Genomic DNA, 55,973 nt, shown 5'->3' with positions numbered 1-55,973 from the left:
CTTTTCGTTCGGCCGGGCCTGACGCGGGCCGACCGGACCCGGGCCGCGCCGCCGGCCGGGCCGACGTGGGCAGCTGTTCCACACCGTGACCGCATCCAGCCTTGGCAGCGGGGCGGCCACGGTCTAAGGCGCTGCAACATTTCCCAGCCAGTCCGCGAGCATGCCGCCCCGATGAGCAAACCCCGCTACAAACGCGTCCTCCTCAAGCTGTCGGGCGAGGTGCTGATGGGCAACCAGCCCTTCGGCATCGATCCCGAGTTCGTTGCCGAACTGGCCAAGGAGGTGAAGGCGGCGCGCGATACCGGGCTGGAGATCTGCCTGGTGATCGGCGGCGGTAACATCTTCCGCGGCATGGCCGGGGCGGCGCGCGGGATGGACCGCGCCCAGGCCGACTATATGGGCATGCTCGCCACGGTGATGAATGCCCTGGCGATGCAGAACGCGCTGGAGCAGCTGGGGGTGCACACCCGCGTCCAGTCGGCGGTGCAGATGGACCAGGTGTGCGAGCCGGTGATCCGTCGCCGCGCCGAACGCCATCTCGAAAAGGGCCGCGTGGTGATCTTCGCCGCCGGCGTCGGCGCGCCCTATTTCACCACCGATTCCGGGGCCGCGCTGCGCGCCGCCGAGATGCAGTGCGACGCACTGCTGAAGGGGACCAGCGTTGACGGGATCTACGATTCCGATCCCAAGCACAATCCGGCGGCCAAGCGCTGGGACGTGATCGATTACGACACCGTCCTCGCCGAGAACCTCAAGGTGATGGACGCCTCGGCCGTGGCGCTGTGCCGCGACAACGACATTCCGATCGTGGTCTTCTCGATCCGCGAGAAGGGCAACCTGGCCCGCGTGCTCGCGGGTGAGGGGATCCAGACCATCGTCCAGAAGGGAGCCTGACATGGCCAAGTACGACAAGGCCGATCTCGAGCGCCGCATGCGCGGCGCCGTTGAAGCGCTGCGGCACGACCTTTCGGGCCTGCGCACCGGCCGCGCCAACACCGCGCTGCTCGATTCGGTGCAGGTCGAGGTCTATGGCAGCCACATGCCGCTCAGCCAGGTCGCCACGGTCTCGGTGCCCGAGCCGCGGCTGCTTTCGGTGCAGGTGTGGGACAAGTCCAATGTCGGCCCGGTCGAGAAGGCGATCCGTTCGGCCGGGCTCGGGCTCAATCCGATCAACGACGGCAACACCCTGCGCCTGCCGATCCCCGACCTGACCGAGGAGCGCCGCAAGGAACTGGCGAAGCTGGCCAGCCAGTATGCCGAGAAGGCCCGCGTCGCGATCCGCAACGTCCGCCGCGATGGCATGGACGCGCTGAAGCAGGACGAGACCAAGAAGGAGATCTCGGAGGATGAGCGCAAGCGCGCCGAGACCGACCTGCAGAAGCTGACCGACGAGGTGATCAAGGCCGCGGACGAGGCCGCCACCCAGAAGGAAAAGGAAATCCTCGGCAAGTGAGCACGGCCTCGGTCCCGGCCGGTACCCCGGATGGCGCCGCCACCGCCACCGCCGTGCGCCACGTCGCCATCATCATGGATGGCAACGGGCGCTGGGCCAAGCAGCGCTTCCTGCCGCGCGCGATCGGCCACCAGCGCGGGGTGGAGGCGGTGCGCGGCGTGGTCCGCCGGGCTGGCGAAGTCGGGCTCGAGGCGCTGACGCTCTATGCCTTCTCGACCGAGAACTGGCGCCGCCCGGAAGATGAGGTCTCGGCCCTGATGGGTCTGCTCAAGCGCTTCATCCTGTCGGACCTCGAGGAGATTGCCGGCAACGGGGTGCGGCTGCGGATCATCGGCGATCACGGCGCCTTCGGTCCCGAACTGCGCGATCTGCTCGACGGTGCGCTCGCGCGGACGGCGGGCAACACCGGGCTCAACCTGGTGATCGCCCTCAACTATGGTTCGCAGGACGAGATCGCCCGGGCCGCGGCCCGCGCCGCCGCCGTCGGTCCGATCACCCCGGAGACGATCGAAGCGCACCTCGACACGGCCGGGCTGCCCCCGCTCGACCTGCTGATCCGCACCTCGGGCGAGGTGCGGCTCTCCAACTTCCTGCTGTGGCAGGCGGCCTATGCCGAAATGCTGTTCCTCGACGTGCTGTGGCCCGATTTCGCGCCGGCCCACCTCGATGCCGCGCTGGCCCAGTTCGCCGCCCGGGAGCGCCGTTTTGGCGGACGCTGAACTGCGTGCTAGGCTGGCTCCGCAGAAATGCGGAGGAGAGGCGGTCCATGGCTGAGCCGAGCCCGGCGAAACGATCGGACCTGCCCGTGCGCACCGCCTCTGCGATGGTCATGCTGGCCGTGGCCGGCACGGCGCTGTGGCTGGGCGGGGTGGTCTGGGCCGTGTTCGTCGGGCTGGTGGCCGCGGGCGTGCTGCTCGAATGGTCGCGGCTGGTCCTGGCCTTCGTCCCCGGCGTGCCGGGCCGGCTTCTGTGGCACCTCGGCGGGCTGGGCTATGTCGGCTTGGCGACGGCAAGCCTGCTGGTGCTGCGCCTTGTCTATGGCGTATATCCGGTGCTGGTCGCGCTGGGCGTGGTGATCGCCGTGGACGTCTGGGCCTATTTCTTCGGCCGGCGCTTCGGCGGCCCCAAGATTGCGCCGTCGATCAGTCCGTCCAAGACCTGGTCGGGCCTGGCCGGGGGCATCCTGGGCGCGATGCTGGTGATGTACCTGACCCACCAGGACGACTGGCGCTTCGCGCTGTCGGGGGTGCCGATCGCGGTGGTCGCCCAGGCGGGCGACTTCTTCGAGAGCTGGATGAAGCGGCGTGCGGGGGTGAAGGATTCGTCGCACCTGATCCCCGGCCACGGCGGCCTGTTCGATCGGCTCGACGGGCTGCTCGCGGTGCTGTTCGTGGTCGGGCTGAGCGGGGCGATCGGGGGGCTGGCATGATGGCAGGTGGACGGACAATCTCGGTCCTGGGGGCGACCGGTTCGATCGGGGCGTCGACGCTCGATCTGGTGCGGCGCGATCGCGCGGCCTGGCGGGTGGTGGCGCTGACCGCCAACGGCAATGCCGCGGCGCTGGCCGCGCTGGCGATCGAGTTCGGCGCCGAGATCGCGGTCGTGGCCGAAGCGGCTGCGCTGCCCGAGCTGCGCGCGGCGCTGGCGGGCACCGGAATCGAGGCCGCGGCGGGCGAGGGCGCGCTGGTCGAGGCCGCGGCGCGCGGGGCCGACCTGACCGTCGCCGCGATCGTCGGCTGTGCCGGCCTGGCGCCGACCATGGCCGCGATCGAGCAGGGCCGGACTGTCGCGCTGGCCAACAAGGAGGCGCTGGTTTCAGCCGGCGAAGTGATGACCGCTGCGGTCGCCCGGTCGGGCGCCACGCTGCTGCCGGTCGATTCCGAGCACAACGCGATCTTCCAGTGCCTGGCCGGCAGCGACATGGCCGACGTGCGCTGGATCACCCTGACCGCCAGCGGCGGGCCGTTCCGGGACTGGCCGCTCGAACGCCTGGCCCATGCCACCCCGGCCGAGGCGGTCAAGCACCCGAACTGGTCGATGGGCGCCAAGATCAGCGTCGATTCCGCGACGATGATGAACAAGGGGCTCGAGTACATCGAGGCCTTCCACCTGTTCCCGGTGGGGATCGAGCGGCTGCGGATCATTGTCCACCCGCAGTCGGTGGTGCACTCGATGGTCGAGTATCGCGACGGATCGACGCTGGCCCAGCTCGGCCCTTCGGACATGCGGGTGCCGATCGCCTCGGCGCTGGCCTGGCCACGCCGGATGGACACGCCCTGTGCTCCGCTTGACCTTGCCGCGATCGGCGAGCTGACCTTCCGGGCGCCCGACGAGCAGCGCTTCCCGGCGACCCGGCTGGCGCGTCAGGCGGCCCATGCCGGCGGGGCGATCCCGGCCGTGCTCAATGCCGCCAACGAAGTTGCGGTCGCCGCGTTTCTCGCCGGCCAGCTTGCGTTCACCTCGATCGCCGCACAGGTGGAAGCCACGCTCGGCCGCTTCGCGCCGCCGGCCCCGGCCTGCCTGGCGGATGTCATCGCGGTCGATGCCGAGGCGCGGGCGCGGACCCGCGAAATGCTGGAGCCTGCCTGATTCCCATGTCCCAAGCGCCGTCCATCCTGATCATGATCCTGGGCTTCGTGCTGCTGCTCGGGCCGCTGGTGGTGATCCACGAACTGGGCCACTACTGGGTCGGCCGATGGTGCGGGGTGAAGGCCGATGCGTTCTCGGTCGGCTTCGGCCGCGAGCTGTTTGGCTGGACCGACCGGCGTGGCACGCGCTGGAAGCTCTCGGCGATCCCGCTGGGGGGCTATGTCCAGTTCGCCGGCGACATGGACCCCACCTCGCGCCCCGATGACGCCAAGTTCGCCCATCTCAGCCCGGCCGAGCAGGCCGCGACCTTCAACGCCAAGGCGCTGTGGCAGCGCACGCTGATCGTGGCCGCTGGGCCGCTGACCAATCTGCTGTTCGCTCTCCTGATCTTCTCCGCCTTCAACCTGGCGTTCGGCAAGATCGTGTCGCCTCCGGTCGTCGGCCACTTCGCGGAGCAGGCCCCGGCGCGCGAGGCGGGGCTGAGGGTGGGGGACCGCATTGTCGCGATCGACGGCACCAGGGTCGAGCAGTTCCCCGACATCGTCGCGCTGGTCGTGCCCTATCCGGGGCGGACGATCTCGGTGGCGCTGGAGCGGGGCGGGCAGCCGCTGGTCATCCCGGTGCGCCTGCTGACCCATGTCGAGCGCGACAAGTTCGGCAACGAGAGCCGGATCGGCCGGCTCGGCATCTCGCCGGCCCAGGCGCGGATCGAACCGGTCGGCCCGGGCGAGGCGGTCGCACTGGCGGGCCGCCAGACCTGGAGCATCATGCGCATGCTGGTGGTCGGCGTGCAGCAGATTGTCACCGGGGAACGCTCGGTCAAGGAACTCGGCGGGCCGATCAAGACCGCCAAGTATTCGGGCGAACAGCTCAGCCTCGGCTGGCTCTCGTTCGTATCCTTCGCCGCGTTCATCTCGATTAACTTGGCATTCATCAACCTCTTGCCAATTCCGGCGCTCGACGGCGGGCACCTGGCTTTCTACGCGGCCGAGGCCATCCGCCGGAAGCCGCTGGACGCCCGCAGTCAGAACTGGGCGTTCCGCACCGGACTGGCCTTCGTGCTGGCGCTGATGCTGTTCGTCACGTTCAACGATCTGGTCTCGCTGCTGCCCGCGGGTCGCGGGTGAGCCCAGCGCATCAATACGGGGCATAACCGTGCCCCTCACACCAGGCGGAGCCGGACTGTTTGCTTGATTGGCGATGCGGCATCGGGCAGAGGGCAGCGACTGGGCTGAACCTGACGCCGATCCGGGCGAACAGGGCGGTGGACGCGCACAGATTTGGGATACTTGCGTCGATGAAGGGACGGACCATGGCTCACAACACGGCAGGGCGCCGTTCATCCGCGCTGATGCTGGGGTTGCTGGGCAGCAGCTTCCTCGCCCCGGCCGCGGCGCTGGCCCAGGCCGCGCCGGCGCCGGCCGCGACCGCTGCGGCCGCGCCGGTTCCCGCCGCTCCCGTCGCCGCGCCGACCGTGATCCAGCGGATCGAGGTGATCGGCAGCCAGCGGCTCGAGCCCGATACGATCATCTCGTACATCCGCCTTCGCACCGGCCAGGCCTATACCGAGACCGCCGCTGACCAGGCGCTCAAGGACCTCTACGCCACCGAGCTGTTCGCCGACGTGCAGATCCGCCAGGCGAACGGCGTGGTGACCGTGCAGGTCAAGGAGAACCCGGTGATCAACCGGATCATCTTCGAGGGCAACAAGCGCCTGAAGGAAGACAAGATCTCGCCCGAGATCAAGCTGGCGCCGCGTCAGATCTTCACGCGTTCGAAGGTCCGCGCCGACGTGGCCCGCATCATCGAGCTCTACAAGCGCCAGGGCCGCTTCGCCGCCACGGTCGAGCCCAAGATGGTCCAGCTCGACCAGAACCGCGTCGACATCGTGTTCGAGATCAGCGAGGGGCCGAAATCGAAGGTCCGCCAGATCAACATCCTTGGCAACGAGGTGTTCTCGGACGGCGAGCTGCGCAGCGAGATGGTGACCAAGCAGTCGCGCGCGTTCCGCTTCCTGTCGTCGCGCACTAGCTACGATCCGGATCGCCTGGCCTATGACCAGCAGAAGCTGCGCCAGTTCTACCTGACCAAGGGCTACGCCGATTTCCGCGTGGTCTCGGCCGTGGCCGAGCTGACGCCCGACAAGCACGACTTCATCATCACCTACGTGGTCGAGGAAGGGAAGCGCTACAAGTTCGGCGACGTCAAGGTGGAGAGCCAGTTGCGCGACTTCGACGGTGACGTCCTGGCCAAGCAGCTGCCGATGAAGAAGGATGACTGGTACAACGCCAAGCTGGTCGAGGATACGATCGACAAGCTGAACCAGACTGCAGGCGCCTTCGGCTATGCCTTTGCCGACGTGAGGCCGAGCTACGATCGTAGCAAGGAGAACCTCACCATGGGGATCACCTTCCAGATCGCCGAGGCCCCGCGCGTCTACGTTGAACGGATCGACGTCAACGGCAACACGCTGACCCAGGACAAGGTGGTCCGCCGCGAGTTCCGTCTGGCCGAGGGCGATGCGTTCAACTCGCTGCAGGTCAAGCGCTCGACCAACCGCATCAAGTCGCTCGGTTACTTCCAGGAGAAGTTCGAGGTCGAGCAGAAGCCCGGTTCCGCCCCGGACCGCATCGTGCTCGAGGCGAACGTCGAGGAGCGGCCCACCGGCGAACTACAGCTGTCGGCCGGCTTCTCGTCGATCGAAAGCTTCATTCTCCAGGCTTCGGTCCAGCAGCGCAATTTCCGCGGGCGCGGCCAGACGGTCGGGACCAGCGTGTCCTATTCGCGCTATTCCAAGAGCGTCGAGCTGAGCTTTACCGAGCCCTATGTGTTCGATCGCAACGTCTCGTTCGGCGCGAACATCTACCGGCGCGACTTCAACAGTTTCAACTTCACCGGGCAGAACCGCAACAACATCTACCAGCAGAGCACGACCGGCTTCCAGCTGCGCCTCGGCCTGCCTCTCACCGAATACATGAGCCTGATCGGCCGCTACACGCTCAACCTCGACGACGTGACGCTCGACCAGGCGACCTACTACGCGCTGAACCCGGTCAGCGGGCAGCTCGAGTGCAGCAACGCGCTGGCCGGCCGCTATCTGTGCGATGCGATCGGCAAGCGCACCAGCTCGATCCTCGGCGCTTCGCTGGTCTATGACACGCTCGATAACCGGGTGCGCCCGACGCGCGGCAACACGGCCTCGGTCAGCGCCGATTTCGCCGGGCTGGGCGGCAACGTGAAGTATGCCCGCTTCCGCGCCAACGCGGCCAAGTTCTTCCCGCTGGGCAAGGGCTTCGTCTTCTCGCTCTCGGCCGAGGGCGGGGCGATCAAGGCGCTGCAGAAGCGTGTCGATCCCTCGGGCGTGCGGATCGAGGACGTCTATCTGACCGACCGCTTCTACATGGGCGAGCCCGAGTTCCGCGGCTTCGACATCCGCGGCGTGGGGCCGCGCATCGTGCGCAAGCCGGTGGCGACCGATCCGGCCACCGGCGCGGTGCTGCCCAACACCTTCGTGGAAACGCGCGACCGCTGGCAGGACGACGCGATCGGTGGGCGCTACTACTACCAGGGCCGCGCCGAGCTTGAGATTCCGCTGGGCTCGGGTGCGCGCGAGATGGGCATCCGTCCCTCGATCTTCGCCGACATCGGCGCGGTCTGGGGCATCCGCACCCCCGAGCTGAACGACGTCTACGTCCAGACCTGCACGGCCTCGGACGGCAGCCAGTTCACCAGCTTCGCCACGGCGCGCACCGGCCAGCAGCCGGTGCTGGGCACGGGCTGCGCCACGCAGGAGCTGTCGTCGCGCGAATTCTTCTACGGCAACAGCGTGCGTCCGCGCGTGGCCGTGGGCATCGGCTTCAACTGGAACTCGCCGTTCGGTCCGTTCCGTCTCAACTTCGCCCGCGCCCTGCTGAAAGAGCTCGGGGACGATCCCAAGACCTTCACTTTCAACGTAGGAACCCAGTTCTGATGAGCAAGAATCTGATCCCGGCGGCGCTGGCTGCCACCCTCGTCGCGCTCTCGCCGGCCCAGGCCCAGGCCCAGGCCGCGCTCGCCCCCGCCAAGGTGGCGGTGGTCGATCTCGACCGCATCACCCGCGAATGCAACGCCTGCAAGGTGGCCTCGGCCGCGCTGCAGGGGCAGGTGGCCGCCTATGAGGCGCGCGCCAACCAGCTGCAGACCTCGCTGCGCCCCGAGGCGCAGTATCTCGAGGGTGCGCTCAAGGCGCTCAACGGCAAGGAGCCCGACGCGGCGCTGCGTACCCGGGTCGAGACCTTCCAGCGCAACCAGCAGGCGGCCGGCCAGGAGCTGCAGACCCAGCAGGCCACCCTGCAGCGCAACCAGGGCTATGTCCGCGAGCAGCTGCTGACCAAGCTCCAGACGCTCTATGTCCCGACCATGACCAAGCGCGGCGCGACCGTGCTGGTCGAGGTGGGCACCACGCTGGCCTATGACCCGCAGTTCGATGTCACGAACGACCTGCTGGCCGCGCTCAACGCCTCGCTGACCACCCTGCAGGCGGTGGCCCCGGCCCAGGCCGCTCCGGGCCAGACCCCGGCGCCGGCTCCGGCCGCGACCCCGACCCCCGGCGGTCGCTGAGCCCGGCGGCGCCCCGACGATGAGCGACGAGACCGTCGGCGGCGGGAGCCTCGATATCCGGGGCGTCCTGGCCGCGCTGCCGCACCGCTATCCGATGCTGCTGGTCGATCGCGTGGCCGAACTCGTGATCGACGAGCGGATCCATGCGATCAAGGCGGTGAGCTTCAACGAGGACTACTTCCAGGGTCACTTTCCGGGCCGCCCGATCATGCCGGGCGTGCTCCAGATCGAGGCCCTGGCCCAGGCCGCGGGGATCCTCGCGGTGGAAAGCCTCGGCCTGTCCGGCTCGGGCAAGCTGGTCTATTTCATGGCGATCGAAGAGGCCAAGTTCCGCACCCCGGTGGAACCCGGCGTCATGCTCGACCTGCACGTCTCCTTCGTCCAGAAGCGGGCCAAGGTGTGCAAGTTCGAGGGTCGCGCCATGCTGGGCGACAAGGTCTCGTGCGAGGTCAAGTTCACCGCGATGATTGCCGATCCGCCGCAGGGCTAGGGCCAAGGCCCTTGCCTTTGCGGGCCGGCATCGCTAAGGGCGCCGCTTCCCGTTTCCAGGCCGGTCGGAACCGGCCATAGCGAAAGACGAGATCATGAAGGCCGATATCCATCCCGACTACCACACCATCAAGGTGCAGATGACTGACGGCACCGTGTTCGAGACCCGCTCGACCTGGGGCAAGGAAGGCGACGTGCTCGTGCTGGATATCGATCCCACCTCGCACCCGGCCTGGACCGGCGGCACCCGCCAGCTCGACCAGGGCGGCCGCGTGGCGCAGTTCAACAAGCGCTTCGGCGGGCTCACGCTCAAGAAGTAAGCGAACCACGGTTCGACGGAACGGGGCGGCCTCGGTGCCGCCCTTTTTCGTGCGTGCCGTTCACGCGGCGTGACCGCGCCGCGGTGCGGGAAGGGGCATTGCGCCTTGGCGCAGCGTGCCGGGATCGACCCGGGATGGCTCTGTGGTCCCGGCGCTGCGGCTGCAGGGACGTGCACCGGCTGCCGGCTGGGGGCGGATGCGGCCGTTGGCCGGTGGTCGTGGCCGGGGCGTCATCCTGCTGCGCCGCAGCCCCAACTTTTCGCTTCCCATTCGGCCCTGCCTGTGACAAAGGCGCGGCCCTGCCACGGCCCTTTGCGGGGCCCTGGCGCGATGACATGGCGACCGTAGCTCAGTTGGTTAGAGCGCCGGTTTGTGGTACCGGAGGTCGTGGGTTCGAACCCCATCGGTCGCCCCATCGCAGCTTCCTCCCGATCGTGATCCGGCCTTGCCCCGCCCCCGGGGCAAGCGTGGTGGTGCGTCCGAAGAGACCGCTTGCCGGAATGGTTGCCAACTGCCAAATGACAGGGCACCGGCCCGTTTGCCGGCTTCTGGATTTCCGCTTCGGATCATGCACGGTTTTGCCAATCCCGCCCGCTTCCTGCGTCTTGCGCGCTGGCTGACCCCCTTGCTGATGCTCTCCGGCGGTCTGCTGGCACTGGGCGCGATGGGCTGGGGCGTGTTGCTCGGTCCGGCCGACAGCCTGCAGGGTGATACGGTGCGGATCCTCTATCTCCACGTGCCCACCGCCTGGCTTGGCATGGGCGGCTGGACCGCGCTGGCGATCTCCAGCCTGACCGAGCTGGTCTGGCGCCATCCGCTGGCCGGCATCGCCGCGCGCGCGATTGCGGTGCCCGGGGCGGTCTTCGCCGCGATCTGTCTTGCCACCGGCTCGATCTGGGGGCGCCCGGCCTGGGGCACCTGGTGGATCTGGGACGGCCGCCTGACCTCGATGCTGGTCCTGCTGTTCCTCTATCTCGCCTATATCGCCCTGGCCGATGCGGCGCAGCGCGACGGTGCGGGCGGCTCGCGGGTGCCCGCCATTTTCGGGCTGGTCGGCGCGATCAACATCCCGATCATCCACTATTCGGTGCTGTGGTGGAACAGCATCCACCAGCCGCCCAGCATCTCGATGGGCAAGTCGGCGATGGCCCCCGATTTCCTGATCCCGCTGCTGGTCTCGACCGTGGGTTTCTCGCTGCTGTTCGGGGGCATCGTGCTGCTGCGGATGCGCGCGCTGCTGGCCGACCAGCAGGCCGAGGCGCGGCTGCGGCGCAAGGCGCTGGCGGCATGACCGGGGGCGCGATCCAGAGCGAGGCGCTCAACCAGTGGCACTTCGTGCTTGCCGCCTATGCCATCGGCCTGAGCGGCTGCGTGGCCCTGGTGGGGCAGAGTTGGCTGGCGATGCGCCGGGCCGAACGCCGGCGCGATGCCGGGCGTGACCGCGGGGCCGATCGCTCCGCCGAACAAGGACGTTCCGAGTGAGTGCAATCAAGGCCAAGCACCAGCGGCTGATCCTGGCGCTGATCGCGCTGGTGGCGATCCTCGCCGCCGGGGCGCTCGCAGCCTGGGCGCTGCGCAGCCAGGCGAGCTACTTCTACCTCCCCGCCGATCTGGCCGCCAATCCGCCCGAAGCCGGCCGGGCGATCCGGCTGGGCGGGATGGTCGAGGCCGGCTCGGTGGCCAAGGCCCCCGACGGCGTCACGGTCCGCTTCGTCGTCGGCGATGGCAAGGCGCGCGTGCCGGTGAGCTTCAAGGGCATCGTCCCCGATCTGTTCAAGGAGGGCTCGGGCGTGGTCGCCGAGGGCCGGCTCGACAGCGAGGGACGCTTCGTGGCCGACAACCTGCTGGCCAAGCATGACGAGAAATATGTGCCGCGCGAGATGAAGGACATGACGGCCGACCAGGCCCGCGCCGCGGTGAGGAACACCCAGTGATCGCCGAATTCGGTCTGGCCGCGCTGTGGCTCGCCGCGGCGCTTGCGCTGCTCCAGTTCGGCAGCGGGGTCGCGGCGCTGCGCAAGGGGGATTCCCCGCTGGCCGCGCTCGTCCGTCCGGTCGCGGTGGTGCAGGGCGCGCTGGCCCTGCTCGCCTTCGCCGCACTGCTGCTGGTCTTCGCCGAGACCGACCTGTCGGTGAAACTGGTCGCGCTCAATTCGCACTCGGCCAAGCCGATGATGTACAAGATCGCCGGGGCCTGGGGGAACCACGAGGGCTCGATGCTGCTGTGGGTCACCGTGATGGGCCTGGCCGGCAGCTTCGTCGCCGTGGTCGAGCGCCGCCTGCCCGAGCCGACGATGATCGCCACCCTGCTGGGGCAGGCCTTTGTCAGCCTGGGCTTCTACGTGTTCCTGCTGTTCGCCTCGAACCCGTTCGAGCGGCTCAATCCGGTCCCGCCCGAGGGGCAGGGGCTGAACCCGCTGCTGCAGGACCCCGGCCTCGCGTTCCATCCGCCCACGCTCTACCTCGGCTATGTCGGTCTTTCGATTGCGTTCAGCTTCGCGGTCGGCGCGCTGCTCACGCGCCAAGTCGGGCCGGCCTTCGCGCGGGCCATGCGGCCCTGGGTTCTGGGGGCGTGGATCTTCCTGACCTTGGGCATCACGGCGGGCTCCTATTGGGCCTATTACGAACTGGGCTGGGGTGGCTGGTGGTTCTGGGACCCGGTCGAGAACGCCTCGCTGATGCCGTGGCTGGCCGCCACCGCGCTGCTCCATTCGTGCAGCGTGCTGGCCGCGCGCAATGCGCTGCGGGCCTGGACGGTGATGCTCGGCGTGGTCGCTTTCTCGATGTCGATGGTCGGCACCTTCCTGGTGCGCTCGGGCATCCTCACCAGCGTCCATGCCTTCGCGGTCGACCCCAAGCGCGGGACCTTCATCCTCGCGCTGCTCGCGATCTACATTGGCGGTGCGCTGGCGCTGTTCGCGTTCCGCGCCGCGACCGTCACCGAGGGTGAGCGCTTTGCCGTGACCAGCCGGGAATCGGCCCTGGTGTTCAACAACGTGATGCTCAGCGGAATCCTCGGCATTGTCCTGATGGGAACGCTCTATCCGCTGGTGACCGAGGCGTTCGGCGAGCGGGTCTCGGTCGGCCCGCCTTACTTCAATCCGATGAGCGCAGTGTTCGTCGTGCCCATGCTGATCGTGCTGGCGGTCGGACCGCTCCTGCGCTGGCGGCGCGATAGCCTGTCGCGCCTGCGCATGCCGATGGTGGTGGCCGGCGTGGTCGGGCTGGCCGCGCTTGGTCTGGCCATCGTGCTGGCGCCGGGCAAGGTCTTGCCGATCATCGGTCTGGCGCTGGCTCCGGCCGTCGCGGTGGCGAGCCTGCTACCGCTGCGCGGACGCAAGCTGGCTCAGGTCAAGCTGCCGCTCTGGGGCATGGTGATCGCCCATTTCGGGATCGCCGTGGCCCTGCTCGGCATGGCGGCCGAGGGCGCCTTCACCACCGAGCGTCTGGTGGCGCTGCGCGTGGGCGAAACCACGCCGGTCGGGCCTTGGCAGATCCGTCTCGCCAGGATCGAGCCGGTCGCCGGCCCGAACTGGACCGCGCTCGAGGCCACGCTGGAGGCCAGCTATGCCGGTGGCAAGCCGATCCTGACCCACCCGCAGGCTCGCATGTTCTGGGCGCCGGTCCAGAACACCGCCGAGAGCGCGCTGCTGACCCGCTGGAACGGCCAGCTCTACACCGTGCTGGGCGACAAGGCCGATGGCGACGCCAATGGCGGGCGCTGGCAGCTGCGGCTGTGGTGGAAGCCGCTGGTCACGCTGATCTGGCTGGGCGGAGCGTTGATCGCGCTGGGCGGGTTGCTCGCACTGGTTGGCCGGGTGGCGAGCGATCTGCGGCGTCTGGTCGCCAGCGACAAGATCGCGTTCCGACGGGTGAGGCAGGGACGATGAGCGCGCCGGAGACGAGGTCGCGCCCCTGGGCGCTGTGGGTTCCCCTGGTGGTGTTCGGGGCTTTCGTGGCCCTGTTCGTCTGGGGTCTGGCGCGGACCAAGGACGATACGGTGCGCAGCCGTCTGGTCGGCCAGGCGCTGCCGGCGTTCGACCTGCCCGCCGCGATCGCCGAGCGGCCCGGGCTCAAGACCGCCGACCTCAAGGACGGAAAGCCGCGGCTGCTCAATGTCTTCGCCTCGTGGTGCATCCCCTGCGCGGCCGAGGCGCCGCAGCTGCAGAAGCTCGCCGCCGCGGGCGTGTCGATCGACGGCGTGGCGATCCGCGACCGGCGCGAGGATCTGGGCGTGTTCCTTGCCCGTTACGGTAACCCCTATGCGCGCATCGCGGCGGACGATCTGGGCAAGCTGCAGATCGCGATAGGCTCCTCGGGCGTGCCCGAAACCTATGTGATCGATGGGCGCGGCGTGATCCGTTACCAGCATATCGGCGATATCACGCCGGACGATGTCGCGCTGATCCTCGGCAAGCTGAAGGAGGCGGCACAGTGAGGGCGCTGCTCGGCCTGTGCGCCGCCCTGCTGCTGGCGCTCGGCGCGCTCCATCCGGCGGCGCTGCGGGCCGACGATTCGATGCCGCCCGCGCCCTATGCCTACCGGCAGCTCGACGATCCGAAGCTGGAGGCCAAGGCGCAGGGGCTGATGGAAACGATCCGCTGCCTGACCTGCCAGAGCCAGTCGATCGCCGATTCTGATGCCTCGATCGCGGGCGACATGCGCAGCCAGATCCGCGAGCGCATCGCCGCCGGCGAACAGCCCGAGGCGATCCGGGACTGGCTGGTGGCGCGTTATGGCGACTATATCACCTATACGCCGCGGGTCACCACGCTGACCTGGCCGCTGTTCGCCGCGCCGCTGGCGATCCTGCTGGCCGCGGCCGTGCTGCTGCGCAAGCGGTTCCGCCGGGGAGACGGGGCATGAGCTGGATTTTCGTCATCGCCCTGGCCTTGCTGATCTTCGTCCTGCTCGCCGTGGTGCTGAAGGCGCCGCGCGGCAGCTGGGAGGTGCTGGGCGCGGCGCTGCTGCTGGGCCTGGCCGGCTATGCCTGGCAGGGCGCTCCGGCGCTCCGCGGGGCTCCCAAGGCTCCGGCCGAGAGCACCGGACAGGGCGAGGCCGCGCTCGACGTGGCCGAGCGGCAGAAGCTGGCTCAGGCCGCCCCCATGAGCGACAAGGACATCGTCGTCGCCGATGCGCTGGCCCGGCATGGCCAGTTCGCCGATTCGGCCGAGTTCCTGCGCGGCGCGGTGCAGCGCAACCCTGACAATGCCGATGCCTGGCTGGCCATGGCCAACTCGCTGGTCGGCCATGCGGAGGGGACGATCTCGCCGGCAGCGATCTATGCCTATGACCAGGCCGAACGGGCGGCGCCGGGCAGTCCCGGGCCGGGCTTCTTCAAGGGGCTGGCGATGATCCGCTCGGGGCGGCTCGAGGACGGGCGCAAGGCCTGGGCCGCGCTGCTGGCCCAGACCCCGCCCGATGCCCCGTGGCGCGCCGACCTGGCGCAGCGGCTGGCCGAGCTCGATCAGTTTCTCGCGCGTGCCCAGGAAGCACAATAGGCCGCCCGGACCACTGCGGGACAGTCCGCGGTGAAGCCGTTGCCGGGGCATCGGGGCGCTGCTAAGCGGCGGCACCCTGGCGCCGGCACGGCGACTCAGGGGGGCAGACCGGGGCAACCACAATGAGTGAAGCTGCAGTTCACGCCACGCCAGGCCCGGGCGCGTCGCCGCATCCGGCCGATCCGGCGGGCGGCGGCGGCCACGGCCATCACCACGGCTCGCTCGGCAAGCTGGCGGTCGGCGCGATCGGCGTGGTGTTCGGGGATATCGGCACCAGCCCGCTCTATGCGATGCGCGACACCTTCGCCGGGCATCATCCGCTCCCGCTCGACCCGCTGCACGTCTTCGGCATCGTCAGCCTGATGTTCTGGTCGATGATGATCATCGTCACGATGAAGTACGTCACCGTGATCATGCGGGCCGACAACAAGGGCGAGGGCGGCAGCCTGGCCCTGCTCGCGCTGATCAACCAGTCGATCAGCGGCAAGCGCTGGTCGGCCGGGATCGTGCTGCTGGGGGTCTTCGCGACCTCGCTGTTCTACGGCGATTCGATGATCACCCCGGCGGTTTCGGTGATGGGTGCGATCGAGGGTCTGGCGGTCTATCGCCCCGGTCTGGCACCGCTGGTCGTGCCGATGGTGGTGGGCATCCTTGTCGGCCTGTTCTTCATCCAGAGCCGCGGCACGGCCAAGGTTGCAGCCTTCTTCGGCCCGGTCATGCTGCTCTACTTCGCGGTGATCGCGGTGCTGGGCGGGCTGAGCATCGCCGAGCATCCGCAGGTGATGGTGGCGCTGAGCCCGCACTACGCGGTCGAGCTGTTCCTCGCCGATCCGTTCCGCGGCTTCCTGGCGATGGGCTCGGCGGTGCTGGCGGTGACCGGGGCCGAGGCGCTCTATGCCGACATGGGCCATTTCGGCCGCGCCCCGATCCGCATCTCGTGGCTGGCGCTGGTGCTGCCGGCGCTGGTGCTCAACTACCTGGGCCAGGCCTCGCTGCTGGTGCGCCACCCCGAAGCGCTGGTCAGCCCGTTCTATTTCCTTGCGCCCGAATGGTTCCAGTGGCCGCTGCTCGCGCTGGCCAGCTCGGCCGCGGTGATCGCTTCGCAGGCGGTCATCACCGGGGCCTTCTCGGTCACCCAGCAGGCGATCCAGCTGGGCTTCATCCCGCGCATGACGATCAAGTACACCAGCCTCAACGCCGGGCAGATCTATATCCCGGTGATCAACTGGGCGCTGATGATCGCGGTGATCCTGCTGGTGCTGGTGTTCGAGCGCTCGTCCAATCTCACCGCCGCCTATGGCATCGCGGTGACCGGGGCGATGGCGATCGACAACGTGCTGCTCGCCGTGGTGGTGCTCCAGCTGTGGAACTGGCGGCGCTGGCAGGCCCTTCCGCTGCTGGCGCTGTTCTTCGCGCTCGACGCGGCCTACCTGTCGGCCAACTTCACCAAGATCCCCGACGGGGGCTGGGTGCCGCTGGTGATGGGCCTGTCGATCTTCACCCTGCTGACCACCTGGTCGAAGGGCCGCGCGCTGATGCGGCAGAACATGGCCGAGGGCTCGATCCCCTTCGAGGTCTTCGCCAAGAGCGCCCATTCGAGCGCGGCGCGCGTCCCCGGCACGGCGGTGTTCATGTCGTCGACCGCCCACGGCGTGCCCTCGGCGCTGCTGCACAACATCAAGCACAACAAGGTCCTGCATGAACGCGTGGTGGTGCTCACCGTGGCGATCCAGGACGTGCCCTATGTCGACGATGCCGATCGCTTCATCGTCAAGCAGTTCGGCGAGGGCTTCTTCAAGGTGGCGCTGCGGTTCGGTTTCCTCGAGGAAACCGATGTGCCCAGTGCGCTGGCCAAGATCTCGATGTGCGGCGAGCCGTTCGAGATGATGAAGACCAGCTTCTTCCTGTCCCGCCAGACGCTGATACCCTCGTCCAAGCCGGGCATGGCGCTGTGGCGCGAGAAGCTGTTCGCCTGGATGCTGCGCAATGCCGCCAGCGCGATGGAGTTCTTCCGTCTGCCGAGCAACCGCGTGGTCGAACTCGGCAGCCAGGTCGAGATCTGATCCATGGCCGGGGCCGACCGGGTTCGGCCGCTGACGGTACTGGGCCTGACGCTGCGGCTGCGCGAAGGCTGGCGTTCGGCCGGCATCGCGGTGGGGGCCGGACTGGCGGTGGGTCTGGCCATGGCCCTTGCCGACGCCACGGTGTTCCGGGCCGTCGTCCCCGACAGTCAGCGCCTGTTGGCCGGCACCGTCCCGTTGTTCGCCCGGCTGGCCCTGTTCCTGCGCGGCGCGCTGCAGGACGAGGTGCTGCTGCGCCTGATCGGCCTGACCGCGGTGCTGGGCGGGCTGGTGGCGCTGCGCGGGCGGCGCAGCGCCCGGGTGGACGCTCTGGCAGCCCTGCTGGTGGCGGCGCTGCTGTGGCCGCTGCACGCGCGCGGTTATCTGGCCGGGCTGGACTGGACCGCGCTGACCGCCGCCCGGGAACTGGTGTTGCACGTGGGCGCCGGGACGGTGTGGGGTTGGCTCTATTGCCGCCATGGCTGGCTGGCCGCGCTGGGCGGCCACGCCAGTGCCCATCTGGTGCTGCAGCCCCTGCTGCCCCTGCTGGGATAAGGCTGCCGGCATTTTGACGCCGCGCAACGACAAGCGGGTCCGGACGTGTTAGGCCATCATGTATGGGCTACCGGAGTGGCCGTCGGGGAGGAAGACTGCAGCGCCGGCTATCGGCTGACCTTCCCGATCCATTCCGGGGGCTGCCCGCTCGGGGAGTCTACCGGGTCGAGACTTGCGGGGTTGGGCAGCCCACTTCGCGCGGACACGAAAAAGGGCGCCGACCGGCCGGTCGGCGCCCTTTTCGGTGGTGTCGGCAGTCCGCGCGTCAGGCGCCGAGGTTGGCGGTGACCATGCAGTAGAGCATCGGCAGGGAGAGCAGCAGGTTGGTGCGGCTTGCCGCCAGGGCGCGCGGCGCGGCCGCGGCCTTCTCCTCGTCGCTGGCTTCCTTCAGCCCGAGGATCTTCTGCTGGGCCGGCCAGATGATGAACCACACGTTGAAGGCCATGATCAGCGCCAGCCACATGCCGAGGCCGATCAGCTTGACGTTGCCTTCACCCGAGAAGCTCAGCGCTTCGTGCGCGTAGCCGGTGAGATAGGCGACGACCAGGCCGGTGACCACCGTGAGCAGTGCGGCATAGCGGAAGAAGAAGAACACCTTGGGCGCGATGTAGCCGGTCACGCCCTTCTTCAGTTCGGCGGGGACCTTGGGCATGGTCGGAACCTGGACGAAGTTCAGGTAGTAGAGCAGGCCGATCCACAGGATGCCGAAGAAGGTATGGGCCCACCGGAAGATGCCGTTGGCGGTGACCGGGGCCGATTCACCATAGCCCACCATGACGGCGATGGCGGCGATCAGGCCGACCACCAGCACCAGGTGGAGGTTTCCAAAGAACTTGGCCATTCATTCCCCCTAGGAAATCGCAGTTTGTCTCATGCGCGGAACGTCTCGTCCGTCGCTGCGGGCGGTAATGCGACATCCTCGCAAGAATGTCACCCGGTTTTCCGGGCCTTCGGGCCGGTTCAGTCGTGCGGGGTCTCGCCCACGGCCTCACCCTGCGCCTCGGCGCCGAGGCCATGGCGCATCAGCATCGGCAGGTGCACGAAGGTGAACAGGAAGGACAGCGGCATGAACAGCCACAGCTTGGCCGCGATCCACGTTTCCATCGGGACATAGAACTGTCCGTCGTGCTTCCAGTTGAGCCCTTCGTTGAGCGCGGCGAGGACCAGGAAGAACACCGCCCAGTTGCGCGAGAGCAGCCACCAGCCACGATCGTCAAGCCCTTCGAAGGCGGCCTCGAGCAGGACCTTGAGCAGCGCCTTGCCGCGCCACAGCCCGCCCAGCAGGATCGTCGCGAAGAGCAGGTAGACCGCGGTCGGCTTGTGGCGGATCCACACCGGATCCTGGGTGTAGATGGTGATCGCCCCGAACCCGATGATCATTGCCGTGGTCAGCCACAGCATCGGCGAGATGTGGCCGAGCCGCAGCTTGGAGAAGACCAGCGCCGCGACCGAGGCGACCATGAAGGCCATGGTGCCGAAGATCACGGCAGTGACCTCCTGCACGCCATGCGCGCCCTTGCCGGGGGCGTAGTGGCGATAGACGAGGAAGAACACCAGCAGTGGACCGTAGTCCACCAGCAGGTTGAGCCAGCCGGACTTCGGCCCGGACTTCGGCTTGCTGGCAGGCGCGTTCATCAGGCCACTCCGGCGATGACCCGGGCAACCAGGTCGGGGTCGAACGGACGCAGGTCGTCCATCTTCTCGCCCACGCCGATGGCGTGGATCGGCAGGCCGAACTGCTCGGCCGCGGCCACCAGCACGCCGCCGCGGGCCGTGCCGTCGAGCTTGGTCATGACCAGCCCCGTCACACCTGCGACCTCGCGGAAGATCTCGATCTGCTGGAGCGCGTTCTGGCCGTTGGTGGCATCGAGCACCAGCACCACGTCATGCGGCGCCGCAGGATTGAGCCGGCCGAGCACGCGGCGGATCTTGGCCAGCTCGTCCATCAGTTCGCGGCGGTTGTGGAGGCGCCCGGCGGTATCGACCACCAGGGCATCGGTGCCCCGCTCGGTTGCCAGCTTGACCGCGTCGAACACGATCGAGGCCGGATCGCCGCCCTCGGGTCCCTTGACGATCGGCACGCCGAGCCGCTCGGCCCAGATCCCGAGCTGTCCGATCGCGGCGGCGCGGAAGGTATCGCCCGCGGCGAACATCACCGCATAGTCCTGCTCCTGGAACAGGTGACCCAGCTTGGCGATGGTGGTGGTCTTGCCCGAACCGTTGACCCCGATCACCAGGATCACCTGCGGGCGCGGGAAGGCGGTAAGCTCGAGCGGGCGGGCCACCGGCCGAAGGATCGCCGCGATCTCCTTGGCGACGGCCTCCTTGATCGCCTGCTCGTCGGCCCCGCGCTCGAACCGCTCCTCGGCGAGGCGCGCGCGGATCCGCGCGGCGGCGCGGGGGCCAAGGTCGGACAGGATCAGCGCATCCTCGATGTCGTCGAGCTGGTTGTCGTCGAGCCGGGTCTTGCTGACGATCCCCGAGAGGTTCTCGCCCAGCCGCTCGGAGGTCTTGCGCAGGCCGCCGAACAGGCGGTCGGTCCACGAGGGCGCCGCGGTAGGCGGGGGGGTATCGGCGGTCATGCCAGCAGGCCTTCAACGATCCGGTCGGGTATCACGGTCACGATCTGTCCACGCGGTGTGCCCGGCGCAAGCCGCACCTGGGCGAAGTTTTCCGCATGGCCGGTCCCGTCGCTTTCGGCAAGCACCGAGAGCGCCCGGCCGCGCAGCGAATGCAGCCAGGCCAGGCGCACCTCGGCCACCGCGGCCCGCAGCTCGGCCGCGCGGGCGCGCACCACCTCGCGCGGAAGCTGCGGCATGCGCGCCGCCGGGGTGCCGGGTCGGGGCGAAAAGGGAAAGATGTGGGCGTGGACCAACTGCAGCTCGGCAATCGCGGCCAGGCTGGCGCGGTGCATCGTCTCGTCCTCGGTGGGGAAGCCGGCGATCAGGTCGGCCCCCAGCGCCAGATCGGGGCGCCCCGCGCGCAGCGCGGCGACCAGGGCATGGGTCTGCGCCATGGTGTGACGGCGCTTCATCCGCTTGAGGATCAGGTCGTGCCCGTGCTGCAGCGAAAGGTGCAGGTGCGGCATCAGGCGCGGCTCGGTGCCGATCAGCTCGCACAGCAGCGGGTCCAGCTCGATCCCGTCGACCGAGGACAGCCGCAGCCGCGGCAGGCCCGGCACCGCGCGCAGGATCTCGGCGACCAGGGTGCCCAGCGCCGGTGCTCCCGGCAGATCATGTCCCCAGGAGGTGAGGTCGCCCCCGGTCAGTACCACTTCGGCCGCGCCGGCGGCATGGTGGCGCGCCACCGTGGCGACCGCCTCGGCCAGCGGGACCGAGCGGCTCGGCCCGCGGCCCTGCGGGATGATGCAGAAGGTGCAGGCATGGTCGCAGCCGTTCTGCACCGGGACATAGGCGCGGGTGTAGGCGCCGGGACGAACCTGCGGCGGCACCGCGGGCACGTTCCACGCGCGCGGATCGAGCTTGCCGGCATTGCCGACCAGACCGTCAACCTCGCTCATTCCGGCCAGCGCGGCCCGGTCGGTCTCGGCCGCGCAGCCGGTGACGATCAGCCGGGCATCGGGGTTGGCGCGGCGCAGCCGGCGGATGGTCTGGCGGGTCTGGCGCACCGCCTCGGCGGTGACCGCGCAGGAGTTGACCACGACGAGGTCGTCGGCGCCCCCGAGCAGGGCGCGCAGCCGCTCGCCCTCGGCAAGGTTCATCCGGCAGCCGAGCGAGGCAACCTGCACCGCCATGACGCCGCCTCAGGCCGCGAAGCGGCCGAGTTCGAAGGTGCCGCGGAAGGATTCGGTCGCGGGGCCGGTCATGGTGATGCGGTTGTCCTCGCCCCAGGCGATGGTCAGCGTGCCGCCGGGGAGGGTGACCCGCACGGTGCGGTCGACCAACCCCCGGCGCATGGCACCCACCGCGGTGGCGCAGGCGCCGGTGCCGCAGGCCAGGGTCAACCCGGTGCCGCGCTCCCACACCCGCAGGCGGATCGCGCTGCGCCCCTCGACCGTCGCCACGTTGACGTTGACCCGCTCGGGGAACAGCGGATCGTGCTCGATCAGCGGGCCGAGCCGGTCGAGCGGGACGGCCTGGCAATCAGGCACGAAGAAGATCACGTGGGGGTTGCCGACATTGACCGCGACGGGCTGGGTGAGGTCCTCCCAGCCGACCGGGAGGGTCAGGGTGTCGAGCGCATAGGCCAGCGGGATCTGCTCCCAGGCGAACCGCGGCTCGCCCATGTCGACGGCGATGCCGTCCCCGGCCGGCGCGGCGTGCAGCACGCCGGCCAGCGTTTCAAGTGTGGCGGCGGTGCCGAGCAGCAGGCCGACCGCGCGGGTGGCATTGCCGCAGGCTGGGGATTCGGTGCCATCGGCGTTGAAGAACCGCACGCGCAGGTCGGCCACCGTGCTGGGTTCCAGCACGACGAGCTGGTCGCAACCGATCCCGGTGTGGCGATTGGCGAGCGCGGCGGCCAGCCCGGCGTCGATGGTCGGCAGCGCCGCGGAGCGGCCGTCCAGCACGACGAAATCGTTGCCCAGCCCGTGCATCTTGATGAAGGGAACCTGCATGGGGCAGCGTCTAGAGCATCGGCGCCGCCGGTGGCACCCCTTTTGTGCGGCGGGCGCGGCCGGGCCTCAGGCCACGTCGGACAGCGGATCGGCCGGTCCGGGCGCGGTCCCGGCGGGGGCTGCTGCGTCGGGAGCCGCAGGGGCGGGCAGGGCCGGGCTGGCGATGAGTCCCAGGGCCGCCAGCCGGGCGCGGGTCTGTTCCGCGGATTCCGGCCGGCCATAGAGATAGCCCTGCGCCTGCAGGTTGCCCAGCTCGCGCAGTTCGGCCGCGATCTCGGCGCTTTCCACCCCTTCGGCGGTGACCGGCAGGCCCAGCCCTTCGCCGAGCGAGGAGATGGCGCGCACGATCGTCGCGCTTTCCGCGCAGCCGGTCATCGGGCTGACGAAGGCCCGGTCGATCTTGAGCCGGTCGAACGGGAGGCTCTGCAGCTGCGAGAGCGAGCTGTAGCCCGAGCCGAAATCGTCGAGCGAGATGGTGATGCCCTGGTTGCGCAGGCTGACCAGCAGCGAGCGGACCTGCGCGAGGTTCTCGTGCAGGCAGGTCTCGGTGACCTCCAGTTCGAGCCGGTGCGGCGGGAAGTTGGACTCGATCAGCAATTTGAGCAGCCGCTGCGCGAACCACGGATCGCGCAGCTGAAGCGGCGAAATGTTGACGGCCAGGGTCAGGGCCGGATCCCACTCGCGGGCATCGTGCAGGGCCTGACGGATCAGCCGTTCGGACAGGTCACCGATCACCCCGATCTCTTCGGCCAGGGGGATGAAGTCTTCCGGCCCGATATGGCCGTAGCGCTCGGACTGCCACCGCGCGAGCATCTCGAACCCGGTGATCCGGCCGGTCGCGATATCGATCTGTTGCTGGTAGTAGGGCACGAAATCGCCCGCGGCGATGCCGCTGCGCAGCGCCCGCTCGAGCGCATGGCGGTCGCGCAGGTCGCGCTCCATCGCCGGATCGAACCAGCGGTGGTTGTTCTTGCCCGCCTTCTTGGCCTGGTACATCGCGATGCCGGCCTTGTGCAGCAGGGCCTGGGCATCGAGCACGTCCTGGTCGCCGAGCGCGTCGGATCGGGCGATGCCGACCGACACGGTCACCTCCAGCTCTCCGCGGGTTACCGGGACCGGGCGGGCGACGTGCTGGGCGATGCGGCGGGCGAAGTCCTCGACCGGTTCGGGCCGGCCGGCGGCGAAAGGCACCACGCAGGCGAATTCGTCGCCGCCGAGCCGGGCCAGCAGGCCGCGCGGCGGGAGCAGCTCGGCAATGCGGCGGGCGCAGACCTGCAGCACCCCGTCACCGACGCTGTGGCCGTTGGCATCGTTGATCCGCTTGAAGTTGTCGACGTCGATCATCAGGAAGCCGACCTCCTCGCCGCGGGCGCTGCTGCCGGCGATCAGGTCGTCGGTGGCACGGGCGATGGCGCGGCGGTTGAGGCAGCCGGTGAGGGGGTCGTGGTCGGCCAGCTCGCGGGCGCGGGTTTCGGCCAGCCGGCGCTCGCGCACCTCCTCGACGAGGTCGCGGTAGCGGCGCAGCCCGAAGATGATCAGCGCGATGTTGAGCAGCAGGGCATTGGTCAGCAGGCGGTCGGGTGGCAGGCCGGCGCCCTGCAGCGCGCGCACCACCACCGGCATGATGCTGGCCCCGTTGCCGACGAACATGATCACCGCGGCGCTGGCGATGGCCAGGGCCATCAGGTCGCGGTCGGCCCGGTCCACCGCCGGCGCGGGTCCGTGCGGGCCGCTCGGGCCCGGCTCGTCGGCGGGAGTTCTGGGTCGTTCGGCGGCCACGCGCGTTCCTTGCAGCTTGCGCGCCGCGATTATGCCGCAGGGGAGTTGCCGATCTGTAAACGGCGCCGAAACGCCTGCCCGCTGCGCCGGTTCAGCGCTTCAGGCCGATCTCGCGCAGGCGCTCCTGCAGGTACTCGTCGGCGGTGATCGACACCGGATAGCGGTCCGGGTTCTCGGCCGAGATGCACTGCGGCAGGGTCACGAAGGGGAAATCGCTGCACAGATGGAGGAAGAACGGCATCGAATAGCGGCTGAACCCGGCGCGTTCGCCGGCCGGGTTGCGCACGCGGTGGGTGGTCGAGGGCAGGACGTGGTTGGTCAGCCGCTGCAGCATGTCGCCGATGTTGACCACCAGCGCGCCCGGCGGAGGCGCCACCTCGATCCATTCACCCTCCTTGGTCAGCAGTTCCAGCCCGGCCTCCTCGGCGCCGAGCAGCAGGGTGATCAGGTTGATGTCCTCGTGCGCGCCGGCGCGGATCGCGCCTTCCGGTGCATGGGGGATCGGCGGATAGTGCAGCAGGCGCAGCACCGAGTTGCCCTCGGCGATGGCCGGATCGAACCAGTCGGGGGCCAGGCCGAGATCGACCGCGATGCGCGACAGGATCGTGGCGCCCGCGGCATCGAAGGCGGCATAGAGCGCCTCGAAGGTCTCGCGGAAGCCGGCCGGGCGCGCCGGCCAGATGTTGTGGGGCATCGAGGCGTCGAGCAGCCGGTGGCCTTCGGGCAGGTCGCGGCCGACGTGCCAGAACTCCTTCAGGTCGCTCACCCTGGCGCCCTTGGCGATCTCCCGCCCGAACGGGGTATAGCCGCGCGCGCCGGCCAGCTCGGGCGTGAAGTAGCTGCGCTTTTCGTCTTCGGGCAGGGCGAAGAAGGCTTCGGTCAGGTCCCAGGCCCGCGCGATCAGGGCAGGGTCGATCCCGTGGTCGCACACCATAGCAAAGCCGAAGGTGCGGAACGAGGCACCGATCGCGGCCGAGAAGGCGGCGGGCGCGTCGGCCAGCGAAAGCACGGGGAGAGTCGTCAGGGGCATGTTGTGAAGATCCGAAGTTTGCGCGTAAGGCGCACCCCATAACCGGTTTGCGAGCGCCTGACATGACCGAAATCAATCCCGCCCTGTCCGACCGCCTGTGGCTGATGAAGTCCGAGCCCGATGCCTATTCGTGGGACGATCTGCTGGCCGAGGGCGAAGGCACCTGGGACGGCGTGCGCAACCACCGCGCGGCCAACAACCTGCGCTCGATGCAGGTGGGTGATCTGGCGTTTTTCTACCATTCGAACATCGGCAAGGAGATCGTCGGGATCGTCACGATCAGCCAGGGCGGGCTGACCGATCCGACCGATCCCGAAGGCAAGTGGGCCGCGGTCAAGGTCAAGCCGGTACGCCGGATCGCCCGGCCGGTGACGCTGGCCGAGATCAAGGCCGAACCCGCGCTGGCCGACATGGAGCTGTTGCGGCTCAGCCGCCTGTCCGTGGCCGAGGTGACCCCCGGCCATTGGGCCCAGATCCTGCGGATGGCGGGCGAGACGGCCTAGTCTCGCGCCGCCTGTCCGGATCCGGCGGGCGGCGGCTGCGGCGACCAGCGGAAGCCGAAGCGGTACTCGTCCGGATAACGGCGCACCTTGTCGCGGGGCAGCGGATAGGCCTCGACCAGCGCCAGCGTGCCGCCGGCCACGGCCAGCGGGCGGTCAAGCGCGACCTCGGCCGGGCGGTCGCCGATGCGGACCGCGACGCGCACCGTACCGGCCTGGACGCAGCTCACCCCGTCCGGGCAGCGGCTGTCCTCGACCAGCTGGTCAGGGATGAGCGTGACCGGGCCAGTGCGCAGGCTCTCGCCCAACCGGGCGCGGGCCACGCCATCGTCCAGCGTGCGGATCGTGATGCAGCCGGCGGACAGGCCGGCGAACGCGAAGAGGGCAAGTGCGGCATGCCATGGGGCACGGCGGGTGGACTGGGGCACGGCGCGATCTTTCTGGCTCGGGGTGGGCAGTCTGGCGCCATTGTCCTGTTGCGCAAGCCCGTCTAGGAGCGGCGCATGGTTTACGAGATCCAGCGCCTGCCCACCCAGCTCTACCTGATATCTCCGGGCGAGGTCGGCGGCGGCTTCCCCGACCGGCTCGCCAGGGCACTCGATGCCGGGCCGGTGGCGGCCTTCCAGTTCCGCGTCAAGGATGTGGATGAACACACCGCGGCCAAGCTGGCAGAGCCGCTGCAACGGATCTGCGCCGACCGTGAGGTGGCCTTCATCGTCAACGATTCGATCAGCCTGGCCAAGCGGCTCGGCGCCGACGGGGTCCACCTTGGCCAGGACGATGGCGACCCGCGCGAGGCGCGCGAGCGGCTGGGCCGGACCGCTCAGATCGGGGTAACCTGCCATGACAGCCGCCATTTCGCGATGGACGCGGGCGAGGCCGGGGCCGACTATGTCGCCTTCGGGGCCTTCTACCCGACGGCCACCAAGGCGGTGAAGCATCATGCCACGCCCGAGATCCTCACCTGGTGGCAGACCTTTTTCGAGCTGCCCTGCGTGGCGATCGGCGGGATCACCCCCGACACCTGCGCCGCCCTGGCCGAGGCCGGGGCCGATTTCGTCGCCGTGTCAGGTGCGGTCTGGAGCGGTGACGAGGCCGCTGCCGTGGCGGCCTTCACCGCAGCGCTGGGCCTGCCGGCTTAACGCGACAGGCCGCCCTGCCGGACGCAGCGCAGGCGGCCCGGAGTGCCGTCGGGCAGGGTCTGGCGCAGAAAGGTGGTCCCCGTCCGCTGGTAGTGCGCGCCCCGGATCGGGCCCGAGGTAAAGCTCACCCGGTCGCCGGTCAGCAGGTAGGTGCCTTTGCCGGCGGGCGTGCGGTAGGTCGAACCGTAGGTGACGGTGAAATCGGCAGCGGGCTCGCGCACGCCGACCGGGCCCTCGACATCACCGGGCAGCTCGCAGGCATAGCGGCCGAGCGGCAGGACTCCGATCGGCCCGCCCGGTGCGGCCACCAGCGGGACCGGCAGGGCGAGCAGGACAAGCGAGCAGAACAGGGCGCGTCTGGACATGGCTCCCGGTTAGCAGCTTGCCGCCCGCCGGACCAGCACCGGCAGGCGGGCGCAAGCCAACCGGCCCCGCTTGCCGTCCGGTCCGCCCCGCGCTAAGGGCGCGCGTTCCGAGACTTCTCGCTCTTTCCCAATCTGTGAAGGCATCCCCATGGCGAAGATCAGCGGCGTCGACATCCGCCCCGGCAATATCCTGGAATATGAAAAGGGCATCTGGAAGGTCGCCAAGACCCAGCACACCCAGCCGGGCAAGGGCGGGGCCTTCATGCAGGTCGAGATGAAGAACCTGATCGATGGCCGCAAGACCAACGTGCGCTTCCGCAGCGCCGACACGGTCGAGCGCGTCCGCCTTGACACCAAGGACTTCCAGTTCCTCTACGTCGAGGGCGATGACCTGGTGTTCATGGACGTGGAGACCTACGACCAGATCACCCTGCCCAAGGACCTCCTCGGCGGCGCCGACGCCTTCCTCCAGGACGGCATGACCGTCCTGCTCGAAATGTATGACGAACGCCCGATCTCGGTGCAGCTGCCCGAGCAGGTCGAGGCGACCATCGTCGAGGCCGATGCCGTGGTGAAGGGGCAGACCGCCTCGTCGAGCTACAAGCCCGCGATCCTCGACAACGGCGTGCGCGTGATGGTGCCGCCGCACATCGAGAGCGGTACGCGGATCGTGGTGGACGTCTACGAGCGCACCTACGTCGGCAAGGCGGGCTGATCGCTCATGGCTGTTGTGTCCGGCCTGATCCGGGTCATGGAAAAGGCCGCGCGCAAGGCGGGGCAGCGCCTGCGCCGCGACTTCGGCGAGATCGAGCACCTGCAGGTCAGCCGCAAGGGTCCGGCGGACTTCGTCTCGAAGGCCGATCGTGCCGCCGAGCGCACGCTTTATGACGAGCTCAAGCTGGCGCGTCCGGACTGGGGCTTCGTGCTCGAGGAATCGGGCGAGTTTCCCGGTGAGGAGGGCAAGCCGCGCTTCATCATCGATCCGCTCGACGGGACCAGCAACTTCCTGCACGGCATTCCGCACTTCGCGATCTCGATCGCGGTGCAGGAGCCGCGGCTCGATGGCCGAGGATGGGGCGATGTGACCGCGGCGCTGGTCTACCAGCCGGTCACCGACGAGAGCTTCTGGGCCGAGAAGACCCGCGGCGCCTGGCTGCAGGACAAGCGCCTGCGCGTCTCGGCCCGCCGGCAGCTCGACGAGGCGCTGATCGCTACCGGCATCCCCTTTGCCGGGCATGGCGATTTCGGTCAGTGGGCGCGGATCTTCGGCGCGATCGGGCCCGAGGTGGCGGGCATCCGCCGGTTCGGCTCGGCGGCGCTCGATCTGGCCTGGGTCGCGGCCGGGCGCTTCGACGGGTTCTGGGAATCGGGGCTGCAGAGCTGGGACAGCGCGGCGGGCTGCCTGCTGGTGCGTGAGGCCGGCGGCTTCGTGACCAACTACAAGGGCCAGTCCGAGGCGATCTGTGCCGACGAGGTGCTGGCCGGCAATGACAGCCTGCACTCCAAGCTGCACAAGCTGGTCGCCGGCGCGCTGAGGTGATTTGCCGTCACGCGCGTTCGTGACGGTTGAAGCGGGGGGACGGCGCGGCTAAGCACCTTCCCGCACGCCCGGGAGCCCCTGTGGCGGAATGGTAGACGCGACCGACTCAAAATCGGTTGGAGCAATCCATGCCCGTTCGAGTCGGGCCAGGGGCACCAGGCCGGCGAACAGGCTGGCGATGCTGTTCGGCCGGGGTCTGTTCGGCCGGGGTCTGGTCGGTGCTGTGCCGCGGCGCGGGTGCGGGGCAGGCGCCCCGCGTGCCGCCCGGATCTGGCAGAACCGGCAGCAATGGGTTGTGGCATGCGCCATTGTCGCGCCAATCAGGCGTGGCCCGCGATGTCTGCCGCCTCAGCCCTGGCCTGTTCGCGGACCGAGGCCCTGATCCCCCTGAAAACGAGAGGCCAAGCGACCGGGCGATCGAGGCCGGGCGCAGCACCCCCGCTCGCGGTTCGGCGGGCTAGATCGTGGTTTCAGCAACAATCTGTAACGGGCCAGATGCGTTGCTGAAAAATAGAACCTCTATTTCAGAATCACCGTTCGTATAACGACAGGGTCGAACGGGCTGACATGGGAGGGCACAATCATGACATCGAAAGGCTTCAGGCGGCTGCTTTTGACCGGCGCCGCAATGGCGGCAATGCCGGCTGCGGCGCAACAGGCTGCGGCGCCGGATAGCAACGATCAGGCGGAAATCGTGGTGACGGCGCAGAACCGGGCCGAGAACGTCCAGGATGTGCCCATCGCGATCAACGTGATTTCCGCCGAACAGGTGGAAAAGGCCGGCGTCACTGATTTCAGCGGGGTCGAGCGTCTGGCCCCGACCGTCCAGATCACCAACGACACGGTGCTCACCCGCGTCACGGTGCGCGGCGTGGGCACCAACGACAACGCCGAGACCCAGGACCAGTCGATCGCGGTCAATATCGATGGCGAGTATCTCAACCGGCCCACCGTGCTCAACGCCTCGCTGTTCGATCTGGAACGGGTGGAAGTCCTGCGCGGTCCGCAGGGCACGCTCTATGGCCGCAACGCTACCGGCGGCGCGATCAACTTCATCACCCGCAAGCCAGGACAGGATCTCGCCCTCAACGGTGCGGTGTCCTACGGCAACTTCAATGCGCTGCTGGTGCAGGGCGGTCTTGATGTTCCGCTGGGCGATATCGGCGGCCTGCGGTTCGCGGGCAGCGTCTCGCGCCGCAACGGTTTCCTGTTCCACCCCAACATCAATGCCCGCAGCGGCGATGACAACACCCGGGCCGGGCGGATCAGCCTGCGGCTGAAGCCCAGCAGTGCGCTGACGGTGGATCTCTCGGGCGAACTGGTGCGGATCGATACGATCCCGATGAATCAGGCGTTCGTGAACTTCAATGCGGACGGAATCGGCCCGACCGCGGCGGGCTGCGCCAGCCCGGGCGGCGGTTGGGTCGAAATCTCGCCGCTGTCGCCGGGAACCCAGTGCATTCCGGCCAACACCAACTTCCTGCCCGGCGTGAACCGGAGCCGCTACGACGCGCCGCTCGGCGGCAACAACGGGCTTGGCTTCAACCGCCAGGAAAGCATCGCGCTGCGCGGACGGGTAGCCTACGATCTGGGCGCGGCCATGCTGACCTACACCGGCGGCTATCGCACGACGTCACAGGTGGGCGATACCAACCTGTCGCCGCGCTACACGTTCAAGGGCTTCCAGAACGACGTCGACACGCAAAGCCACGAACTGCGGCTCAACGGCACCACCGGCGGCATCATCTGGCAGCTGGGCGGGTTCCATTTCCGCGAGAACCTGGAAATCGACCGCGGGCTCTATTCGGCGCCGTTCAACGGCTACATCAACTATTTCTCGCGGCCCTTCGTGAAGACGCGCAGCTGGGCCGCCTTCGGCCAGGTCGATGTGCCCCTGACCGAGCAACTGACCGCCGTGGTGGGCGGGCGCTATACCACCGACGATCGCTCGGCGATCTTCAACAACTACGGCCAGATCCGGCCGAGCCCACCGATCCAGATCTCGCAGACCAGCCGTGTGCCGACCACGCTGCGGCCTGACGCATCGGCCAATCGCTTCACCTGGCTGGTCGGGCTGAACTACCAGCCCGATGCCGATACGCTGATCTATGGCAAGATCGCGACCGGGTTCAAGGCCGGTGGTTTCGACGCCGTGGGCGAGTACCGGCCCGAAACGAACACCGCCTATGAAGGCGGGGTGAAGAAGACCTTCGGCGAGGGCGGCCGGCACACCTTCAATCTTGCCGGCTTCTATTACGACTACCGCGACCTGCAGGCGGCCGTGCTGCTCGATTCCGCGATCGGAGGGCAGGTGTTCAATGCCGGCAAGGCGCGGATCTGGGGGCTCGAGGCCGAAACCTCGCTCAAGGTCCTCGACAGCGGCCGGTTCACCCTGTCGGTCAACTACCTCGACGCCCAATACCTCGATTTCCTGGCGTCCTACGCGGTCCAGTGCATCGGCTGCCCGGCTTCACCGTTCCCGCAGAACGGGCTGGGGGACATCGACGCCGATCCCACGCGGGCACCGATCGTCCAGCCTAACCTCGCCGGCAACCGGCCGCCCCAGTCGCCGCGCTGGGTGATCGCGGCCGGCTACGAGCACGGGTTCGATCTGGGGGATGCCGGGACGATCACGGCCAGTGTCTTCACCCGGTTCAAGAGTGCCTACTTCCTCGACATCTTCAACTACCGGGATTCGCGGCAGGATGCCTTCACGAGCACCGATGTCAGCCTCGAGTACCAGCCGGCCGAGGCCAAGTGGCGGCTGCAGGCCTTTGTCCGCAGCATCGAGAACGCGCGGCCGCTGACCTTTGCCGGATTTGTCTCGGCCGGTCCGGACGACATCTACAACTGGCAGTTCGGTGCACCGCGCACCTACGGTCTGCGCGTCAGCTTCGACTTCTGATCCCGGTTCCGGGGGTGGCGCGGCCACCCCCGGATCTCGCACCTCCCCGCTCCAGCCGTGTAAAGCCCGGCGACAGTCGGCCGGCGTGAGCTTCGGAAATCCGGGGATTCCAGCGGCGCCGCTGCGTTCGTGCCACTGTCAGCTTTACCGACAATTTACCCCTTCGCCTTAGACCGGCGGAGAACGGCCCGTTTGCCTCGGGCGCTGCGACCGGCAGGGGTATGGTCCGTCTTTTCAAGCACTACATCCCGCACGCGGTCATCCTGCTCGGCCTGATCGACGCGCTGCTGCTGGTGATCGCGGGCGAGCTGGGCTGGCGGATCCGCGCCGGACAGATCGGCATCGAGATCGGCGCCGCCTTCAACCGCACCTGGCAGCTCACCGGCTTTTCCGCGGTGATGCTCACCGCGATGATCGCGGTGGGGGTCTACGGGGCCGATGCCACGCGTTCGCTGCGCTATGCCGGGGCGCGCATCCTGGTCGCCATCTCGCTGGGCACGATCGGCCTGTCGTTCATCGACTGGCTGCTCAACGGCGCGCACTTCTGGCGCTCGACCCTGGCCTACAGCATGCTCAATGCGGTGGTCCTGATGATGGCCAACCGCATCGTCGTGGGCGGCATTCTCGGCGCCAACGCCTTTCGCCGCCGCGTGCTGGTGCTGGGTGCGGGGCAGCGGGCCGACCGGCTGCGCCAGCTGGGGGAGCGGCCCGAGGCCGGCTTCGTCATCGTCGGCTACATCGGCATGAGCGATCAGGTCCCGGTGATCCAGGAGGCGATCAACCGCAGCGCGATCCACAACCTGACCCGCTTCGTCGAGAACCTCGGCGTGAGCGAGGTGGTGCTGGCGCTGGAGGAGCGGCGCAATGCCCTGCCGCTCAAGGACCTGCTGCGGATCAAGACCGCCGGGGTCCACGTCAACGACTTCTCCAGCTTCCTCGAGCGCGAGACCGGGCGGATCGATCTCGACACGGTCAATCCGAGCTGGCTGATCTTCTCCGACGGGTTCTCCTCGGGCCGCGCGATGTCGACCGTGGCCAAGCGCCTGTTCGACATCGCCGCCAGTTCGCTGCTGCTGGCCCTGACCTTCCCGGTGATCGCGCTGTTCGCGGTCCTGGTGAAGCTCGACAGCCGCGGTCCGGCCTTTTTCCGGCAAACCCGGGTGGGGCTCTACGGCCAGCCGTTCGACGTCATCAAGCTGCGCTCGATGCGGCTCGACGCCGAGGCGGCCGGGGCGCAATGGGCCAGCCGGAACGATCCGCGGGTGACGCGGATCGGCAATTTCATCCGCAAGGTGCGGATCGACGAGCTGCCGCAGACCTGGAGCGTGCTGAAGGGCGAGATGAGCTTCGTCGGCCCGCGCCCGGAGCGGCCCGAATTCGTCGCCGATCTCGAGGAGCAGCTGCCCTATTACGCCGAGCGGCACATGGTGAAGCCCGGCATCACCGGCTGGGCCCAGATCAACTATCCCTATGGCGCCTCGATCGAGGATTCGCGGCACAAGCTGGAATACGATCTCTATTACGCCAAGAACTATACCCCCTTCCTCGACCTGCTGATCCTGCTCCAGACCCTGCGTGTGGTGCTGTGGCGCGAAGGGGCGCGCTGAGATGACCGCGGGCTGGATCTTCGCCGCGGGCCTGACCCACCTGATGGCGGCCTGCGCGGCCGCCACGCTGGCCGCCTGGCTGTCGGTCCGACGCTCGGTCGCGGGGGCGGCCGGCACGGCGCTGGTCGTGGCGCTGGGGCTCAGCGCGGTCTGGGCCATGGCCGTGGCCGCGACCAGCGTCGACGGGCACGGCGCGCATCTGTGGGAGGCGGCGCGCAACCTGGCCTGGCTGCTGGTGGTCTACCGCCTGTTCAGCGCCGACGGCCGCCACACCCTGGTCCGCCCGATCCGCCCGGTGATGTATTCGCTGGCGGCGATCGAGCTGTTCCAGATCCTGCTCGGCCTGCTGGCTCCGGGCTATGCCCTGGGCGCCGGCGGCGCAGCCGTGCTGTTCCACATGGCGATCATGTTCCGCTTGATGTTCACCATTGGCGGACTGGTGCTGCTGCACAACCTCTATGGCGGCGCCTCGGCTTCGACGCGCGCGGTCCTGCACTGGCCGTCGATTGCCGTGGCCGGGCTCTGGCTGTTCGACCTCAACCTCTACACCGTCGCCTATCTCGGCGGCGGCTGGCCGGACGAGCTGGCCGCGCTGCGCGGACTGGCGCTGCTTGCCACGGTCGCCGCGCTGATCCCAGGCCTGGCCAAGCGCCGCGCCGAACTGCGCTTCAGCCCGTCGCGCGCGGTGGCCTTCGAGCTCGTGTCGCTGCTCGGCATCGGGATCTACCTGCTGGGCATGACCGCGCTGGGCAAGTGGCTGTCCTATGTCGGCGGAGACTATGCGCGGGTGTTCCGGTTCGGCTTCCTGATCGCCGGGATGGCCGCCGCGGCGCTGGTCCTGCCCTCGCGGCGGCTGCGCGGCTGGCTCAAGGTCACGCTGGTCAAGCACCTGTTCCGCCATCGCTACGACTACCGTGCCGAATGGCTGCGCTTCAACCGCACGATCGGCCGGGCGGGGGCGGGCAGCGGCACGCTCGAGCAGCGCGCGATCCAGTCGCTGTGCGACATCACCGACAGCCCGGCCGGCCTGCTGCTCGGGCCCAACGACCACGGCGAGCTGGCGCTTTCCGCGCAGTGGCAGTGGCGCACCGCCGATGTCCCGGCCCCGGCGCTGGGCGCCGAAGCCTGCGCGTTCTTCGAACGGCATGGCCATATCGTTGATCTCGACCAGGTCCGCCAGGGCATCGACTGCCAGGGCGAGGTGCGGATCGTGCCGGCCTGGCTGCTGTGCGAGCCCTCCGCCTGGGCGCTGGTGCCGCTGCTGCACTTCGACCGGCTGGTCGGCGTGGTGGTGCTGGCCCGGCCCAAGGCGGCGCGGATGCTCGACTGGGAGGATTTCGATCTGCTGCGCGTGGTCGGCCAGCAGCTCGCCAGCTACCTGGCCGAGCACGCCGGCCAGGACGCGCTGGCCGAGGCGGCGCGCTTCGACGAGTTCAACCGGCGCATCGCCTTCGTCATGCACGATATCAAGAACCTGGCGAGCCAGTTCAGCCTGCTCGCCCGCAATGCCGAGCTGCACGCCGAGAACCCGCAGTTCCGCGCCGACATGCTGGTGACCCTGCGCAATTCGGCCGAGAAGCTCAACGCGCTGATCGTCCGGCTGAGCCGCTACGGCAAGGGCAGCGGCGATGCCGCCGTGGCCTTCGATCCCTCGGCCCTGGCCCGCGGCGTGGCCGAGCAGTTCGCCGGACGCCACCGGGTGCTGGTCCATCCCGGTCCGGCGATCAGCATGATCGGCCATGCCGAGGCGCTCGAACAGGCGCTGGTCCACCTGGTCCAGAACGGTGTCGACGCCAGTGCCGACCAGGCGCCCGTGTTCATCGGGGTCGATCGCGATGCCTGGGGCGTGCGGATCGAGGTGGTCGATGCCGGCACCGGGATGAGCCCCGACTTCGTCCGCACCAAGCTGTTCAAGCCATTCGTCTCGTCCAAGAACGGCGGCTTCGGGATCGGGGCCTGCGAGGCGCGCGAACTGGTCCGGGCGATGGGTGGTCGGCTCGACGTCGAGAGCCGTGAGGGGATCGGCTCGCGCTTCATCATCCGGCTGCCGCTGCAGCCCGGCGACGCCGGCGGGAGCGAACCCGCGGCACAGATCCAGCAGAAGGTTGCCTGACATGGCCGACAGCAAGCCCGCCCTCCTCGTGGTGGAAGACGATGCGGGGCTGCAGGCCCAGCTCAAGTGGGCCTATCCCGATTTCGAGGTCCACGTCGCCGGCGACCGCGCCAGCGCGCTGACCCTGCTGCGCGCGGTGGCGCCAGCCGTGGTCACGCTCGACCTGGGTCTGCCGCCCGATCCCGACGGCACCACCGAAGGGCTCGCGGTGCTCGACGAGATCATGGCGCTCAAGCCCGACACCAAGGTGATCGTCGCCACCGGCCATGGCGCGCGCGAGAGCGCGCTCCAGGCGATCGCGCGCGGCGCCTACGATTTCTACCAGAAGCCGGTCGACATCGACGCGATCGGGCTGATCGTCCGCCGTGCCTACCAGCTCCACCTGATCGAGGCGGAGAACCGCCAACTGGCCGGCAAGGTCGGCGAGGAGAACCGGGTGCTCGGCCGGATGATCACCGCCGCGCCCGAAATGGTGAAGGTCGCCCGCACGATCGAGCGCGTTGCCAACACCAGTGTCTCGGTCATGCTGCTCGGCGCCAGCGGCACCGGCAAGGAGCTGCTGGCGCGGGGGCTGCACGAGGCGAGCGCGCGCGCGGCCGGCATGTTCGTGGCGATCAACTGTGCCGCAATCCCCGAGAACCTGCTGGAAAGCGAGCTGTTCGGCCACGAAAAGGGGGCCTTCACCGGGGCGGTCAAGACCACCGAGGGGAAGATCGAACAGGCCAACGGCGGCACCCTGTTTCTCGACGAGGTGGGCGACATTCCGCTGCAGCTCCAGGTCAAGCTCCTGCGCTTCCTGCAGGAGCGGGTGATCGAGCGGATCGGCTCGCGGCGCTCGATCGCGGTCGATACCCGGGTGGTCTGCGCGACGCACCAGAACCTCGAGCAGATGATCGTTGACGGGCGTTTCCGCGAGGATCTTTACTACCGGCTGGCCGAGATCGTGGTGCGCATCCCCAGTCTGGCCGAGCGGCCGGGCGACGCCACGCTGCTGGCCAAGGCGTTTCTCCAACGGTTCGCGCCCGAGATGAACCCGCAGGTCAAGGGCTTCGCCCCCGACGCGCTCGCCGCGATCGATGCCTGGACGTGGCCCGGCAACGTCCGCGAGCTGGAGAATCGCGTCAAGCGCGCTGTGATCATGGCCGACGGCAAGCTGGTCGGCGCGGCCGATCTCGACCTGTCGGCGCCCGAGGGCGAGGAGGGGCAGGTGCTCAACCTCAAGGTCGCGCGTGAGCAGGCCGACCGGCGGACGATCCGCCATGCCCTGGCGCGCAGCGAGGGCAATATCTCGAACACCGCCAAGCTGCTCGGGATCAGCCGGCCGACGCTGTACGACCTGCTCAAGCAGTATGATCTGCAGGCCTGACCGCTCCGGCTGGCGGCGGGTCGGGCTGGTGCTCGCCGCCGCCCTGCTGGCGGGTCCGGCGGGGGCGGGCGGTGGACCGGGCGACGCGGCGCTGCGTGAGGCGCTGGTGGCGCTCGGCCGCGGTGATGGCATCGCCGCCGAGGTCGCGCTGCGCCGGGCGGAACGGGCCGGTCTGCCACGCGCGGCGCTGGCGGCGCGGATGGGCGAGGCCCATCTGGTCCAGGGCCAGCTCTCCGCGGCGCGGGAATGGCTCGGCCCGGGGGCCTTCACCCCGGCCGAAGCCGCGCACGGCTGGCGCATGCTCGGCCGCCTCGAGATGGCCGAACGCAATCTTCCCGCTGCGGGCCGCGCCTTCGATCAGGCCTTGCGGCTTGCCCCGCGTGACGACCGGCTGTGGGTCGACATCGCCCGGCTGCGCTATTCCGGCGGTGAACAGGTCGAAGCGATCGCCGCGGTCGACCAGGCCTTGGCGATCGCGCCCGACAACCCGCGCGCGCTGGAACTGCGCGGCCTGATGGTGCGCGACAGCTTCGGGTTGGCCGCGGCGCTGCCGTGGTTCGAGGCCGGGCTGGCGCAGCGTCCCGATGATCTGCCGCTGCTGGGTGAATATGCCGCCACGCTCGGCGAGCTGGGCCGCGCGCGTGACATGTTGGTGGTAACGCGGCGCATGCTGGCGCTGCAAAACCGCCATCCGCGGGCGCTCTATCTGCAGGCCGTGCTGGCGGCGCGGGCCGGCGATGTTCCCTTGGCGCGGCATCTCCTTGCACTCGGCGGACCCGGACTGCTCGACATGCCGGCAGCGCTGCTGCTCTCCGGCGTGCTCGAGCTTGAAACCGGCAATGCCCATGTCGCGGTGGGCCTGCTCGATCGCCTGGTGCGGGCGCAGCCAGAGAACGCTCCGGCCCGCCTGCTCCTTGCCCGCGCGCTCGGTGCGGCGGGGAACCCGGCCGGGCTGATCGCCCGCTTCGGCGCCGAGGCCGGCACGCCCGGGGCCTCGCCCTATCTGCGCACATTGGTGGCGCGCGCCCATGAAACCCGGGGCCAGCGCGACCTTGCCGCGCCGCTGCTCGAGGCGGCGACCCGGCCGGCGGCGGCGCCGCTGCAGCTGCTCGAGCATGCGCCCGGAACCGGGCTGGCCGCGGCCTCGATCGCGCGGGTCCGCCTGCTTGCGGCGACGGGTGACCTGGCGGCGGCCACGCGCGAGGCCGAGGCAGCGGTGGCGGCGCGGCCCGGTGCGCTGGTCACACGGACCCTTGCCGGTGACGTTGCCTTTCTGCGCGGCGATCTGGCGCGGGCGCAGGACCATTATCAGGCCGCGGCAGCGGTGCGGCGCACCGATCCCCTGCTGTTGCGGCTGGTCGCCGTTGCGGTGCGGTCCGGGCAGGGCGAACCGGCCCGGCAACTGATCGCGGCGGCGCGCAACGGCTGGCCGCGCCAGCCGTTGCCGCTGCGGCTCCAGGCCGGCATGGCCATGGCGACGGGCGACTGGCCGGGAGCCATTGCGCCCCTCGGACAGCTGGCGGCGCAATCCGGCGCGCGCGATGCAGCGTTGCAGGCCGATCTGTCGCTGGCGGCGTCACGCGGCGGGCAGTGGGGACCGGCCCGGGCTGCGGCGGCGACGGCGCTGCAGCTCCAGCCGCTGTCGGCCACCGCGGCGCTGGCCTACGGGCAGTCGCTGAGCGGACCGCCGGTCGAACGGGTCCAGGCGCTGGCGTGGCTGGAGCGCGCCGAGGTGGCGGGCGGTGCCAGTTCCATCGCCACCGAGGCGCGTCGCCGGCTGGGGGCTGCGAGCCGCTCGGCACGCTGACGGAGCGGCCGTCTGCCGGCGTGGCAGAATCAAGAAAGGGCGCCCCTTGCGGGTGCGCCCTTCCTCTCCTCTCCTAGACTCCCGGAGCCTGTTTATCCGCAAAATCGGCGTTCGCAAGCCCCGCAGCCGGCGCATTCCTGCTCCGCAATGGATTGCAGGCGCTGAATCTTGCGGTCGATCGCGCGTCCGCGCACGATTGCTAACAACTGTGGTACAATCGCCTCAGTCCGCGACGGGGTGGCGGCGGCGGTATCGCACCGACCACCACAGCGACGCGCCGATCAGCAGGGCGCCGATCAGCCCCGTAATCGTCTCGGGAATGGCGAAGCGCGCCGAGAGGAGCATGATCGCCGCCAGTGCGACGATCGCCCAGAAGGCCCCGTGCTCGAGATAGCGATACTCGCTGAGCGTGCCGCGCTCGACCAGCATGATCGTCAGCGAGCGGACGAACATCGCCCCGATCGACAAGCCCAGCGCGATCACCACCATGTTGTTGGACAGCGCGAAGGCCCCGATCACCCCGTCGAAGCTGAACGAGGCGTCCAGCACGTTGAGATAGAGGAACCCGCTCAGCCCGGACCGCACGACCGCGCCGGCCGCCTGCTGCGCCGCCTCGTGCATCTCGAGCACGGTGCCGATCGCCTCCACCGCGATGAAGGCGACGATGCCGAGCATCCCGGCCACCAGGAACGGCAGCGCCTCGGCGCCGTCGAGCAGCAGCGAGATGGCATAGAGCGCCAGCAGCAGCACCGCGATCTCGGCCGCCTTGATGTTCGAGACCAGGCTGAGCTTCTGCTCGATCGCCCGGATCCAGTGCACGTCCTTGTCCTGGTCGAAGAAGAAGCTCAGCCCCACCATGGCGAGAAAGGCGCCACCAAAGCCGGCGATGCCGATGTGCGCGCTGCTGACGATCGCCTCGTAGCGCGCCGGCTCGTCCAGCGAGAGGCGGACCGCGTCGAGCGGGCCGAGCCGGGCGGCGATGCCAACGATCGCCAGGGGGAACAGGATGCGCATGCCGAACACCGCGATCACCATGCCCCAGGTCAGGAAGCGGCGGCGCCAGACCGGCGCCATGGTCTCGAGCACCGTGGCATTGACCACGGCATTGTCGAACGACAGCGAGATCTCGAGCACCGACAGCACTACCACGATCCACAGCAGCTCGAGCGTGGCGCCGACCGAGCCGGTCTGCGACCAGCCATAGGCGCCGCCGAGGAGCAGGCAGGCGAGGGTGAACAGGACCGAGCCGCGGAAGAACGACGCGGTCGAGCGGACGGAAGCGGAGCCGGCGTCGGCCGGCGAGGCGGCGCTGCTCATGTCGGCCGGGCTCATTTCGGCTGGTAGGTCTGTTCGCGGCCAGGGAAGATCCGGGCGCGGACCTCGGCGGCATAGTCGGCGGCCGCGCCCGAGATCACCTCGGACAGGGCCGCATAGCGCTTGACGAAGCGGGGCACGCGCTCGAACAGGCCGAGCATGTCCTCGGTGACCAGCACCTGGCCATCGCAGCGGGCCGAGCCGCCGATCCCGATCACCGGGCAGGCCGCGGCCTCGGTCACCGCGATGGCGATCGGTTCGACCACGCCCTCGACCACGATGGCGAAGGCTCCTGCTTCGGCCAGGGCCACCGCGTCGCTGACGATCTTGGCCGCTTCGGCCTCGCTGCGGCCGCGGGCGTTGTAGCCGCCCAGCACGTTGACCGCCTGCGGGGTCAGGCCGACGTGGCCCATCACCGGAATCCCGCGCCGGGTCAGAAAGGCCACGGTTTCGGCCATGGCCGCGCCGCCCTCGAGCTTGACCGCGGCGCAGCCCGTTTCCTTGAGCAGCCGCGCGGCGCTGGCGAAGGCCTGTTCGGGCGAGGCCTCGTAGGCGCCGAAGGGCATGTCGACCACGACCACGGCGTGATAGGAGCCGCGCACCACCGCCGCCCCGTGCGCCGCCATCAGGTCCAGCGTCACCGGCACGCTCGACGGCAGGCCGTAGATCACCTGGCCCAGCGAATCGCCGACCAGCAGGATATCGCAGTGCGGATCGAGCAGCTGCGCCTGGCGGGCGGTGTAGGCGGTGAGCATGACGATCGGCTCGGCCGTGGCGCCATCCTGCTTGCGCTGGCGGATCGCGGGCACGGTCAGCCGTTTCATCGGGGCGGGGGTGGGGTTCGCCCGGCTCGTGCTCGTATCGAGCTGGAAGGTGGTGGACATCGGGCGGTCTTAGCCGCGGCCGGCGCGAAGGTGAAGCGCAACGGCTTACGCCGGTGGCGGCGTGCGGTCTATTGGGGAAAAACCCCTTGCGCGGCGATGTCCTCGCGTTAGCCTTGTCGGTTCAACATCGCGGCCCGGAGCGGGCCGCTGACAGGGGAATCCGCATGTTTGGTCGCGTCAAGCCACTCGACGCCATTCTTGCCACAGCCGAAAAGAAATCGCTGCACCGCTCGCTGGGGGCTTTCCAGCTGACCATGCTGGGGATCGGCGCGGTCATCGGCACCGGTATCTTCGTACTCACCGCCGAGGCCGCCCAGAAGGCCGGCCCGGGCATGATGCTCAGCTTCGTCATCGCCGGCGTGGTCTGCGCGGTCGCCGCGCTGTGCTATGCCGAAATGGCCTCGATGGTCCCGGTCTCGGGATCGGCCTACACCTATTCCTATGCCGTGATGGGCGAGCTGATCGCCTGGATGGTCGGCTGGGCGCTGATCCTCGAATATGCGGTGGCCGCCGGCGCGGTCAGCGTCGGCTGGTCGGGCTATGTGGTCGGCCTGATCGAGAACCTGTTCGCCATCGACATCCCCAACACGCTGGTGCGCGGGCCGTTCGATGGCGGGCTGATCAACCTGCCGGCGATGCTGATCGCCAGCCTGGTCACCTGGCTGCTGGTGATCGGCACCAAGGAAAGCGCCACGGTCAACGCCGCGCTGGTGGTGATTAAGGTTTCGGCCCTGACCCTGTTCTGCGTGCTGGCCCTGCCCGTGATGAAGATGGAGAACTTCACGCCGTTCACCCCGCTCGGCTTCGGCGGCGTGGGCGCTGCGGCGGCCTCGATCTTCTTCGCCTATGTCGGCTTCGACGCGGTCTCGACCGCCGCCGAGGAGACCAAGAACCCGCAGCGCAACATGCCGATCGGCCTGATCGGCAGTCTCGCGATCTGCACCGTCTTCTATCTGCTGGTCGCGGCGGGGGTGATCGGCTCGGTCGGCGCCCAGCCGGTGCTCGACGCGATGGGCAACGGGCTCGAGCCCGGCAGCCGCGAGCTGGCCGCCAGCTGCGCCGCGATCGGCGACCAGGCCGTGGTCTGCTCGAAGGAGGCGCTGGCCTGGACCCTGCGCGAGATCGGCTGGCCGCAGGTCGGCAACCTGATCGGCTTCGCCGCCGGCATGGCGCTGCCCTCGGTGATCCTGATGATGATGTTCGGCCAGACCCGCATCTTCTTCGTGATGAGCCGCGACGGCCTGCTTCCCGCGGTGTTCTCGAAGATCCACCCGCAGTACAACACGCCTCACGTCATCACGATCCTGACCGGGATCGGCGTGGCGCTGTTCGCCGCCTTCTTCCCGGTCGGCCTGCTCGCCAACATCTCGAACTCGGGCACGCTGTTCGCCTTCGCCGCGGTGTCGTTCGCGGTGCTGCGGATCCGCGTCAAGGATCCCGCCCGCCACCGCCCGTTCCGCACCCCGGCGATCTGGATCACCTCGCCGCTGGCCTCTCTCGGCTGCCTCTACCTGTTCTGGAACCTCGACACGAAGAGCCTGCAGCTGTTCGCGATCTGGGCGGTGATCGGCCTTGTAGTCTACTTCGCCTACAGCCGCAGCCGGAGCCACGTCGGCCGCGGCATCGTCGAAGTGCACGAAGACGACGCCGATGCCCCGCCGCAACCCGTGCCGCCGCTGCCCTGAAGCTGCGGTCGGCCGCGCGACGCCGATGAAGGGCCACCCGGCGGGGTGGCCCTTTTTCGATGGTCCCGCGCGGGCGCGGGGGGGCATGGTCCGGCCGTGTCATCCCGGTCGGCTCGGCGTGGCCGGTATCAGCCTGCCGCCTGTCCGTTGAGACGGGGTGGTCAGATCGTTCAAAAGAACGTATGCGGAACAGATGTCGCAACTGCCCCTGCAAGAGCGCCTGGCCATCCTTGCCGACGCCGCCAAGTACGACGCCTCGTGCGCCTCGTCCGGCACCGCCAAGCGCACCAGCCGCGGCGGCAAGGGGATCGGCTCGACCGAGGGCATGGGGATCTGCCATGCCTATGCCCCGGACGGGCGCTGCATCTCGCTGCTCAAGATCCTGCTGACCAACCACTGCGTGTTCGACTGCCACTACTGCATCAACCGCAAGAGCTCGAACGTGCGCCGGGCGCGCTTCACCCCGCAGGAGGTGGTCGACCTCACGCTCGCCTTCTACCGCCGCAACTACATCGAGGGCCTGTTCCTCTCCTCGGGCATCGTCAAAAGCTCGAACCACACGATGGAGCAGCTGATCGAGGTCGCGCGGATCCTGCGCGAGGAGCATGACTTCCGCGGCTACATCCATCTCAAGACGATCCCCGAGGCCGACCCCGAACTGGTCCGTCAGGCCGGGCTGTGGGCCGACCGGGTTTCGATCAACGTCGAGCTGCCCACCGCCGCCGGGCTGACCCGGCTGGCGCCCGACAAGAACATCGCCACGATCGAGGGCGCGATGGGCGGGGTGTCACAGGCGATCGTCGAGGCGAAGGACGCGCGCCGGCACTTCCGCCATGCCCCGCGCTTCGCCCCGGGCGGGCAGTCCACCCAGATGATCGTCGGGGCCGATGGCGCCAGCGATACCGACATCGTTACCCGCTCGAGCCTGCTGTACGGGCGGTTCGGCCTGCGCCGGGTCTACTATTCGGCCTTCAGCCCGATCCCCGATGCCAGCGCCGTCCTGCCGCTGAAGCGCCCGCCGCTGCTGCGCGAGCACCGGCTCTACCAGTCCGACTGGCTGATGCGCTTCTACGGCTTCGCCCCGGGCGAGGTCGCCGCCGCGGCAGGCAGCGATGGCATGCTGCCGCTCGACATCGATCCCAAGCTGGCCTGGGCCCTGCGCTTTCGCGAGCGCTTCCCGGTCGACGTCAACCGTGCCCCGCGCGAGGCGCTGCTGCGCGTGCCCGGGCTGGGCGTGCGCGCGGTGGGGGCGCTGCTGGCCGCGCGGCGCCAGCGGCGGCTGCGGCTCGAGGATGTCGGCCGGCTCACCGTGTCGCTCGCCAAGGTGCGCCCGTTCATCGTCACGGCTGACTGGCGGCCGACCCTGCTGACCGACCGCGCCGATCTCAGGGCGCTCGTCGCCCCGGCGCAGCCCGACCAGCTTGAGCTGTTCGCGGCGTGAACGCGCCGCCGGCGGCCCGCTCCGGTCTGCGGGTGGTCACGCTCGCCGCCGCGGATGACGTCGCCGAATGGCGCGCCGCGGCGCGGGGGCTGCTGGCTGCGGGCGTTCCTCCGGCCGAGGTGCTGTGGCGCGAGCCGGGGGCCGGGGTGGCCGACCTGTTCGCCCAGCCACCCGTCGCCCAGCCACCCGTCGCTCAGCCACCCGTCACCATGCCGACCGGGACGACCGGCGGCAGCGCCCAGATCCGGGTTTCGCGCGCCTTCCTCGAGCTGGCCGGGCGCGCCGCGCTGCACCGCGATCCACAGCGCTTCGATCTGCTGTACCGCCTGCTCTGGCGGTTGCAGCGCCAGCCCCGGCTGATCGACGATGCCGCCGATCCCGACGTGCGGCGGTTGCACGATCTGGCCCGCGCGGTGCGGCGCGACATCCACAAGATGCGCGCCTTCGTCCGCTTCCGCGAACTGATCGAACCCGATGGGACCGCGCGCTACGTCGCCTGGTTCGAGCCGCAGCACCACATCCTGCGCGCCAATGCGCGGTTCTTCGTTGACCGCTTCACCGCGATGCGCTGGTCGATCCTGACCCCTGCCGGCTCGCTCGACTGGGACGGGCACACCCTGCGCGAAGGGCCGCCGGCAAGCCGCGCCGAGGCGCCGGCGGGCGATGCCGCGGAAGACCTCTGGCGGACCTATTATGCCTCGATCTTCAACCCCGCGCGGCTCAAGATCGGCGCCATGCTCAAGGAGATGCCGCGGCGGTACTGGAAGAACCTGCCCGAGGCGGCGCTGATCCCGGCGCTGGTCGCCGGGGCCCAGGCGCGCGAGGCGGCGATGGTCCAGGCCGGGGCGATCGACTTCGGCGAAGCTCCCGCCAGCCTGGCCGCGGTGGGATCGGCCATCGCCGCCTGCCGCCACTGCGCGATCGGCGGCAACGGCACCCGCGCGGTGCCCGGCGAGGGGCCGCCGGACGCGGTGCTGATGATCGTCGGCGAACAGCCGGGCGACAGCGAGGAGGCGCAAGGGCGCCCCTTCGTTGGCCCAGCCGGGCAGCTGCTGCGCGGCCATCTCGGCGCCGCCGGGATCGCCGCCGGGGACTGCTATGTGACCAATGCGGTGAAGCACTTCAAGTTCACCCCGCGCGGCAAGCGCCGCCTGCACCAGTCGCCCACCGCGAGCGAGATCGACACCTGCCGCTGGTGGCTCGACAGCGAACGCGCGCTGGTGGCGCCCCGGCTGGTGCTGGCCCTGGGCGCCAGCGCCGCGCGCGGCGTGCTGGGCCGGACGGTCTCGGTCCAGCGCGAGCGGGGCCAGCCACTGGCGCTCGACGACGGCAGCGAGCTCTGGATCACCACCCATCCGTCCTACCTGCTGCGCCTGCCCGAGGAGAGCCGCGCCGCGGAAGAGCAGCGCTTCGCCGCCGATCTGCGGGCCGTGGCACAGCGGCTGAAGGGGATCGGGGCGTGAGCAGGCGTTGCAGGTGGGCCGTCCGTCAGCTGCCTTGCGCCCCGTTGCGCACCTTTGCGCTATCCCCTTGGGCCGAGCGACGCGCAGGCTGGTCCTGCCGGACCAAGCGTCCGGCCTGAACAGGTTCGCCCACCTCGCTTCCGTTCGCCTCGAGCGACGTCGAAAGGCCCCGGACGGCGTGTCTCGACTGCGCTCGACCCTAACGGGCGTTGCTGGGGTTCGACCTCGACAGGACAGACTCTTGCCGGGGTTGAGAGGGGATGGGAGCAAGGAGCGGGTGCTGGCCCGTCTCGCAGCCCTCTCCCCTGAAGGGGTGAGGGCTGTTGCGTTACTCGGCTGGAAGTGGCGGGTTTCGATCCCTCAATGATCATCGCCCCGGACCTGATCCGGGGCCGGGCTGCCCTCTGTGGCAGCGGCGCAAACCCGCAAGCCGGGTCCCGGGTCCCTGACCCGCGTCAGGGCAGGCAAGCCCGGGATGACGGGGGAGCGGCAAGGCCGGACATGCCCGGTTGCTATCCTCCGGATCTTCCCCCAGCGGGAGGGAGCCGAAGCGTCCGCTCCCCGCCCATCCCGGCCATCCCGCCGCGACGGGCCTAGACCGCCTCGAGCGAGTAGCCTGCCGAGCGCACCGTGCGCACCGGATCAGGCAGGCCCGGCATTTCGATGCCCTTGCGCAGGCGGCGGATATGCACGTCGACAGTGCGCAGCTCGATGTCGCTGCCGGTGCCCCAGACCGCATCGAGCAGCTGGTTGCGCGAGAAGACCCGGCCGGGGTGCTCCATGAAGTGGCGCAGCAGGCGGAATTCGGTCGGCCCCAGCGCGATGGTGGTCCCGCGGCGGGTGACGCGGTGGGCCGTGGCGTCGAGCGTCAGGTCGCCGACCGCGAGCATCTCGCCGGCCAGTGCCGGGCGGATGCGCCGCATGATCGCGTTGACCCGGGCGACCAGCTCGCGCGGCGAGAACGGCTTGGTGACATAGTCGTCGGCTCCGGTCTCGAGCCCGCGCACGCGGTCATCCTCGGCCTCGCGCGCGGTCAGCATGACGATCGGCACGTGCGCGGTCTTCTTGTCGCGGCGCAACCGGCGGCAGACCTCGATGCCGCTGGTGCCCTCGATCATCCAGTCGAGGATGACCACGTCGGGCACCTCCTCGGCGGCGAGCAGCAGGGCCTCGTCGCCATCGTCGGTGCGGGTCACGGCGTAACCCTCGGCGCGGAAGCGGAACTCGACCAGTTCGGCCAGGGCCTGGTCATCCTCGACGAGCAGCAGGCGGGGTTGGGACATGGGGGGTTCCTGTCTGGCGGATCAGTTCGTGCCGTTCCGGTCGTCGCGGTCGGTGAGGTAGAGCCCGGTGGCGGCATAGTGGACCATCTCGGCCACGTTGGTCGCATGATCCCCGATCCGCTCGATGTTGCGGGTCACCAGCATCAGTTCGGCGGCCGAGGAGATCGACGCCGGGTTCTCGAGCATGTGGGTCAGCAGGTTGCGGAAGATGCTGTCGTAGAAGGCATCGACCTTGTCGTCGCGGGCCACCACGTCGATCGCCAGCTGCGGATCGCGCGCGGCGAAGGCGGTCATCACGTCGTGGACCATGCCCCCGGCGATCTCGGCCATGGCCGGGATGAGGGTCAGCGGCTCGAACTTCTTGCGGTTCTCGACCCGCTTGGCGCTGCGCGCGATGTTCTTGGCATAGTCGCCGATCCGCTCGAGCACGCCGGCGATCTTCAGCGCGGCGATCACCTCGCGCAGGTCGTCGGCCATCGGCGCGCGCAGCGCGATCACGCGCACCGCCAGCTTGTCGACCTCCATCTCGAGCGCGTCGATCCGCTTGTCCCGCGCGATCACGGTGTCGGCCGTCGCCTCGTTGCCGCGCACCAGCGCGTCGAGCGCCTCGTCGATGGCGACTTCGACCAATCCGCCCATCTCGGCGATCAGGCCGCGCAGACGGGTGATGTCCTCGTCGAATGCCTTGACGGTGTGTTCCTGGGCCATCGCCTGATTTGCTCCCGCGTCAGCCGTAGCGGCCGGTGATGTAGTCCTTGGTGCGCTCTTCGCGCGGATTGGTGAAGATGTCCGAGGTCTTGCCGTATTCCACCATGGTCCCGAGGTGGAAGAAGGCCGTGCGCTGCGACACGCGCGCCGCCTGCTGCATCGAATGGGTGACGATGACGATCGCGTAGCGGCCCTTGAGCTCGCCGATCAGCTCCTCGATCCGCGCCGTGGCGATCGGATCGAGCGCCGAGCAGGGCTCGTCCATCAGGATCACCTCGGGATCGACCGCGATGGCCCGGGCGATGCACAGGCGCTGCTGCTGCCCGCCCGAGAGCGCCGTGCCGCTGTCGGCCAGGCGGTCCTTGACCTCGTCCCACAGGCCGGCGCGGCGCAGCGACCGTTCGACGATCGCGTCGAGATCGGCCTTGTTGCCGGCCAGCCCGTGGATGCGCGGGCCATAGGCGACGTTCTCGTAGATCGACTTGGGGAAGGGATTGGGCTTCTGGAAGACCATGCCCACGCGGGCGCGCAACTGCACCACGTCCATGCCCGAGCGGTAGATGTCCTCGCCGTCGAGCCGGATCTCGCCTTCCACCCGCGCGCTGGCGATGGTGTCGTTCATCCGGTTGAGCGTGCGCAGGAAGGTGGACTTGCCGCAGCCCGAGGGACCGATGAAGGCCGTGACATATTCGGTCGCGATGTCGATCGAGACGCGGTCGAGCGCCTGCTTGTCGCCGTAGAACACGGAGACGTCGCGGGCCGAGATCTTGGCGTCGACCGGGTCAAGTTCGTGGAAGGTGGTCACCAGCGTTTCTCGAAGCGGTTGCGCAGATAGATGGCCAGGCCATTCATCGCGAGGAGGAACAGGAGCAGGACGATGATCGCGGCGCTGGTCCGCTCGACGAAGCCGCGGTCGATTTCGTCGGACCAGAGGAAGATCTGCACCGGCAGCACGCTGGACGGCGCGGTCAGCCCGTCGGGCGGGGTCGCCACGAAGGCGCGCATGCCGATCATCAGCAGCGGCGCGGTCTCGCCCAGCGCGCGCGCCATGCCGATGATCGTGCCGGTCATGATGCCGGGCAGGGCCAGCGGCAGGACGTGGTGGAACACCACCTGGACGCGGCTGGCGCCGATTCCCAGCGCGGCATCGCGGATCGACGGCGGCACTGCCTTGATCGCGTTGCGGCCCGAGATGACGATCACCGGCATGGCCATCAGCGCCAGGGTCATCCCGCCGATCAGCGGGGCCGAGCGCCAGTTGGGAAACAGCCCGAGGAACACGGCCAGGCCAAGCAGCCCGAAAATGATCGAGGGCACCGCCGCGAGATTGTTGATCGACACCTCGATCACGTCGGTCCAGCGGTTCCGCGGGGCATATTCCTCGAGGTAGACCGCGGCGAGCACGCCGATCGGGAAGGCGAGGGCAAGGGTTACCGCCATGGTCAGGATCGAGCCCTTGAGCGCGCCCCAGATCCCCACCGACTGGGCATGGGTGGAATCGGCGCGGCGCAGGAAGCCGAAGTCCCAGGCGCGCACCAGCCTGCCTTCGGCTGCCAGCCTGGCGGCGAGCGGGCGCAGGCGCAGGTTGCCATCGCCGCGCAGCGCGGCGGCCAGATCGTCGCTGACCGGGAGCGACAGCTCGGTCCGGCGGCTGAGCAGGCCGGGCTCCGCGATCAGCCGGGCGGCCACCTCGCGCCAGGCATCGGTATCGAGCTCGGCCGCGGCCTCCGCGCCAACCGCCTGGGTCGCGGCGAAGGTCACCACCTCGGCCAGCCCGGCACCCTCGAGCACCCGCACGGCATCGCTGCCCTTGAGCTGGGCGGGATCGACCGTCAGCACCCCGCTGGCGAAATCGATCGGCACGTGCAGTTCGGTGCGCTTGAAGCCGCCGATGCCGTTCGCCGCCATGGTCACCAGCAGGAACACCAGCACAGTGGCCGAGAACAGGATCGCGCCCAGCCCGAGCGCACGGAAGCGGCGTTCGGCGGCATAGCGGGCGGCCAGGCGCCGGGCGACCACTTCAGGATCGCGCGCCGCGCGGGCGAGGGGGGCGGAGGGCTCAGTCATAGGCTTCGCGGAACCGCTTGACCACGCGCAGGGCGATGAAGTTCAGCGCCAGCGTGACGAGGAACAGGACCATGCCCAGCGCGAAGGCCGACAGCGTGGCGGGGTGATCGAAGCTGCCCTCGCCGGTGAGCATGGCGACGATCTGGAAGGTCACCGTGGTCATCGATTCGAACGGGTTGGCGGTCAGCCGGGCGGTGGCCCCCGCCGCCATGACGACGATCATCGTCTCGCCGATGGCGCGGCTGACGGCCAGCATCACCCCGGCAACGATCCCGGGCAGGGCGGCGGGGACCAGCACGCGGCGGATCGTCTCGTAGCGGGTGGCGCCCATCGCGAGGCTGCCGTCGCGCATCGCCTGCGGCACCGCGGCGATCGAATCGTCGGCCATCGAGGAGACGAACGGGATGATCATGATCCCCATCACCAGTCCGGCGGCGAGCGCGCTTTCCGACGAGGCGCTGGCGATGCCGATCGCCTTGGCGGCATCGCGGATCGCCGGCGCGACGGTGAGCGCGGCGAAATAGCCGTAGACCACGGTGGGCACCCCGGCGAGGATCTCGAGCATCGGCTTGACCCATCGGCGCAGGGCTGGGGAGGCGTACTGGGTGAGATAGATCGCGCTCATCAGCCCCAGCGGGATTGCCACCAGCATTGCGATCACCGCGCCGATGTAGAGCGTTCCCCAGAACAGCGGCAGTGCGCCATAGGCCTCGCCGGTCGCGGGGCCCACGGCGGCCATCGGATCGGGGGCCCAGTGGGTGCCGAACAGGAAGCGCAGCGGCGAGACGAATTCGAAGAAGCGGAAGGTCTCGAACAGCAGCGAGGCGACGATGCCGAAGGTGGTCAGGATCGCCACCAGCGAGGCGCCGAGCAGCAGCCCCATGACGATCCGCTCGACCTGGGTCCGGGCGGTGAACTCGGGGCGCAGGCGCAGGAAGGCCCAGGCGCCCCCGGCGAAGCCCAGCACCAGCGTGGCGGTCACGCCAACCCCGCCATAGAGCCGCAGCGCGTGCTCGAAGGCCGGAACCAGCGCGCGCGCCAGCGGATGGAAGGCGGCCTCGGCCTGGCCGGTCGCCAGCGCGCGGGCCTCGGCCAGGATCGCGTCGCGGGTGATCCCGAAGGCGGGCAGGTCACGGGCCGCCGGATCGGCGAGGACGCTGGCCATGACCAGTCCCTGGCTGGCCCCGCTCCACACCAGCGCGAACAGCCCGGCCGGCAGTCCCGCGCAGAGCGCGACGAACCAGGCGTGGTAGCCGGGCAGCGAATGCGGCCGCCGCGCCGGATCGCTGCGCCGGAAGGTCCGCGCCCGCGCCCGCGCCACGAGCCAGCCGACCACGCCAAGCGCGAGGACCAGCAGCAGCGGGATGACGGGTGACACGGGCGCGGCGCTTTCGGTGGGGTTACTTGAGGGTGGTCGGGTCGAGCAGGGTGAACTCGGCGGCGATCTTGGCGTTCTTGGCCTGGACCTCGTCGGGCGCCACGACCATGCCCTGCTTGGCGAGCAGGCCGCCCTTGCTCCACGCCTTGGCCCATTCCGCGACGAACTCCTTGAGCCCGCGGATGGCGTCGAGGTGGGCGGCCTTGACGTAGATGTACAGCGGCCGCGCGCCCGGATAGCTGAAGTCGGCAATGGTCTGGTAGGTCGGCATGACCCCGGTCATCGGCAGGCCGCGCAGCTTGTCGCCATTCTCCTCGAGGTAGCTGAACCCGAACACGCCGACGGCGGCGGGGTTGGCCTCGAGCTTCTGGACGATCAGGTTGTCGTTCTCGCCGGCATCGACATAGGCGCCGTCGCTGCGCACCTCGGTGCAGATCTTGTCGAACTTGTCCTTGTCGCTGGTCTTCAGCGCCTTCATCGCCGGGTCGCTCTCGCAGCCCTTGGCGAGGATCAGCTCCTTGAGCGCATCGCGGGTGCCCGAGGTCGACGGCGGGCCGTAGACCAGGATCGGCTCCTTGGGCAGGGCCGGGTTCACGTCGGACCACAGCTTGGCGGTGTTGGGCTGGCCGAAGGGGTTGGCGGCCAGCGCCTTGTAGACGTCGGCCGGGGTCAGCGCGAAGCCGCTGGGGCCGGCGGCCGCCTCGGCGAAGGCGATCCCGTCAAGGCCGACCTGGATCTCGACGATCTTGTCGACGCCGTTCTTGGCGCATTCCTCGTATTCCGACTTCTTCATCCGCCGCGAGGCGTTCTCGACGTCGGGATGCTCGGCCCCCACGCCCTTGCAGAACAGCTTCATGCCCGCCCCGGTCCCGGTCGATTCGATGATCGGCGACTTGATCGCCGGGTCCGACTTGGCGAGCGAATCGGCCACCGCCTTGGCGAAGGGATAGACCGTGGAGGAGCCGACCGCGCGGATCTGGTCGCGCGTCCCGCCCTGGCTGCCGCCGCAGGCTGCGAGCAGCGCGCAGGCCGTGAGGACGGTTCCGGTGGTGAGGCCCTGTTTAAACATCGTCGGCAAGCTCCGTTGGTGCGGGATTGCCTGCGCTCTGTGTAAGAATCATGACACCTTCATGACAACGCGGAAGCGCCCGCCTCGTGGCGCGGCAGGGTGACCGTGACCGTGGTGCCGACCCCCAGCGTGCTGGCGATGTCGAGCCGCCCGCGGTGCCGTTCGACGATGTGCTTGACGATCGCCAGTCCCAGCCCGGTCCCGCCCGCCCCGCGGCTGCGGCCGGGGTCGGTGCGGTAGAAGCGGCGGGTCAGGTGGGGCAGGTGCTCGGGCGCGATGCCGGCGCCCTGGTCGGTCACCGCCAGCTCGACCGTCCGTTCGCCCCGCAGCGTCAGCGCGACGCGCACCGGGCTGGCCGGATCGCCATATTTGAGGGCATTATCGATCAGGTTGCGCACCAGCTGCTCGAGCTGGGTGCGATCGCCCTGGACGGCGAGCGGGCCGGTCGGGACCGCGGTGACCACGCGGTCGCGCCCGGCGATGGCCTGCGCCTCGCCGGCCACCCGCTCCGCCAGCCGGACCAGATCGATCGCCGTGTCCGGGAGGTCGTGCTTCTCGGCCTCGACCTGCGAGAGCGACATCAGGTCGGCCACCAGCGACTGCATCCGCCGCGCCTCGCGCAGCACGGTCTGGTGGAAGCGCTCACGGGTCGGCGGATCGATCGCGTCGGCCGAATCCTGGAGCGTCTCGACATAGCCGATGATCGCCGCCAGCGGGGTGCGCAGCTCGTGGCTGGCATTGGCGACGAAGTCGGTATGGGCGCGGCTGACGTCGGCCTCGCTGGTGCGGTCGAGCAGCTCGATCAGCCAGGCGGTGTCGTTGATCCGCCGCCGGGTCAGCTGCCACAGGGTGCGGCTGCCGGCGAAGCCGGCGATCGTCACGGTCCCATCGCTGTCGCGGTCGAGCAGCTGCATCGCATCGGGATGGCGCAGCGCGATGCGGGCATCCTGGCCGAGGATGTGCGCGCCCAGCGCGGCCCGCGCCGGGGCATTGGCGGCGGCGATGCGCTGGCGCTCGATCAGCACCAGCGGCACCCCCACGGCCTCGAGCAGCGCCTCGCGGGTGTCCTCGACCAGCGTCGCCGTATCGACCACCGCCGGCAGGGCCGGGGGCTCGGGCCGGAACAGCCAGAGCGAGCCGCACCACAGCACGACGATGCCCACCGCCAGCAGCAGCCCGCCGCCGCTGGCCAGGATGGCGATGCCGCCGATCACGGCAAAGGTCGTGCCGGCCCAGGGCTGGGGTTGCTCTCCCGTCATCACGGGCGCGACCTAGCCGGGCTGCGGCGCGGCGGCCAGCGGAGTTTTGTGACAGTGCGGAGAGCGGGCAACCGGAGCCTGCCGCATGCTGGCTGGCCAAGGCTGCGATGGTGACCCCTACGGGAATCGAACCCGTGTTTCAGCCGTGAGAGGGCCGCGTCCTGACCGCTAGACGAAGGGGCCACATAGCCACGTGGCGTGGTCTGTCCGGCCAACCCGCAGGAGCGGACCGGAAGAGGATGGTGACCCCTACGGGAATCGAACCCGTGTTTCAGCCGTGAAAGGGCCGCGTCCTGACCGCTAGACGAAGGGGCCGCCCCGGCTCGCGCCGGAGAGGAGGCGCCTTTAGGTGGATCACCGGCGGGGGTCAACCCCGGATTTGCCGGGGCGCGGCCTGCCCCTTGGCGCAGGTCGGCGGAGCGGCCGCGCGGCTCAGTCGGCGAAGGCCGCATCGTCGATGTGCAGCTCGGCCTGGGGACGGCTTGCCCAGTCGTCGATCTTGGCCCGGCCGGCCAGCCACAGCCGCCGGTCGCGGGTGCCGTGCAGGAGGGTCTGGCCCAGCTCGGTCGATCCCGCGCGGAAGGCCACGGCCTTGAACGAGGCCCCGTCATCGCCGCGCACGATCAGCCGGACATGATCGTTGCCGACCACGTCCGCGCGGACCACGCGCAGCGGCCCGACCGCGACGCGCGGCGCCGGCCAGCCCATCCCGAACGGCCCCGCGCTCTCCAGCCGCTCGATCAGCGCCGGGGTCAGGCCGCGCGGGGTGAGCCCGAGATCCAGCGTCAGCGCCTGGTTGGCCATGGCCGTGGTCACGGCCGCACCGAGCCGGGCGTCAAGCCACTCGGCCAGCGCGTCCAGCCGGGCCGGCTCGATCGTCAGCCCGGCCGCCATGGCATGGCCGCCGCCGGCGACCAGCAGTCTGGCCTCGCGCGCGGCGATGATCGCCGCGCCCAGATCGACCCCGGGGATCGACCGGCCCGAGCCCTTGCCATGTCCCGCCGCGTCGGCGTCGAGCGCGATCACCAGCGTCGGCTTGCCGGTCTTCTCCTTGACCCGCCCGGCGACGATGCCGATCACCCCGGGGTGCCAGCCGGCGCCGGCCAGCACCAGCACGGCGCGGTTGTGCTGGGCTGCCAGCTGGGCCTCGGCCGCCTCCTGCACCGCCTGCTCGATCGCGCGGCGCTCCTCGTTGAGGGCCGAGAGCTGGGCGGCGATGGCGCGCGCCTCGTCGGGGTCCTCGGTGGTCAGCAGCCGCACGCCCAGCGTCGATTCGCCGACCCGGCCGCCGGCATTGATCCGCGGCCCCAGCGCGAAACCCAGATCGCTGCAGGTCGGCGCGCGGTTGAGCCGGCTGGCGTCGATCAGCGCCGCCATGCCGGTGTTGTCGCGCCGCGCCATCACCTTGAGCCCCTGCGCCACCAGCGCGCGGTTGAGCCCGTGCAGCGCGGCGACATCGGCCACGGTGCCCAGCGCGACCAGGTCGAGCAGCGCGAACAGGTCGGGCTCGGGCCGGCCGGCGAAGAAACCGCGTCCGCGCAGGCAGCGCACGGTGGCCACGGCAAGCAGGAAGGCCACCCCGACCGCGGCCAGGTGCCCGTGCGCGGCGCCGGTCTCGCTCTCGTCGAGACGGTTGGGGTTGACCAGCGCGGCGGCCCGCGGAAGCTCGGCCGAGCACTTGTGGTGATCGACCACGATCACGTCGATCCCGGCCGCCGCGGCCATGCCCAGCGCCTCGTGCGCCATGGCCCCGCAATCGACCGTGACGATCAGGCGCGAGCCCTGGGCCCCGAGCCGCACCAGCGCCTCGCCCGAGGGGCCATAGCCTTCGAGCAGACGGTCGGGGATGTAATAGCCGGCGGACAGCCCCAGGGCGCGCAGCAGCCGCACCAGCAGGGCCGCACTGGTCGCGCCGTCGACGTCGTAGTCGCCATAGATCGTCACCGCCTCCTGGCCGAGCACGGCCTCGGCCAGCCGTTCGGCCGCCGCGTCCATGTCGCGGAACTGCGAGGGATCGGGCAGGAAGGCGCGCAGCGAGGGGTTGCGGTGGCGCTCGAGATCCTCGCGCGCGACGCCGCGGGCGAGCAGCAGCTGGTCAACCAGATCATCGCCCAGCCAGCCGGCGTCGAGCGGATCGGGCCGGTCGGCGAGGTCCATGTTGCCGCCGCGCCAGCGCCATTGCCGCCCGCCGAGCGAGCGCGTGATTCCCGAAAGAGCCGTTGCGCGCGATGCCATGGCGGCGGGCTAGCCGATTGCCCTGCGCGCGGAAAGTGGAGCATCGGCGAAAGATCGTGATAAGCCCCGGGGACGCCCGCCGCGGAGGTTCGTGTCCCTTGTCCCACCCAAGCCTGCTCATCGTCTGGCACAGCCGCACCGGGGCGGCCGCCGCGCTGGCCCGCGCCGCCGCCGACGGCGCCGGGCCGGCGGCACGCCTGATCGAGGCCGGGGCCTGCCAGGCCGACGACCTGCTGGCGGCGCAGGGCTTCCTGTTCGTCGCGCCCGAGAACCTCGGCAGCCTGAGCGGGGCGATGAAGGAGCTGTTCGACCGCTGCTACTATCCGCTGCTCGGCCGGGTCGAGGGGCGCGGCTACGCGACGATCATCGCCGCCGGTTCGGACGGCAGCGGGGCGCAGCGCCAGCTTGACCGGATCGTCACCGGCTGGCGTCTGCGCCGGATCGCGCCGCCCCAGATCGCCTTGGTGGGCGCCCAGACCGCGGCCGAGATCCTCGCTCCCAAAGCGGTGACATCATCGCAGCTGCAGGCCGCGCGCGAGCTGGGCGAGGCCATGGCTCACGGGCTTGCGCTGGGGGTGTTCTGACCGCAAGAACACCTCCATTCCGGAGATAAATCCCTGTCACGGACTCGACCTGCGGGCGCTTTTTGCCGATGCTTGGGCCATGCAGGAAGCCACCCGTTCCGGCAGCGCCGGCCGGCGCCGCCCTCCCGCCACGGGGGCGCCCGGCCTGGTCCTGTATTTTGCCCCCGGTGCCCGTCCCGATCCCGCCGCGCTCGCCGCCGGGGCCAGCGGCTTCGCGCTCGCGCCCGACGCGGGCGCCGCGGGTGCCCCGGTCGAGCTGCGCGCGGCGGGCCTGCCCTTTGCCGCGCTGGGGCTGGCGCCCGGGCCGG

General features: G+C 69.7%; 52 protein-coding genes and 4 tRNA genes. 35 read left to right on the top strand and 21 right to left on the bottom strand.

The window, feature by feature from the left end; translation table 11 throughout:
* Positions 1-171: 171 nt before the first annotated feature.
* The 20 genes from pyrH to H7F53_RS05380 all read left to right on the top strand — a co-directional run bounded on the left by pyrH (position 172) and on the right by H7F53_RS05380 (position 17,565).
* Positions 172-894: a UMP kinase gene (gene pyrH, locus H7F53_RS05475; RefSeq protein WP_185678480.1), complete on the top strand. Its 723-nt coding sequence runs from the start codon at positions 172-174 to the stop codon at positions 892-894.
* Position 895: 1 nt separating this feature from the next.
* Entirely contained in the window at positions 896-1,453 is a 558-nt protein-coding gene (frr, locus tag H7F53_RS05470) for a ribosome recycling factor (protein ID WP_185678479.1), read from the top strand.
* A gap of 74 nt (positions 1,454-1,527) precedes the next feature.
* Positions 1,528-2,172 carry a polyprenyl diphosphate synthase gene (gene uppS, locus H7F53_RS05465; protein ID WP_185678649.1) on the top strand — a complete coding sequence of 215 codons (645 nt, stop codon included), beginning with the start codon at positions 1,528-1,530 and terminating at the stop codon, positions 2,170-2,172.
* Between the two features lie 47 nt (positions 2,173-2,219).
* Entirely contained in the window at positions 2,220-2,882 is a 663-nt protein-coding gene (locus H7F53_RS05460) for a phosphatidate cytidylyltransferase (RefSeq protein WP_185678478.1), read from the top strand.
* On the top strand, positions 2,879-4,042 hold the full coding sequence (dxr, locus tag H7F53_RS05455) for a 1-deoxy-D-xylulose-5-phosphate reductoisomerase (protein ID WP_185678477.1): 1,164 nt from the start codon (positions 2,879-2,881) through the stop codon (positions 4,040-4,042). The genes H7F53_RS05460 and dxr overlap by 4 nt, the downstream gene beginning before the upstream one ends.
* A gap of 32 nt (positions 4,043-4,074) precedes the next feature.
* Positions 4,075-5,169 carry an RIP metalloprotease RseP gene (rseP, locus tag H7F53_RS05450; protein WP_246438576.1) on the top strand — a complete coding sequence of 365 codons (1,095 nt, stop codon included), beginning with the start codon at positions 4,075-4,077 and terminating at the stop codon, positions 5,167-5,169.
* Positions 5,170-5,393: 224 nt separating this feature from the next.
* Positions 5,394-8,012: an outer membrane protein assembly factor BamA gene (gene bamA, locus H7F53_RS05445; RefSeq protein WP_379542884.1), complete on the top strand. Its 2,619-nt coding sequence runs from the start codon at positions 5,394-5,396 to the stop codon at positions 8,010-8,012.
* The gene (locus H7F53_RS05440) at positions 8,012-8,641 is read left to right on the top strand and encodes an OmpH family outer membrane protein (RefSeq protein ID WP_185678474.1); all 630 of its coding nucleotides are present in this window, start codon (positions 8,012-8,014) and stop codon (positions 8,639-8,641) included. The genes bamA and H7F53_RS05440 overlap by 1 nt, the downstream gene beginning before the upstream one ends.
* 19 nt (positions 8,642-8,660) lie before the next feature.
* Positions 8,661-9,131, top strand: coding sequence for a 3-hydroxyacyl-ACP dehydratase FabZ (gene fabZ / locus H7F53_RS05435; protein WP_185678473.1), 471 nt, complete (start codon positions 8,661-8,663; stop codon positions 9,129-9,131).
* A gap of 94 nt (positions 9,132-9,225) precedes the next feature.
* Positions 9,226-9,450, top strand: coding sequence for a 50S ribosomal protein L31 (gene rpmE, locus H7F53_RS05430; protein ID WP_185678472.1), 225 nt, complete (start codon positions 9,226-9,228; stop codon positions 9,448-9,450).
* Positions 9,451-9,788: 338 nt separating this feature from the next.
* Positions 9,789-9,865 (top strand) — tRNA-His (locus H7F53_RS05425).
* 153 nt (positions 9,866-10,018) lie between these two features.
* Positions 10,019-10,741, top strand: a complete 723-nt coding sequence (gene ccmC, locus H7F53_RS05420; RefSeq protein WP_185678471.1) for a heme ABC transporter permease CcmC — start codon at positions 10,019-10,021, stop codon at positions 10,739-10,741.
* Entirely contained in the window at positions 10,738-10,932 is a 195-nt protein-coding gene (locus tag H7F53_RS05415) for a hypothetical protein (RefSeq protein ID WP_185678470.1), read from the top strand. The genes ccmC and H7F53_RS05415 overlap by 4 nt, the downstream gene beginning before the upstream one ends.
* Positions 10,933-10,937: 5 nt before the next feature.
* Positions 10,938-11,384: a cytochrome c maturation protein CcmE gene (gene ccmE / locus H7F53_RS05410; protein ID WP_185678648.1), complete on the top strand. Its 447-nt coding sequence runs from the start codon at positions 10,938-10,940 to the stop codon at positions 11,382-11,384.
* Positions 11,381-13,339, top strand: a complete 1,959-nt coding sequence (locus H7F53_RS05405) for a heme lyase CcmF/NrfE family subunit (protein ID WP_185678469.1) — start codon at positions 11,381-11,383, stop codon at positions 13,337-13,339. The genes ccmE and H7F53_RS05405 overlap by 4 nt, the downstream gene beginning before the upstream one ends.
* The gene (locus H7F53_RS05400) at positions 13,336-13,887 is read left to right on the top strand and encodes a DsbE family thiol:disulfide interchange protein (RefSeq protein WP_185678468.1); all 552 of its coding nucleotides are present in this window, start codon (positions 13,336-13,338) and stop codon (positions 13,885-13,887) included. Before H7F53_RS05405 ends, H7F53_RS05400 begins: the two co-directional genes overlap by 4 nt.
* Before the next feature lie 80 nt (positions 13,888-13,967).
* Complete coding sequence (locus H7F53_RS05395) at positions 13,968-14,315, top strand: cytochrome c-type biogenesis protein (protein ID WP_185678647.1); 348 nt, start codon at positions 13,968-13,970, stop codon at positions 14,313-14,315.
* On the top strand, positions 14,312-14,950 hold the full coding sequence (locus H7F53_RS05390) for a tetratricopeptide repeat protein (RefSeq protein WP_185678467.1): 639 nt from the start codon (positions 14,312-14,314) through the stop codon (positions 14,948-14,950). The genes H7F53_RS05395 and H7F53_RS05390 overlap by 4 nt, the downstream gene beginning before the upstream one ends.
* Positions 14,951-15,072: 122 nt before the next feature.
* Positions 15,073-17,013 (top strand): potassium transporter Kup, encoded by a 1,941-nt coding sequence (locus H7F53_RS05385; RefSeq protein WP_185678466.1) that lies wholly within the window; start codon positions 15,073-15,075, stop codon positions 17,011-17,013.
* A 3-nt stretch (positions 17,014-17,016) separates the two neighbouring features.
* On the top strand, positions 17,017-17,565 hold the full coding sequence (locus H7F53_RS05380; RefSeq protein ID WP_185678465.1) for a hypothetical protein: 549 nt from the start codon (positions 17,017-17,019) through the stop codon (positions 17,563-17,565).
* A 265-nt stretch (positions 17,566-17,830) separates the two neighbouring features.
* On the opposite strand, the gene H7F53_RS05375 is transcribed toward H7F53_RS05380, so the two are convergent.
* From H7F53_RS05375 to H7F53_RS05345, 7 genes are all read right to left on the bottom strand, one after another.
* Positions 17,831-18,406, bottom strand: coding sequence for a urate hydroxylase PuuD (locus H7F53_RS05375; protein ID WP_185678464.1), 576 nt, complete (start codon positions 18,404-18,406; stop codon positions 17,831-17,833).
* Between the two features lie 119 nt (positions 18,407-18,525).
* Positions 18,526-19,200: an inner membrane-spanning protein YciB gene (locus H7F53_RS05370; protein WP_185678463.1), complete on the bottom strand. Its 675-nt coding sequence runs from the start codon at positions 19,198-19,200 to the stop codon at positions 18,526-18,528.
* The gene (gene ftsY / locus H7F53_RS05365) at positions 19,200-20,147 is read right to left on the bottom strand and encodes a signal recognition particle-docking protein FtsY (RefSeq protein ID WP_185678462.1); all 948 of its coding nucleotides are present in this window, start codon (positions 20,145-20,147) and stop codon (positions 19,200-19,202) included. The genes H7F53_RS05370 and ftsY overlap by 1 nt, the downstream gene beginning before the upstream one ends.
* Positions 20,144-21,319, bottom strand: coding sequence for a MiaB/RimO family radical SAM methylthiotransferase (locus H7F53_RS05360; protein WP_185678461.1), 1,176 nt, complete (start codon positions 21,317-21,319; stop codon positions 20,144-20,146). The genes ftsY and H7F53_RS05360 overlap by 4 nt, the downstream gene beginning before the upstream one ends.
* A 9-nt stretch (positions 21,320-21,328) precedes the next feature.
* A complete protein-coding gene (gene dapF / locus H7F53_RS05355; protein WP_185678460.1) occupies positions 21,329-22,141 on the bottom strand; it encodes a diaminopimelate epimerase in 813 nt (270 codons plus the stop codon).
* Between the two features lie 66 nt (positions 22,142-22,207).
* Positions 22,208-23,920, bottom strand: a complete 1,713-nt coding sequence (locus H7F53_RS05350) for an EAL domain-containing protein (protein ID WP_185678459.1) — start codon at positions 23,918-23,920, stop codon at positions 22,208-22,210.
* A 91-nt stretch (positions 23,921-24,011) separates the two neighbouring features.
* Complete coding sequence (locus H7F53_RS05345) at positions 24,012-24,950, bottom strand: isopenicillin N synthase family dioxygenase (RefSeq protein WP_185678458.1); 939 nt, start codon at positions 24,948-24,950, stop codon at positions 24,012-24,014.
* Positions 24,951-25,012: 62 nt separating this feature from the next.
* Here H7F53_RS05345 and H7F53_RS05340 point away from each other — a divergent pair, with 62 nt between their 5' ends.
* On the top strand, positions 25,013-25,453 hold the full coding sequence (locus tag H7F53_RS05340) for an EVE domain-containing protein (RefSeq protein WP_185678457.1): 441 nt from the start codon (positions 25,013-25,015) through the stop codon (positions 25,451-25,453).
* On the opposite strand, the gene H7F53_RS05335 is transcribed toward H7F53_RS05340, so the two are convergent.
* Positions 25,450-25,878: a hypothetical protein gene (locus H7F53_RS05335; protein ID WP_185678456.1), complete on the bottom strand. Its 429-nt coding sequence runs from the start codon at positions 25,876-25,878 to the stop codon at positions 25,450-25,452. The genes H7F53_RS05340 and H7F53_RS05335 overlap by 4 nt on opposite strands.
* Before the next feature lie 75 nt (positions 25,879-25,953).
* Here H7F53_RS05335 and thiE point away from each other — a divergent pair, with 75 nt between their 5' ends.
* Entirely contained in the window at positions 25,954-26,592 is a 639-nt protein-coding gene (gene thiE / locus H7F53_RS05330; protein WP_185678455.1) for a thiamine phosphate synthase, read from the top strand.
* On the opposite strand, the gene H7F53_RS05325 is transcribed toward thiE, so the two are convergent.
* Positions 26,589-26,957: an elongation factor P gene (locus H7F53_RS05325; protein WP_185678454.1), complete on the bottom strand. Its 369-nt coding sequence runs from the start codon at positions 26,955-26,957 to the stop codon at positions 26,589-26,591. The genes thiE and H7F53_RS05325 overlap by 4 nt on opposite strands.
* 148 nt (positions 26,958-27,105) lie before the next feature.
* Between H7F53_RS05325 and efp the strand changes: the two genes are divergently transcribed.
* The 8 genes from efp (at position 27,106) to H7F53_RS05285 (ending at position 38,295) form a co-directional block, all read left to right on the top strand.
* Positions 27,106-27,672 carry an elongation factor P gene (gene efp, locus H7F53_RS05320; RefSeq protein ID WP_185678453.1) on the top strand — a complete coding sequence of 189 codons (567 nt, stop codon included), beginning with the start codon at positions 27,106-27,108 and terminating at the stop codon, positions 27,670-27,672.
* 6 nt (positions 27,673-27,678) lie between these two features.
* The gene (locus H7F53_RS05315) at positions 27,679-28,497 is read left to right on the top strand and encodes an inositol monophosphatase family protein (RefSeq protein WP_185678452.1); all 819 of its coding nucleotides are present in this window, start codon (positions 27,679-27,681) and stop codon (positions 28,495-28,497) included.
* A gap of 74 nt (positions 28,498-28,571) precedes the next feature.
* Positions 28,572-28,655, top strand: a tRNA-Leu gene (locus H7F53_RS05310).
* 470 nt (positions 28,656-29,125) lie between these two features.
* On the top strand, positions 29,126-31,402 hold the full coding sequence (locus tag H7F53_RS05305) for a TonB-dependent receptor (protein ID WP_246438573.1): 2,277 nt from the start codon (positions 29,126-29,128) through the stop codon (positions 31,400-31,402).
* 221 nt (positions 31,403-31,623) lie between these two features.
* Positions 31,624-33,009, top strand: coding sequence for a TIGR03013 family XrtA/PEP-CTERM system glycosyltransferase (locus tag H7F53_RS05300; protein WP_185678450.1), 1,386 nt, complete (start codon positions 31,624-31,626; stop codon positions 33,007-33,009).
* A 1-nt stretch (position 33,010) separates the two neighbouring features.
* Positions 33,011-35,122 carry an XrtA/PEP-CTERM system histidine kinase PrsK gene (gene prsK / locus H7F53_RS05295; RefSeq protein WP_185678449.1) on the top strand — a complete coding sequence of 704 codons (2,112 nt, stop codon included), beginning with the start codon at positions 33,011-33,013 and terminating at the stop codon, positions 35,120-35,122.
* A 1-nt stretch (position 35,123) separates the two neighbouring features.
* Positions 35,124-36,488 carry a PEP-CTERM-box response regulator transcription factor gene (prsR, locus tag H7F53_RS05290; RefSeq protein ID WP_185678448.1) on the top strand — a complete coding sequence of 455 codons (1,365 nt, stop codon included), beginning with the start codon at positions 35,124-35,126 and terminating at the stop codon, positions 36,486-36,488.
* The gene (locus H7F53_RS05285) at positions 36,472-38,295 is read left to right on the top strand and encodes a tetratricopeptide repeat protein (RefSeq protein WP_185678447.1); all 1,824 of its coding nucleotides are present in this window, start codon (positions 36,472-36,474) and stop codon (positions 38,293-38,295) included. Before prsR ends, H7F53_RS05285 begins: the two co-directional genes overlap by 17 nt.
* Positions 38,296-38,517: 222 nt before the next feature.
* Here the strand turns inward: H7F53_RS05285 and H7F53_RS05280 are convergent, their stop codons facing one another.
* On the bottom strand, positions 38,518-39,612 hold the full coding sequence (locus H7F53_RS05280) for a DUF475 domain-containing protein (RefSeq protein WP_185678446.1): 1,095 nt from the start codon (positions 39,610-39,612) through the stop codon (positions 38,518-38,520).
* An 11-nt stretch (positions 39,613-39,623) separates the two neighbouring features.
* The gene (gene panB / locus H7F53_RS05275; RefSeq protein WP_185678445.1) at positions 39,624-40,493 is read right to left on the bottom strand and encodes a 3-methyl-2-oxobutanoate hydroxymethyltransferase; all 870 of its coding nucleotides are present in this window, start codon (positions 40,491-40,493) and stop codon (positions 39,624-39,626) included.
* Positions 40,494-40,657: 164 nt separating this feature from the next.
* Between panB and H7F53_RS05270 the strand changes: the two genes are divergently transcribed.
* The 3 genes from H7F53_RS05270 (at position 40,658) to H7F53_RS05260 (ending at position 45,082) form a co-directional block, all read left to right on the top strand.
* Entirely contained in the window at positions 40,658-42,178 is a 1,521-nt protein-coding gene (locus H7F53_RS05270; RefSeq protein ID WP_185678444.1) for an amino acid permease, read from the top strand.
* A 193-nt stretch (positions 42,179-42,371) separates the two neighbouring features.
* The gene (locus H7F53_RS05265) at positions 42,372-43,619 is read left to right on the top strand and encodes a putative DNA modification/repair radical SAM protein (RefSeq protein WP_185678443.1); all 1,248 of its coding nucleotides are present in this window, start codon (positions 42,372-42,374) and stop codon (positions 43,617-43,619) included.
* On the top strand, positions 43,616-45,082 hold the full coding sequence (locus H7F53_RS05260; RefSeq protein ID WP_343061931.1) for a UdgX family uracil-DNA binding protein: 1,467 nt from the start codon (positions 43,616-43,618) through the stop codon (positions 45,080-45,082). Before H7F53_RS05265 ends, H7F53_RS05260 begins: the two co-directional genes overlap by 4 nt.
* Positions 45,083-45,675: 593 nt before the next feature.
* On the opposite strand, the gene phoB is transcribed toward H7F53_RS05260, so the two are convergent.
* The 10 genes from phoB to recJ form a co-directional block, all read right to left on the bottom strand.
* Positions 45,676-46,365 carry a phosphate regulon transcriptional regulator PhoB gene (gene phoB, locus H7F53_RS05255; RefSeq protein ID WP_185678442.1) on the bottom strand — a complete coding sequence of 230 codons (690 nt, stop codon included), beginning with the start codon at positions 46,363-46,365 and terminating at the stop codon, positions 45,676-45,678.
* 21 nt (positions 46,366-46,386) lie between these two features.
* On the bottom strand, positions 46,387-47,073 hold the full coding sequence (gene phoU, locus H7F53_RS05250) for a phosphate signaling complex protein PhoU (protein ID WP_185678441.1): 687 nt from the start codon (positions 47,071-47,073) through the stop codon (positions 46,387-46,389).
* 19 nt (positions 47,074-47,092) lie between these two features.
* Complete coding sequence (gene pstB, locus H7F53_RS05245) at positions 47,093-47,878, bottom strand: phosphate ABC transporter ATP-binding protein PstB (RefSeq protein ID WP_343061930.1); 786 nt, start codon at positions 47,876-47,878, stop codon at positions 47,093-47,095.
* Entirely contained in the window at positions 47,875-49,140 is a 1,266-nt protein-coding gene (gene pstA, locus H7F53_RS05240; protein WP_185678440.1) for a phosphate ABC transporter permease PstA, read from the bottom strand. Before pstA ends, pstB begins: the two co-directional genes overlap by 4 nt.
* A complete protein-coding gene (pstC, locus tag H7F53_RS05235; protein WP_185678439.1) occupies positions 49,133-50,518 on the bottom strand; it encodes a phosphate ABC transporter permease subunit PstC in 1,386 nt (461 codons plus the stop codon). Before pstC ends, pstA begins: the two co-directional genes overlap by 8 nt.
* A gap of 22 nt (positions 50,519-50,540) precedes the next feature.
* Complete coding sequence (locus H7F53_RS05230) at positions 50,541-51,587, bottom strand: substrate-binding domain-containing protein (RefSeq protein ID WP_185678438.1); 1,047 nt, start codon at positions 51,585-51,587, stop codon at positions 50,541-50,543.
* A 59-nt stretch (positions 51,588-51,646) separates the two neighbouring features.
* Positions 51,647-52,846: a sensor histidine kinase gene (locus H7F53_RS05225; RefSeq protein ID WP_185678437.1), complete on the bottom strand. Its 1,200-nt coding sequence runs from the start codon at positions 52,844-52,846 to the stop codon at positions 51,647-51,649.
* A gap of 108 nt (positions 52,847-52,954) precedes the next feature.
* Positions 52,955-53,029, bottom strand: a tRNA-Glu gene (locus H7F53_RS05220).
* 57 nt (positions 53,030-53,086) lie between these two features.
* Positions 53,087-53,161 (bottom strand) — tRNA-Glu (locus H7F53_RS05215).
* Positions 53,162-53,278: 117 nt separating this feature from the next.
* The gene (recJ, locus tag H7F53_RS05210) at positions 53,279-55,081 is read right to left on the bottom strand and encodes a single-stranded-DNA-specific exonuclease RecJ (protein ID WP_185678436.1); all 1,803 of its coding nucleotides are present in this window, start codon (positions 55,079-55,081) and stop codon (positions 53,279-53,281) included.
* Between the two features lie 98 nt (positions 55,082-55,179).
* Here recJ and H7F53_RS05205 point away from each other — a divergent pair, with 98 nt between their 5' ends.
* Both H7F53_RS05205 and H7F53_RS05200 read left to right on the top strand, forming a co-directional pair.
* Complete coding sequence (locus H7F53_RS05205; RefSeq protein ID WP_246438570.1) at positions 55,180-55,665, top strand: flavodoxin family protein; 486 nt, start codon at positions 55,180-55,182, stop codon at positions 55,663-55,665.
* 79 nt (positions 55,666-55,744) lie between these two features.
* Positions 55,745-55,973 (top strand): hypothetical protein (locus tag H7F53_RS05200; RefSeq protein ID WP_221773593.1); only part of this gene is annotated, 229 nt, incomplete at its 3' end.

It is taken from the genome of Novosphingobium piscinae (assembly GCF_014230355.1).
GTDB lineage: Bacteria > Pseudomonadota > Alphaproteobacteria > Sphingomonadales > Sphingomonadaceae > Novosphingobium > Novosphingobium piscinae.
Note: the sequence above shows the minus strand (reverse complement) of the source record. Positions and strands in the feature narration are given on the sequence as shown.

Bases quoted from the DNA above. Each gene is read 5' to 3' on its own strand.
- H7F53_RS05270 (WP_185678444.1), top strand. From the start codon at position 40,658: ATGTTTGGTCGCGTCAAGCCACTCGACGCCATTCTTGCCACAGCCGAA.
- H7F53_RS05460 (WP_185678478.1), top strand. From the start codon at position 2,220: ATGGCTGAGCCGAGCCCGGCGAAACGATCGGACCTGCCCGTGCGCACC.
- dapF (WP_185678460.1), bottom strand. From the start codon at position 22,141: ATGCAGGTTCCCTTCATCAAGATGCACGGGCTGGGCAACGATTTCGTC.
- frr (WP_185678479.1), top strand. From the start codon at position 896: ATGGCCAAGTACGACAAGGCCGATCTCGAGCGCCGCATGCGCGGCGCC.
- rpmE (WP_185678472.1), top strand. From the start codon at position 9,226: ATGAAGGCCGATATCCATCCCGACTACCACACCATCAAGGTGCAGATG.
- H7F53_RS05305 (WP_246438573.1), top strand. From the start codon at position 29,126: ATGGCGGCAATGCCGGCTGCGGCGCAACAGGCTGCGGCGCCGGATAGC.
- H7F53_RS05390 (WP_185678467.1), top strand. From the start codon at position 14,312: ATGAGCTGGATTTTCGTCATCGCCCTGGCCTTGCTGATCTTCGTCCTG.
- H7F53_RS05300 (WP_185678450.1), top strand. From the start codon at position 31,624: ATGGTCCGTCTTTTCAAGCACTACATCCCGCACGCGGTCATCCTGCTC.
- H7F53_RS05340 (WP_185678457.1), top strand. From the start codon at position 25,013: ATGACCGAAATCAATCCCGCCCTGTCCGACCGCCTGTGGCTGATGAAG.
- H7F53_RS05400 (WP_185678468.1), top strand. From the start codon at position 13,336: ATGAGCGCGCCGGAGACGAGGTCGCGCCCCTGGGCGCTGTGGGTTCCC.
- H7F53_RS05380 (WP_185678465.1), top strand. From the start codon at position 17,017: ATGGCCGGGGCCGACCGGGTTCGGCCGCTGACGGTACTGGGCCTGACG.
- dxr (WP_185678477.1), top strand. From the start codon at position 2,879: ATGATGGCAGGTGGACGGACAATCTCGGTCCTGGGGGCGACCGGTTCG.
- H7F53_RS05315 (WP_185678452.1), top strand. From the start codon at position 27,679: ATGGCTGTTGTGTCCGGCCTGATCCGGGTCATGGAAAAGGCCGCGCGC.
- bamA (WP_379542884.1), top strand. From the start codon at position 5,394: ATGCTGGGGTTGCTGGGCAGCAGCTTCCTCGCCCCGGCCGCGGCGCTG.
- ccmC (WP_185678471.1), top strand. From the start codon at position 10,019: ATGCACGGTTTTGCCAATCCCGCCCGCTTCCTGCGTCTTGCGCGCTGG.
- prsR (WP_185678448.1), top strand. From the start codon at position 35,124: ATGGCCGACAGCAAGCCCGCCCTCCTCGTGGTGGAAGACGATGCGGGG.
- uppS (WP_185678649.1), top strand. From the start codon at position 1,528: ATGGATGGCAACGGGCGCTGGGCCAAGCAGCGCTTCCTGCCGCGCGCG.
- fabZ (WP_185678473.1), top strand. From the start codon at position 8,661: ATGAGCGACGAGACCGTCGGCGGCGGGAGCCTCGATATCCGGGGCGTC.
- H7F53_RS05375 (WP_185678464.1), bottom strand. From the start codon at position 18,406: ATGGCCAAGTTCTTTGGAAACCTCCACCTGGTGCTGGTGGTCGGCCTG.
- H7F53_RS05325 (WP_185678454.1), bottom strand. From the start codon at position 26,957: ATGTCCAGACGCGCCCTGTTCTGCTCGCTTGTCCTGCTCGCCCTGCCG.
- H7F53_RS05280 (WP_185678446.1), bottom strand. From the start codon at position 39,612: ATGAGCAGCGCCGCCTCGCCGGCCGACGCCGGCTCCGCTTCCGTCCGC.
- phoU (WP_185678441.1), bottom strand. From the start codon at position 47,073: ATGGCCCAGGAACACACCGTCAAGGCATTCGACGAGGACATCACCCGT.
- panB (WP_185678445.1), bottom strand. From the start codon at position 40,493: ATGTCCACCACCTTCCAGCTCGATACGAGCACGAGCCGGGCGAACCCC.
- H7F53_RS05230 (WP_185678438.1), bottom strand. From the start codon at position 51,587: ATGTTTAAACAGGGCCTCACCACCGGAACCGTCCTCACGGCCTGCGCG.
- H7F53_RS05370 (WP_185678463.1), bottom strand. From the start codon at position 19,200: ATGAACGCGCCTGCCAGCAAGCCGAAGTCCGGGCCGAAGTCCGGCTGG.
- H7F53_RS05265 (WP_185678443.1), top strand. From the start codon at position 42,372: ATGTCGCAACTGCCCCTGCAAGAGCGCCTGGCCATCCTTGCCGACGCC.
- ftsY (WP_185678462.1), bottom strand. From the start codon at position 20,147: ATGACCGCCGATACCCCCCCGCCTACCGCGGCGCCCTCGTGGACCGAC.
- H7F53_RS05385 (WP_185678466.1), top strand. From the start codon at position 15,073: ATGAGTGAAGCTGCAGTTCACGCCACGCCAGGCCCGGGCGCGTCGCCG.
- rseP (WP_246438576.1), top strand. From the start codon at position 4,075: ATGATCCTGGGCTTCGTGCTGCTGCTCGGGCCGCTGGTGGTGATCCAC.
- pstA (WP_185678440.1), bottom strand. From the start codon at position 49,140: ATGACTGAGCCCTCCGCCCCCCTCGCCCGCGCGGCGCGCGATCCTGAA.
- phoB (WP_185678442.1), bottom strand. From the start codon at position 46,365: ATGTCCCAACCCCGCCTGCTGCTCGTCGAGGATGACCAGGCCCTGGCC.
- efp (WP_185678453.1), top strand. From the start codon at position 27,106: ATGGCGAAGATCAGCGGCGTCGACATCCGCCCCGGCAATATCCTGGAA.
- prsK (WP_185678449.1), top strand. From the start codon at position 33,011: ATGACCGCGGGCTGGATCTTCGCCGCGGGCCTGACCCACCTGATGGCG.
- H7F53_RS05285 (WP_185678447.1), top strand. From the start codon at position 36,472: ATGATCTGCAGGCCTGACCGCTCCGGCTGGCGGCGGGTCGGGCTGGTG.
- thiE (WP_185678455.1), top strand. From the start codon at position 25,954: ATGGTTTACGAGATCCAGCGCCTGCCCACCCAGCTCTACCTGATATCT.
- H7F53_RS05395 (WP_185678647.1), top strand. From the start codon at position 13,968: ATGCCGCCCGCGCCCTATGCCTACCGGCAGCTCGACGATCCGAAGCTG.
- H7F53_RS05345 (WP_185678458.1), bottom strand. From the start codon at position 24,950: ATGCCCCTGACGACTCTCCCCGTGCTTTCGCTGGCCGACGCGCCCGCC.
- H7F53_RS05415 (WP_185678470.1), top strand. From the start codon at position 10,738: ATGACCGGGGGCGCGATCCAGAGCGAGGCGCTCAACCAGTGGCACTTC.
- recJ (WP_185678436.1), bottom strand. From the start codon at position 55,081: ATGGCATCGCGCGCAACGGCTCTTTCGGGAATCACGCGCTCGCTCGGC.
- H7F53_RS05360 (WP_185678461.1), bottom strand. From the start codon at position 21,319: ATGGCGGTGCAGGTTGCCTCGCTCGGCTGCCGGATGAACCTTGCCGAG.
- pyrH (WP_185678480.1), top strand. From the start codon at position 172: ATGAGCAAACCCCGCTACAAACGCGTCCTCCTCAAGCTGTCGGGCGAG.
- H7F53_RS05225 (WP_185678437.1), bottom strand. From the start codon at position 52,846: ATGACGGGAGAGCAACCCCAGCCCTGGGCCGGCACGACCTTTGCCGTG.
- H7F53_RS05440 (WP_185678474.1), top strand. From the start codon at position 8,012: ATGAGCAAGAATCTGATCCCGGCGGCGCTGGCTGCCACCCTCGTCGCG.